Annotated in this window: 50 protein-coding genes (2 of these 50 cut by a window edge); 29 read left to right on the plus strand and 21 right to left on the minus strand. The window is 39.1% G+C overall.

Annotated features, from left to right (window positions below):
• A protein-coding gene (gene recJ, locus AC00Y6_RS04750) for a single-stranded-DNA-specific exonuclease RecJ (protein WP_474489470.1) crosses the window boundary here: on the minus strand, window positions 1–840 show its beginning. Its footprint begins 873 nt before the window's first position; only the first 840 of its 1713 coding nucleotides appear in the window; it begins with the start codon at window positions 838–840; the stop codon falls past the left edge of the window.
• Between the two features lie 39 nt (window positions 841–879).
• Here recJ and AC00Y6_RS04755 point away from each other — a divergent pair, with 39 nt between their 5' ends.
• Window positions 880–1107, plus strand: coding sequence for a hypothetical protein (locus AC00Y6_RS04755; RefSeq protein WP_474489471.1), 228 nt, complete (start codon window positions 880–882; stop codon window positions 1105–1107).
• Window positions 1108–1121: 14 nt separating this feature from the next.
• Here the strand turns inward: AC00Y6_RS04755 and AC00Y6_RS04760 are convergent, their stop codons facing one another.
• Complete coding sequence (locus tag AC00Y6_RS04760; protein ID WP_474489472.1) at window positions 1122–2612, minus strand: catalase; 1491 nt, start codon at window positions 2610–2612, stop codon at window positions 1122–1124.
• Between the two features lie 107 nt (window positions 2613–2719).
• On the opposite strand from AC00Y6_RS04760, the gene AC00Y6_RS04765 reads away from it, so the two are divergent.
• The 6 genes from AC00Y6_RS04765 to AC00Y6_RS04790 all read left to right on the plus strand — a co-directional run bounded on the left by AC00Y6_RS04765 (window position 2720) and on the right by AC00Y6_RS04790 (window position 7546).
• Window positions 2720–3673: a hydrogen peroxide-inducible genes activator gene (locus AC00Y6_RS04765; RefSeq protein WP_474489473.1), complete on the plus strand. Its 954-nt coding sequence runs from the start codon at window positions 2720–2722 to the stop codon at window positions 3671–3673.
• Window positions 3674–3873: 200 nt separating this feature from the next.
• Window positions 3874–5154 carry a methionine adenosyltransferase gene (metK, locus tag AC00Y6_RS04770; RefSeq protein WP_474489474.1) on the plus strand — a complete coding sequence of 427 codons (1281 nt, stop codon included), beginning with the start codon at window positions 3874–3876 and terminating at the stop codon, window positions 5152–5154.
• A gap of 161 nt (window positions 5155–5315) precedes the next feature.
• Window positions 5316–5786 (plus strand): hypothetical protein, encoded by a 471-nt coding sequence (locus AC00Y6_RS04775; RefSeq protein WP_474489475.1) that lies wholly within the window; start codon window positions 5316–5318, stop codon window positions 5784–5786.
• A 210-nt stretch (window positions 5787–5996) separates the two neighbouring features.
• On the plus strand, window positions 5997–6587 hold the full coding sequence (locus AC00Y6_RS04780) for an RNA polymerase sigma factor (protein ID WP_474489476.1): 591 nt from the start codon (window positions 5997–5999) through the stop codon (window positions 6585–6587).
• 44 nt (window positions 6588–6631) lie between these two features.
• Window positions 6632–6769 carry a hypothetical protein gene (locus tag AC00Y6_RS04785; RefSeq protein ID WP_474489477.1) on the plus strand — a complete coding sequence of 46 codons (138 nt, stop codon included), beginning with the start codon at window positions 6632–6634 and terminating at the stop codon, window positions 6767–6769.
• A 78-nt stretch (window positions 6770–6847) separates the two neighbouring features.
• Complete coding sequence (locus AC00Y6_RS04790; RefSeq protein ID WP_474489478.1) at window positions 6848–7546, plus strand: YjjG family noncanonical pyrimidine nucleotidase; 699 nt, start codon at window positions 6848–6850, stop codon at window positions 7544–7546.
• Window positions 7547–7597: 51 nt separating this feature from the next.
• Here AC00Y6_RS04790 and trpS read toward each other — a convergent pair whose 3' ends face one another.
• From trpS to AC00Y6_RS04850, 12 genes are all read right to left on the minus strand, one after another.
• Window positions 7598–8566 (minus strand): tryptophan--tRNA ligase, encoded by a 969-nt coding sequence (gene trpS / locus AC00Y6_RS04795; protein WP_474489479.1) that lies wholly within the window; start codon window positions 8564–8566, stop codon window positions 7598–7600.
• 429 nt (window positions 8567–8995) lie between these two features.
• Window positions 8996–9640, minus strand: a complete 645-nt coding sequence (locus tag AC00Y6_RS04800; protein WP_474489480.1) for a lipoprotein signal peptidase — start codon at window positions 9638–9640, stop codon at window positions 8996–8998.
• Entirely contained in the window at window positions 9640–9831 is a 192-nt protein-coding gene (locus tag AC00Y6_RS04805) for a DUF2683 family protein (RefSeq protein WP_474489481.1), read from the minus strand. Before AC00Y6_RS04805 ends, AC00Y6_RS04800 begins: the two co-directional genes overlap by 1 nt.
• Window positions 9832–9880: 49 nt before the next feature.
• The gene (locus AC00Y6_RS04810; RefSeq protein WP_474489482.1) at window positions 9881–10123 is read right to left on the minus strand and encodes a DUF6576 domain-containing protein; all 243 of its coding nucleotides are present in this window, start codon (window positions 10121–10123) and stop codon (window positions 9881–9883) included.
• A 101-nt stretch (window positions 10124–10224) separates the two neighbouring features.
• Window positions 10225–10605 (minus strand): TraR/DksA family transcriptional regulator, encoded by a 381-nt coding sequence (locus AC00Y6_RS04815; RefSeq protein ID WP_474489539.1) that lies wholly within the window; start codon window positions 10603–10605, stop codon window positions 10225–10227.
• Window positions 10606–10761: 156 nt separating this feature from the next.
• Window positions 10762–14262: an isoleucine--tRNA ligase gene (gene ileS / locus AC00Y6_RS04820; RefSeq protein WP_474489483.1), complete on the minus strand. Its 3501-nt coding sequence runs from the start codon at window positions 14260–14262 to the stop codon at window positions 10762–10764.
• 203 nt (window positions 14263–14465) lie between these two features.
• The gene (glmM, locus tag AC00Y6_RS04825) at window positions 14466–15848 is read right to left on the minus strand and encodes a phosphoglucosamine mutase (RefSeq protein ID WP_474489484.1); all 1383 of its coding nucleotides are present in this window, start codon (window positions 15846–15848) and stop codon (window positions 14466–14468) included.
• A gap of 84 nt (window positions 15849–15932) precedes the next feature.
• A complete protein-coding gene (locus tag AC00Y6_RS04830) occupies window positions 15933–16076 on the minus strand; it encodes a FeoB-associated Cys-rich membrane protein (protein ID WP_474489485.1) in 144 nt (47 codons plus the stop codon).
• A 9-nt stretch (window positions 16077–16085) separates the two neighbouring features.
• Window positions 16086–18113, minus strand: coding sequence for a ferrous iron transport protein B (gene feoB / locus AC00Y6_RS04835; protein WP_474489486.1), 2028 nt, complete (start codon window positions 18111–18113; stop codon window positions 16086–16088).
• Window positions 18114–18161: 48 nt separating this feature from the next.
• The gene (locus tag AC00Y6_RS04840; RefSeq protein WP_474489487.1) at window positions 18162–18416 is read right to left on the minus strand and encodes a FeoA family protein; all 255 of its coding nucleotides are present in this window, start codon (window positions 18414–18416) and stop codon (window positions 18162–18164) included.
• A gap of 109 nt (window positions 18417–18525) precedes the next feature.
• Window positions 18526–19443, minus strand: coding sequence for a GLPGLI family protein (locus AC00Y6_RS04845; protein WP_474489488.1), 918 nt, complete (start codon window positions 19441–19443; stop codon window positions 18526–18528).
• A 61-nt stretch (window positions 19444–19504) separates the two neighbouring features.
• Window positions 19505–20257, minus strand: a complete 753-nt coding sequence (locus AC00Y6_RS04850; RefSeq protein ID WP_474489489.1) for a Rossmann-like and DUF2520 domain-containing protein — start codon at window positions 20255–20257, stop codon at window positions 19505–19507.
• Window positions 20258–20411: 154 nt separating this feature from the next.
• On the opposite strand from AC00Y6_RS04850, the gene AC00Y6_RS04855 reads away from it, so the two are divergent.
• From AC00Y6_RS04855 to serS, 10 genes are all read left to right on the plus strand, one after another.
• Window positions 20412–20969 carry an RNA polymerase sigma factor gene (locus AC00Y6_RS04855; RefSeq protein WP_474489490.1) on the plus strand — a complete coding sequence of 186 codons (558 nt, stop codon included), beginning with the start codon at window positions 20412–20414 and terminating at the stop codon, window positions 20967–20969.
• Window positions 20970–20988: 19 nt separating this feature from the next.
• Entirely contained in the window at window positions 20989–21579 is a 591-nt protein-coding gene (locus AC00Y6_RS04860; RefSeq protein ID WP_474489491.1) for a hypothetical protein, read from the plus strand.
• Window positions 21580–21599: 20 nt separating this feature from the next.
• A complete protein-coding gene (locus AC00Y6_RS04865) occupies window positions 21600–22202 on the plus strand; it encodes a hypothetical protein (protein WP_474489492.1) in 603 nt (200 codons plus the stop codon).
• A gap of 130 nt (window positions 22203–22332) precedes the next feature.
• Window positions 22333–24474 (plus strand): peptidylprolyl isomerase, encoded by a 2142-nt coding sequence (locus tag AC00Y6_RS04870; RefSeq protein ID WP_474489493.1) that lies wholly within the window; start codon window positions 22333–22335, stop codon window positions 24472–24474.
• A 120-nt stretch (window positions 24475–24594) separates the two neighbouring features.
• A complete protein-coding gene (locus tag AC00Y6_RS04875; RefSeq protein WP_474489494.1) occupies window positions 24595–25548 on the plus strand; it encodes an MlaD family protein in 954 nt (317 codons plus the stop codon).
• Between the two features lie 2 nt (window positions 25549–25550).
• Entirely contained in the window at window positions 25551–26873 is a 1323-nt protein-coding gene (locus tag AC00Y6_RS04880) for a 4Fe-4S dicluster domain-containing protein (protein ID WP_474489495.1), read from the plus strand.
• Window positions 26874–26957: 84 nt separating this feature from the next.
• Window positions 26958–27743, plus strand: coding sequence for a (Fe-S)-binding protein (locus AC00Y6_RS04885; protein WP_474489496.1), 786 nt, complete (start codon window positions 26958–26960; stop codon window positions 27741–27743).
• A gap of 105 nt (window positions 27744–27848) precedes the next feature.
• Window positions 27849–28337: a hypothetical protein gene (locus AC00Y6_RS04890; RefSeq protein ID WP_474489497.1), complete on the plus strand. Its 489-nt coding sequence runs from the start codon at window positions 27849–27851 to the stop codon at window positions 28335–28337.
• A 62-nt stretch (window positions 28338–28399) separates the two neighbouring features.
• On the plus strand, window positions 28400–28903 hold the full coding sequence (locus tag AC00Y6_RS04895) for a hypothetical protein (protein ID WP_474489498.1): 504 nt from the start codon (window positions 28400–28402) through the stop codon (window positions 28901–28903).
• An 83-nt stretch (window positions 28904–28986) separates the two neighbouring features.
• Window positions 28987–30258: a serine--tRNA ligase gene (serS, locus tag AC00Y6_RS04900; protein ID WP_474489499.1), complete on the plus strand. Its 1272-nt coding sequence runs from the start codon at window positions 28987–28989 to the stop codon at window positions 30256–30258.
• A 66-nt stretch (window positions 30259–30324) separates the two neighbouring features.
• Here the strand turns inward: serS and AC00Y6_RS04905 are convergent, their stop codons facing one another.
• From AC00Y6_RS04905 to ruvC, 4 genes are all read right to left on the minus strand, one after another.
• Window positions 30325–31263, minus strand: a complete 939-nt coding sequence (locus AC00Y6_RS04905; protein WP_474489500.1) for a hypothetical protein — start codon at window positions 31261–31263, stop codon at window positions 30325–30327.
• On the minus strand, window positions 31264–32694 hold the full coding sequence (locus AC00Y6_RS04910; RefSeq protein ID WP_474489501.1) for an MBOAT family O-acyltransferase: 1431 nt from the start codon (window positions 32692–32694) through the stop codon (window positions 31264–31266).
• Between the two features lie 15 nt (window positions 32695–32709).
• On the minus strand, window positions 32710–34836 hold the full coding sequence (locus tag AC00Y6_RS04915) for a helix-turn-helix domain-containing protein (RefSeq protein ID WP_474489502.1): 2127 nt from the start codon (window positions 34834–34836) through the stop codon (window positions 32710–32712).
• Between the two features lie 78 nt (window positions 34837–34914).
• On the minus strand, window positions 34915–35469 hold the full coding sequence (gene ruvC, locus AC00Y6_RS04920) for a crossover junction endodeoxyribonuclease RuvC (protein WP_474489503.1): 555 nt from the start codon (window positions 35467–35469) through the stop codon (window positions 34915–34917).
• A gap of 102 nt (window positions 35470–35571) precedes the next feature.
• Between ruvC and AC00Y6_RS04925 the strand changes: the two genes are divergently transcribed.
• Window positions 35572–38304 carry a M16 family metallopeptidase gene (locus AC00Y6_RS04925; protein WP_474489504.1) on the plus strand — a complete coding sequence of 911 codons (2733 nt, stop codon included), beginning with the start codon at window positions 35572–35574 and terminating at the stop codon, window positions 38302–38304.
• Between the two features lie 202 nt (window positions 38305–38506).
• On the opposite strand, the gene AC00Y6_RS04930 is transcribed toward AC00Y6_RS04925, so the two are convergent.
• The 3 genes from AC00Y6_RS04930 to AC00Y6_RS04940 all read right to left on the minus strand — a co-directional run bounded on the left by AC00Y6_RS04930 (window position 38507) and on the right by AC00Y6_RS04940 (window position 41098).
• The gene (locus tag AC00Y6_RS04930) at window positions 38507–38884 is read right to left on the minus strand and encodes a VOC family protein (RefSeq protein WP_474489505.1); all 378 of its coding nucleotides are present in this window, start codon (window positions 38882–38884) and stop codon (window positions 38507–38509) included.
• Between the two features lie 171 nt (window positions 38885–39055).
• A complete protein-coding gene (gene hemH / locus AC00Y6_RS04935) occupies window positions 39056–40087 on the minus strand; it encodes a ferrochelatase (protein WP_474489506.1) in 1032 nt (343 codons plus the stop codon).
• A 132-nt stretch (window positions 40088–40219) separates the two neighbouring features.
• Window positions 40220–41098, minus strand: a complete 879-nt coding sequence (locus tag AC00Y6_RS04940) for a NifU family protein (RefSeq protein WP_474489507.1) — start codon at window positions 41096–41098, stop codon at window positions 40220–40222.
• 304 nt (window positions 41099–41402) lie between these two features.
• Between AC00Y6_RS04940 and AC00Y6_RS04945 the strand changes: the two genes are divergently transcribed.
• The 11 genes from AC00Y6_RS04945 to AC00Y6_RS04995 form a co-directional block, all read left to right on the plus strand.
• A complete protein-coding gene (locus tag AC00Y6_RS04945) occupies window positions 41403–41921 on the plus strand; it encodes a gamma carbonic anhydrase family protein (RefSeq protein WP_474489508.1) in 519 nt (172 codons plus the stop codon).
• Window positions 41922–41957: 36 nt separating this feature from the next.
• Window positions 41958–42911, plus strand: a complete 954-nt coding sequence (locus AC00Y6_RS04950) for a YihY/virulence factor BrkB family protein (RefSeq protein WP_474489509.1) — start codon at window positions 41958–41960, stop codon at window positions 42909–42911.
• 145 nt (window positions 42912–43056) lie between these two features.
• Complete coding sequence (locus AC00Y6_RS04955; protein ID WP_474489510.1) at window positions 43057–43941, plus strand: ABC transporter ATP-binding protein; 885 nt, start codon at window positions 43057–43059, stop codon at window positions 43939–43941.
• On the plus strand, window positions 43934–47629 hold the full coding sequence (locus tag AC00Y6_RS04960; RefSeq protein WP_474489511.1) for an ABC transporter permease/M1 family aminopeptidase: 3696 nt from the start codon (window positions 43934–43936) through the stop codon (window positions 47627–47629). The genes AC00Y6_RS04955 and AC00Y6_RS04960 overlap by 8 nt, the downstream gene beginning before the upstream one ends.
• Window positions 47630–47805: 176 nt before the next feature.
• Window positions 47806–48891 (plus strand): DUF4407 domain-containing protein, encoded by a 1086-nt coding sequence (locus AC00Y6_RS04965; protein ID WP_474489512.1) that lies wholly within the window; start codon window positions 47806–47808, stop codon window positions 48889–48891.
• Between the two features lie 112 nt (window positions 48892–49003).
• On the plus strand, window positions 49004–51547 hold the full coding sequence (topA, locus tag AC00Y6_RS04970) for a type I DNA topoisomerase (RefSeq protein WP_474489513.1): 2544 nt from the start codon (window positions 49004–49006) through the stop codon (window positions 51545–51547).
• Window positions 51548–51654: 107 nt separating this feature from the next.
• Window positions 51655–53004 carry a hypothetical protein gene (locus tag AC00Y6_RS04975; protein ID WP_474489514.1) on the plus strand — a complete coding sequence of 450 codons (1350 nt, stop codon included), beginning with the start codon at window positions 51655–51657 and terminating at the stop codon, window positions 53002–53004.
• A 108-nt stretch (window positions 53005–53112) separates the two neighbouring features.
• Window positions 53113–54237 (plus strand): EpsG family protein, encoded by a 1125-nt coding sequence (locus AC00Y6_RS04980; protein ID WP_474489515.1) that lies wholly within the window; start codon window positions 53113–53115, stop codon window positions 54235–54237.
• A 5-nt stretch (window positions 54238–54242) separates the two neighbouring features.
• Window positions 54243–55802 (plus strand): hypothetical protein, encoded by a 1560-nt coding sequence (locus AC00Y6_RS04985; protein WP_474489516.1) that lies wholly within the window; start codon window positions 54243–54245, stop codon window positions 55800–55802.
• 3 nt (window positions 55803–55805) lie between these two features.
• Window positions 55806–56876, plus strand: coding sequence for a formimidoylglutamase (locus tag AC00Y6_RS04990; RefSeq protein ID WP_474489517.1), 1071 nt, complete (start codon window positions 55806–55808; stop codon window positions 56874–56876).
• A 4-nt stretch (window positions 56877–56880) separates the two neighbouring features.
• A protein-coding gene (locus tag AC00Y6_RS04995) for a glycosyltransferase family 2 protein (RefSeq protein ID WP_474489518.1) crosses the window boundary here: on the plus strand, window positions 56881–57671 show its 5' portion. 220 nt of this gene lie beyond the right edge of the window; 791 of the gene's 1011 nt are visible here — the first part of the coding sequence; it begins with the start codon at window positions 56881–56883; its stop codon lies off the right edge, out of view.

The following is a 57671-nucleotide window of genomic DNA, read 5'->3' on the forward strand; positions in this document are numbered from 1 at the left end:
GACGATATTAGAAATCTCAAAGTGCGCCAGCTTTTCCTCTGGAATTAATAACCTTAGTCCAAATTTCCTCGTTTTCCTCAGGAATTTTAAACCTTGTTTAGCCAACACCCGGTTTTCGCCAGTCATTGCCACAATATCCGAAGCAATACTGATAGCCAACAAATCTGTCAGCTCAAAAAGTTCATTTTCAGGAATTTTATAAATAGTGTTCAGACCCTGGCAAAGTTTAAAGCCAACACCGCAGCCGCTTAATTCTTTATAAGGGTAGCGGCAGTCTTTCCGCTTAGGATCCAGCACAGCAACAGCATTAGGGATTTTATCGCCAGGAAGGTGGTGGTCACAGATAATAAAATCCACACCCACCGAGTTGGCATAATCAATCTTGTCCACAGATTTTATACCGCAATCCAGCGCAATAATCAGGGAAAAGCCATGTTCTTTGGCAAAGTCAATCCCTTCATCAGAGATGCCATAGCCTTCCACATTGCGGTCCGGGATGTAAAAATCAAGGTATTTTTTGTCAACAATCTTGCTTAGGTAGAGGTACATCAGCGCAACAGACGTGGTGCCGTCCACATCATAATCGCCATACACCAGGATTTTCTCCCCATTTTCTATTGCCGTGGCAATGCGCTCAACCGCTTTTTGCATGTCGGCCATCAAGAAAGGATTGTGGATGTCTGTTCCGTTCGGTTTAAAGAATTCGCGCGCCTTTTGATAATTGTCTATCTCGCGCATTACCAGGATTTTGGATTCAAGAGTTCCAAAACCAATAGAAGAAATCAGTCCGTCAACAATCTCTTCATCAGGCTCGGGTTTATAAATCCATCTTTGACTCATAGCTACAAATTTACATAAAAAAAACGGCTTTCAGAAATTTTGATTAGGGCGCCTTTTTGTGGTTTTCCCTGGCTTTTTGCCAACTCCAAAACCACAAAAACCGCGCTGTCCGCTGTATCTTTTGCAAGCCTGGGCTATGTCCCTGCTGCTTGCAAAAGGATGCCGCTTCCATCGCTGGCGCAGGTTGGGAGTTCTAACAAAAACCCACCCGAAAGCTTGGTTTCAGGTGGGTTTAAGATGTTTAATAATTCGGGTTTAGAAAATTAAACCGGACAGATTGATTATTTACCGTGATTCATGGCATTGGCATCAATGTTCACACCAAGTCCCTGAGCGACACGCATCCCGAGTTCTATATTGGCCCGGAAAAAGTGGCAAAGTTGTCTGTTGATTATTTCGTCCCGTTTTGGTCCGTCCACAGCGCCAAGATGTCCTACAATGTTGTTGACTAGAGCGGTGCGGTCTTCTGGCTTCATGGCCTTTGTATAGAGTAAACCTGGTTGTGTGTAATGGTCGTCATCGTTTGCGTTACGGTCAAAGTTGGCAACGTGCGTATTTTCTACATCGTACTCAAAAGACTGATAAGCCTTGTCCGGTTCCACATTGCTGAAGCTGTTTGGGAAGTAGTTGGGTTGGTCTTCATAATTAGAGTCATCTGCCATAAAACCATCCCGCTGGAAGTTATTAACGGCAAAAGGGCACTTGTTAACTGCCAGCTGGTGAGAGTTGACACCAAGCCTGTAACGGTGCGCGTCCGCATAGGAAAAAAGTCTGCCCTGTAGCATCTTGTCCGGCGAAAAACTGATACCGTCAATAAGGTGGCTTGGCGCAAACGCAGCCTGCTCCACATGTACAAAATAATTTCTTGGGACTTCGTTCAGTTCCATCACACCTACTTCCTGCAAAGGATACTCGCTTTGTGACCACACTTTGGTCACATCAAACGGGTTCCAACGCCATTCTTTGGCCTGCTGCTCGGTCATTGTTTGGATGTAGAGTTTCCATTTTGGGAAATCACCTTTTTCGATAGCGTTTACAAGGTCTTCCTGAGCAAAATCTGGGTTTTCACCTTTCATTTTTGTGGCTTCTTCATCAGAAAAGTTCTTGATGCCTTGCTGCGTCTTAAAATGGAATTTAACCCAAGTTCTCTCATTTTTATCGTTAATCATCGCAAACGTATGTGATCCAAAACCGTGCATGTGCCTGTAACCATGCGGTGTGCCTCGGTCTGACATCAGGATCAAAACCTGATGAAGAGACTCTGGGTTAAGGGACCAAAAATCCCACATGGCAGTTTTGCTTTTCAGGTGAGATTTTGGCAAACGTTTTTGGGTATGGATAAAATCCGGGAATTTCTTGGCATCTTTGATGAAGAAAACCGGCGTATTGTTCCCTACAAGATCCCAATTGCCGTCTTCGGTATAAAATTTCAAAGCAAAACCACGCGGGTCACGTTCTGTATCTGCACTTCCCATTTCACCACCAACGGTTGAAAAACGGGCAAACATCCTACATTCGTTCCCAACTTTAGAGAATAATTTAGCCCTTGTAATGTGGCTAATGTCATGGGTTACCGTAAAAGTTCCGTAAGCACCGGATCCTTTGGCATGTACAATCCTTTCCGGAATTCTTTCCCTTACAAAATGGGCCAGATTCTCCTGAAGCATAAAGTCCTGTAGAAGCACCGGGCCTCTTGGTCCTACTGTCTGCGAATCCTGATGTTCATAATAAGGTGACCCGACAGCATTGGTCAATTTTTTCTTGTTGTCCATATCTTGTTTTGTTTTAATTCAATTTTATTCAGCGAAATTCGGAAAAAAAATTATTTATGAAACAGATTAATAAGTATCTTTGTCATAGATAAAATTAATTACTACCTGTGAATATCCAACAATTAGAATATCTTATCGCTGTTGATAAATATAAGCATTTTGGCAAAGCAGCACAAGCCTGTTTTATTACGCAACCCACGCTAAGTGCCATGATTCAAAAATTTGAAGATGAGCTGGATGTCAAGATTTTTGACAGAACCACACATCCCATCCGTACTACCGACGCCGGAGCCGAATTGATTAAAGAAGCTCAGAAGGTGATAGACTCGGTGATGGAACTCAAAAATAAAGCCAATTTCCTCAACAATATTCTGGCGGGGAAACTTAATCTAGGTATTATCCCAACAGTTTCTACTTACATCTTGCCCAACGAGATTTTCGGATTCCTGCAGAAAAATCCTCAGATAGAACTGAATATTAAGGAAATGACCACCGACAACATTATTCGCTCACTGAAATCCGGTGAATTGGATGCCGGTATTATTTCGACGCCTTATATTACGGCAGATGAGTTTTATCAGGATTTTCTTTTTAACGAAGAATTGATGCTCTATTCTGCCAACCAAGTTGATGGGGTTAAAAAAGACTGTTATGTGGTGCCAGAAAATATTGATGTGGACAAAGTGTGGCTTTTGGAAGAAGGTAACTGTCTAAGAACCCAGTTTGAAAATATTTGCCATCTCAAAGAAAATTCTTTGAAACCTAATAACCTAGAGTTTTTGGCGTCCAGCATCAACACATTGATCCAAATGGTAGATAAAGTGGGCGGAATTACCATTTTGCCGGAGATGGGTGCAGAGCAGCTGTCTGAAGAGCAGAAGAAAAAAGTGTCCCGTTTTATAAAGCCTTTTCCGTATCGCGAAGTAAGTCTTATCTATTATAAACCGACTTACAAGCAAAAAATTATTGATGAATTGACCAATGATATCCGCTCTTCTATGGCTCAAAGGCTCAATTTTTACAAAGACGAGGCAAATTATGTCAGCATAAAACCTGAATAAATTCATACCAGGTTAATGGGAATTGATTTTGAAATATAAAATATTGTATGTAATTTTGCGGTCGAATTTTATATAGAACGAGGAGAACTTTGACTGATTGCAACCTCAATAAAAAATGCTAAAACAGATTTTTCTCTTTTAGTTCCTTTTTGTTGCAGACGGTTACAGTAATCTCAAAATTAAATACAAAAGGAATATTTATGTCTTATTTATTTACATCCGAATCAGTTTCTGAGGGACATCCGGACAAAGTAGCAGATCAGATCTCTGATGCGCTTATCGATCACTTTTTAGCATACGATAAAAATTCTAAGGTAGCTTGTGAAACTCTGGTGACAACCGGGCAGGTTGTTTTGGCTGGGGAAGTAAAGTCTGAGGCTTATCTGGATGTACAGCATATTGCCAGGGAGGTGATCAACAAAATTGGCTACACCAAGAGCGAATATATGTTTAATGGTGACTCTTGCGGGGTAATATCTGCTATTCATGAACAATCTCCGGATATCAACCAAGGTGTTGACAGGACTTTGGATGAGACAGATTTCGAGAACAGAGCTAATTCTCAGGGTGCCGGCGATCAAGGGATGATGTTTGGCTACGCTACCAACGAAACCGAAAATTATATGCCTTTGGCATTGGACCTTGCCCATCAGATTTTGAGGGAACTGGCAGATTTTAGGAGAGAAGGTAAGGTAATTCCTTATCTGCGCCCGGATGCCAAATCTCAAGTTACGATAGAATATTCTGACGATCACAAACCGGTGAGGATTGACAGTATCGTGGTCTCTACACAACATGATGATTTTGGCAGCGAAGAAGCTATGCTTGCTAAAATCAAAAAAGATATTGTAGAAATCGTTATTCCAAAAGTGGTTGCCAACCAAAAGCCAGAAATTCAGGAATTGTTTGAAGGCGACATTAAATACCACATCAACCCAACAGGTAAATTCGTAATTGGAGGTCCTCACGGTGATACAGGCCTTACAGGGAGAAAGATTATTGTAGATACTTATGGTGGAAAAGGGGCTCACGGTGGTGGTGCTTTTTCAGGAAAAGACCCGTCAAAAGTGGACAGAAGTGCGGCGTATGCAACACGTCACATTGCCAAGAACCTCGTGGCAGCAGGTGTAGCTGATGAAGTTTTGGTTCAGGTGTCTTATGCAATTGGTGTGGCAGAGCCTTGCGGGCTTTATATCAATACTTTTGGGACTTCAAAAGTTGGTTTGTCTGATGGTGAAATTGCCAAAAAGGTTGCAAAGCTGTTTGACCTACGACCTTATGCAGTGGAGAAAAACCTGAAACTCAGGAATCCAATTTATACAGAAACTGCTGCTTACGGACACATGGGAAAAGAATATTACGTGGCAGACAAAACCTTTAATAAAGGCCAGAAAAATGAAATTACACTTAAGGATTTGGAATTTTTCACTTGGGAAAAACTGGATCGTGTAGATGATATTAAGAAAGAATTTGGATTGTAAAATTGAGTTCTTTAAAATTTAAAGCTGCTTTACCTCGCGTAAAGCAGCTTTTTTTGTGGTCAAATCTTATAAGTGCATGACTTTTGATAAGCTCAGGTCAAATTATAGTACGCCTTTTGCTACTTTTGTGCTTTGCAAAATAAATTTAATTTTTTTTAACAATGAAATCAAAAATATACATCCTTATATCAATAATCATCTTCGGGTTTACAAACGCTCAGGTGACGGTTCACAAGATGCTGAATGTTGGGTATCTATATCAGAATCAGAGCTTTGGAGAAGTGGGAGCTAAACTCCTTTTTCTTAAAAATGATGATGTCATTTTTCGTACCGGCGTTTCTGCAATTATGGGTGACGTCGATAAAAAATTTGCTATAATGCCAAAAATACAAGCTGATTTTTTATTTAATTTTGAGAAGAACGTTGATTTTTATCATTCATATTACTTTGTTGCGGGCGCAGAAGCGAGCAATAAATACATTGCGCCAAAAGTGGGATTGAGTCTTTTCGGGATTATAGATCTAATGGGAGGATATGGCTTTTCCATTGATAAAAGCGGTATCAATGGGAAAGAGTTGAAAGGATTTAATATTAATTTCACAATAAATATCCCTCTAGTTGTCCTTAATTAATTGTATATAATCGATTTTATTGTGTAGTAAAAATTAGATTTTATAAATTTAACATTTCTTTAACTTTTTATTTGGTATTTTTTATTATTTTTACAATCTAAAATACATGCTTATAAACCAAAATTACTTCTAAAATTAAATGACGATCTTGAGTACATTCAATTGATAAATTAATTGAAATATCTGCTTTGGATACAATATTTAGAAGTTATGAAAACACAAATAGACAGTATTCTCATTAATCTCTACCAAAATGGTGATGAAGCCGCTCTGGCTTCTTTGATCGAGCGACACAAAAAGGACCTTTACACCTTTATCTTTTACAAATTAATGGATGATGATCTTGCAAATGATATCTTTCAAGAGACGTTTATCAAAATCATCATTACCCTCAAAGAAGGACGATACAAGGAGGAAAATAAATTTATCCTCTGGGCAAAGCGAATTGCTCATAATTTGATCATTGATCATTACCGATTACAATCTAAAAATATTAAAATTTCCGAGACTACTTTTGAAAACGAAGAATTTTCAATCTTTGATATAATAAAGGAACCAGAAAATAATATTGAGGATAAATTGATAGACCGGCAAATCAATGAGGATCTCTTAAAAATGCTGGTGATGCTTCCAGACAATCAGCAAGAGGTGATTAAACTTAGGTTTTTTGATGGATTGAGTTTTAAAGATATTGCAGATCAAACAGATACAAGTATTAATACAACCCTTGGTAGGGTTCGTTATGCACTTATTAATCTTAGAAAAATTATGGAGGATAATAAAATTATTTTAACAAAATAATAATAAAGATTTTTTTTTGGCGTTATTGTTGTAAAGTCTTGCCTATGAAAAATAACGACACTTTACTTCCGAAAACTTTGACCCCGAAGAAGGAAATAATTGATTTTCTACTGAATTTTTCAAGGAATGTTCAGCCCATCAAAACCAAAAGCCACAAGGTTGTTTTGGTTTCAAAAAACTAGGATTTTTAGATTTTTAAATAATTGATTTTATGACGGAGCTTTCCTACGTGGACAAAAAAATGACTAGATTTGTGCCTTATGAATAACATTAGGCACATTTTTTTTGATCTAGATAATACACTTTGGGATCATCGCAAAAACGCATATCTTACAATAAAAGAACTGTTCTCCCAGCAAAAAATATCTGATAAATTTGGGATAGATTTTGAAAAATTTCATAATACATACCATGAGATCAATGAGCGGCTTTGGGAGCAGATTCGCGATGGGGAGATAGATAAAGATTACCTTAGAAAGCACCGGTTTTACGATACATTTCTCGCATTTGATATAGACAATGCTCCACTTGCAGATTATTTTGAACACCATTTTCTTGATGAGATTCTCAATTATAATGAATTGGTAGAAGGCGCATTGGAACTTTTGGTTTATCTCCGTAATAAAGGCTATAAAATGCATATTATTTCTAACGGTTTCCAGGAAGTGACGGAGCGGAAATGCATCCTCTCTGGGATTTCTGATTATTTTGAAACCATTACCAGTGCTGATTCCGTTGGACTTAGAAAGCCACGGCCTGAAATTTTCAACTATTCTCTCGATCTTGCAAAAGCGGATAAATCCGAAAGCATGATGATTGGTGATGACTGGATTGCTGATGTAAAAGGTGCACAGAATTTTGGAATTGAAGTGATTTTCTTTGATGTATATCACGACAATCCAAAGGAAGATGATTTAAAAGTCGTACGGCAACTGTCAGAAATCAAGAATTATCTATAAAAAACGCTCCAGTATCGGAGCGTTTTTTATTTTTTAAGTATCATCTAGACGTTATACACCCAAGCTTTCTCTTACGCGTTTTATTGTTTGCGTTGCAATCAACCTGGTTTTAGCAGCACCTTCCTGAAGTTTGGCTTCCAGCTCGTCCAAGTTATTCATGTAATATGAGAATTTTTCTCTTTCGGTTGAAAATCTGGTAAGGATCAGATTCAGTAATTCATTTTTGGCATGTCCGTAGCCATAATTTCCTGCAAGGTATTTTGCCCGCAATTCCTCGGTCTGCTCAGGTGTTGCAATCAGGGAATAAATGGCAAATACTTTATCTGTTTCGGGATCTTTGGGATCTTCCAGCGGTGTAGAATCTGTTTCTACAGACATGACCTGCTTTTTTAGTTCTTTCTCTGGCAAGAAGATATTAATAATATTCCCCATAGATTTTGACATTTTGCGGCCATCAGTCCCGGGTACATATTTGGTGCTTTCTTCTAGTTCTGCTTTGGGTAAAACAAACACTTCGCCCATTTGATTGTTGAAGCGCGACGCTACATCTCTGGCGATTTCCAAATGCTGCAACTGGTCTTTTCCCACAGGTACAACCTCGGCGTCATACAGGAGAATATCCGCAGCCATCAATATTGGGTAATTAAAAAGCCCTGCATTAACATCGGCCAAACGGTCGGCTTTGTCCTTGAAAGAATGAGCCAATGTTAACCGTTGATACGGGAAAAAGCAGTCCAAAAACCAAGTCAGCTCACAGGTTTCTGGGATGTCGCTCTGCCTGTAGAAATATGTTTTTTCGGTATCCAAACCGCAAGCCAGCCATGCTGCAGCAATCTCATAAGTATTTTGTTTCAGGACTTTGGCATCCTTAATTTGTGTAAGGGAATGAAGGTTGGCAATAAACAGAAAAGACTCATTATCTGATTTTTTTGACAGCTCGATGGCGGGAATAATTGCTCCCAAAAGATTTCCCAAATGGGGCGTTCCGGTGGCCTGGATTCCTGTTAGTATTCTGGACATTAACGTATGTTTTTGATTCGGTATTTAGATTTTCTAAATTCAATATGCAAAAATAGCAAACATAAAAAGGCAATCCAATTTTATTAGCTTCCTGAATCCATTTTTAATGTAAATTAGTTATTTAATAAAAAACTAAATCAATGCAAAAATTCATCAACCGAATGCAGATTGGCTTTTTTGCTTTAACATTGATTAATTTTGAAAGAATTTGGTAAGATCAGAAAAAAAAGAAAGCTGATGAGAATTCCCCATCTATGGGACAATTATGACTGTTAATGGTTCCGGCTTTAAATTTTATGGTAACTTAAAAGACTTGAAAGGCAATTGGAAAAGAAACGGACAAATCGGAAACTGGTCGGTCGTTAAAGAAAATTAAAAAAGCTGAAATCCGGAGAAGTCAGCTTTGTATTTTGTATTGGTCGGGAATTCTTAAAAATCCAATCCGTTAGGGAAAGCTTTCTTCCTGAAAAAGTATAGGAACAGCGCACCAACAGTAATGGAGCTGTCTGCAACATTAAAAATGTATTTGAAAAATTCGATTCTGTTTCCGCCAAAAATCGGAACCCAGTCCGGCCAAGTTGTGTCCACCAAAGGGAAATGGAGCATATCTACCACGCAACCTTTCATCAGATCTGAGTAGCCATGCCCAAAAGCTGTCAGTTTGGAAACCCCACTGTAATCGATCCATCGGCCGGAGGCAGCGTCATAGAAAGTGCCGCTGTCAAAAATAACACCGTAAAAAATACCATCAAAAACATTTCCAATTGCGCCAGCAAATATCATAGCCATCGGAATAATTAAGTAATTGGATGCGCCTTCCTTCAACCATTTTTTAAACAGCATGACCATACCAACGGCCAAAATGATTCTGAGGATAATCAGCGTATATTTCCCCCATAACCCTCCAAAATGAAGACCGTAAGCCATACCGGGATTTTCTACAAATGTAAGTTTGAACCAGCTGAGGCCAAAAACATTCACACTCTCGCCAAGATAAAAATGGGTTTTGATATAAATTTTTGAAAATTGATCTATCAGCAGGATCAATATTGTAATGGCAATGATCTTCTTCATTACAAGCCTTTTGATTTAGGTGGTTTTGGGAATTTTTTATCCTTCCTGTTGTTGATTTTCTGTACAGTTTTCTGATTATGAAAATTATTTCTGGTATGAAATTTTTCAAACTCGATGTTCATGTCCTTCAGCACGCTTTTTAGCGCAGCTAATTCCATAGAATTTTTGGTATGTACAATGATGGATTCCATTATTACGATGATTTTTCAAAAATAGTTTTGCAAATGTAATTCAAAATACTTATTTCTGGGATAATTCGTCCAGTCTTTTACGCTCTTTCTCCGTAAGGTCTGCCAGCCCGTTTTTCCCTATTTTCCCCAGCAGCATATCAATCTCATCCTGCTTTGCTTTGCGCTTTGCGTTATAAGCATCGTCAATAGACTGATATTTCTGCTTTGGTTTAAAGATATCCTTCACATCTTTCTCCTTCTTTAAGAAAAAACTGGCAAAGATGACAATCAGAATGATAAGCGTAAGAACCATATAGATAAAAAAATTACAAAGCAAAAACATCGCGAAGATGCTCAATGCTTTGTAATCCAGTATTTAGATCATATTTTTGTAGTAAATACGTCTTGTAAAATTTAGCGTTGCATATTCTTAGCCTCGATACTTAGTGTAGCATGCGGTACGGCTTTCAACCTTTCTTTTGGGATTAGTTTTCCAGTAACCCTGCAGACGCCATAGGTTTTGTTCTCGATGCGGATAAGTGCATGTCTAAGATCACGCAAAAACTTTTCCTGTCTGGATGCCAGGATTGCATTTTGTTCCTTGCTCAGCGTTTCTGCACCTTCTTCAAAAGCTTTGAATGTAGGTGATGTATCATCCGTGCCATTATTTTGGTTATTGATGAAGCTTTCTTTTATCAAGCCAAGATCATTTTCTGCCTTTGAGATTTTATCCTGAATGAGTTTTTTGAATTCTTGTAATTCTGAGTCGCTATATCGTAGTTTTTCTTCTGCCATTTTCAGCGTGTTATTTGGGTTCAACTTTTATTAATTTTTCAGCGTGAAGTTTGCTCACAACTTTTGTTTTTATAATCAACAAGAATAAAGATAAAATTTGAAATAATTCAGCTAAAATGTTCTATTCACATATTGTTAACAGAAAAGAAATCTTACTTATTTTTTCTCAATTTTTACTTTGAATTTTTCTTCATCTATCTCTATTTCGTCAAAATTTGAGAGTGAATTTACAAATTCTATTTCACCCGACAATACTTCCGCAGAAATATAATCGTCATTGTTAATAATTTCCTCTTTAAACGGGCAGGATTCTTCCAGCTGGATTGATATTCTGTCCGTTAGTTCAAAATCTTTATCTTTTCTAAGGTTCTGCACACGGTTGATAAACTCCCTTGCAACCCCTTCGGATTTTAATTCCTCGGTGAGTGTCAAATCTAATGCCACAGTTACTTTGCCTTCGCTGGCAACCGTCCATCCCGGGATGTCTTTTGTAGATATTTCTACATCATCCGTCGTGATTTCGTATCCTGAAACTTCTGCTTTTCCGGTTTTTTCCAGTGCTGCGATCTGCTCCGTTCCAAAATTAGAAATCGCCGCAGCCACCGTTTTCATATCTTTCCCAAGACGCGAGCCCAAGGCTTTGAAGTTAGGTTTGATCTGTTTTACAATCAAGTGAGAAGCTTCTTCGGCATTGATTAATTGAAGTTCTTTTACATTCACTTCCTGCTTGATGAGTTCTGCAACAGCTAAGATCTGAGCCTCTGTTTTCTTGTCCAGAACCGGGATCATTACTTTTTGCAACGGCTGGCGAACTTTTATATTTTCTTTTTTCCTTAAAGAAAATACCATCGACGTGATTTGCTGAGCCAGATGTGTTTTCTCAACCAAATCCTCGTCAATCAGGCTTTCGTTTGCTACTGGGAAATCGGTCAGGTGAACAGAATTCACCAAATCTTTGCCGGTCACTTGATTAAGATCCTGGAATAATTGATCCATGAAGAACGGCGCAATCGGCGCAGACAGTTTGGCAACTGTTTCCAGGCAAGTGTACAAGGTTTGATAGGCGGATATCTTGTCTTCGGAATAATCGCCTTTCCAGAAACGCCTTCTGCAAAGCCTTACATACCAGTTTGACAGGTTGTCATTAACAAAAGTATTAATCGCTCTTGCTGCTTTTGTCGGTTCATAATCTTCGTAGAAGGATTTAACTTCTTTGATTAATAGGTTGAGTTCAGACAAAATCCAGCGGTCTATTTCCGGACGGTTTTTTACATTGTTTTCCAGATATTTAAACCCATCTACATTGGCATACAACGCAAAGAATGAATAGGTGTTATAAAGTGTCCCGAAGAATTTTCTTCGGACTTCATCAATCCCTTCGATGTCAAACTTCAGGTTTTCCCAAGGATTGGCGTTGGAAATCATGTACCAGCGTGTGGCATCCGGGCCATACACAGCCAAAGTCTCAAACGGATCGACGGCATTGCCAAGGCGTTTGGACATCTTTTGCCCGTTTTTGTCCAGAACCAAACCGTTGGAAACCACATTTTTGTAGGCTACAGAATCGAAAACGGCCGTTCCTATGGCGTGCAGCGTATAGAACCATCCACGCGTCTGGTCAACACCTTCGGCGATAAAATCTGCCGGGAAGGCTTTTCTGTCGTCAATCAGCTCTTTATTTTCAAAAGGGTAATGAAGTTGTGCATATGGCATCGAGCCAGAGTCAAACCAAACATCAATAAGGTCGCTCTCCCGCTTCATTTCTTTCCCCGAATCCGACACCAAGATGATTTTGTCCACAAAGTTTTTGTGAAGGTCAATCAGGTTATAATTCTCTTCTGCCATATTTCCGGGTTCAAATCCTTTAAATGGATTCTCTTTCATAAAACCTGCAGCGATGGATTTTTCTATTTCGTTATAGATTTCTTCTACAGAACCAATGATTTTTTCTTCTTTAAGATCCTCAGTTCTCCAGATAGGCAACGGGATTCCCCAATATCTGGATCGGGAAAGATTCCAGTCGTTCACATTTTCCAGCCAATTGGCAAAACGGCCTTCCCCAGTAGCTTTTGGTTTCCAGTTTATGCTTTTATTGAGTTCTACCAAGCGGTCTTTTACGGCAGTCATTTTCACAAACCAAGAGTCGAGTGGATAGTAGAGCACTGGTTTGTCTGTCCTCCAACAATGTGGGTAGCTGTGGACATATTTTTCAACTTTGAAGGCTTTATTCTCCTCTTTTAGCTGGATGGCCAAATGCACATCCCATGATTTTTCCGGAGCAGTACCATCATCGTAATATTCGTTTTTGATGTATTTGCCAGAGAATACTTCCGGAACATTTTTGCCGCGGATAAATTTCCCCTGAAGGTCAACCAACGGAACAAGATTGTCATTTTCGTCTTTTACCAACATCGGCGGAATGCCGGCTTCTTTGGCCACGCGCGCGTCGTCTGCACCAAAGGTTGGTGCGGTGTGTACGATCCCTGTTCCGTCTTCTGTGGTCACGAAATCTCCCGGAATCACGCGGAAAGCATCTTCGGGATTTTCAGCAGGAAGGAACCAAGGGACAAGTTGTTTGTATTTTATGCCAACCAGATCCGCACCCTTAAATTCTTTTAAAACCTGGTAAGGAATGGTTTTGCTTTCAGCCGAATAGTTTTTAAAATCCTCATCTGTACCTTCTGTAAATTTTTTACCCAATTGTTTTGCGATCAATGGTTTGCCCAGGATCACGTAGATTGGTTCAAAAGTATATTGGTTAAAGGTTTTGATCAACGCATAATCGATATCTTTCCCAACGGTAAGTGCCGTGTTGGATGGCAGCGTCCATGGTGTAGTTGTCCATGCCAGGAAGTAAACTTTTGGCTGGTATTCTTCCTTATCAAACTCTGCCCAGTGCAAAGCGCCACCACAAGTTGCACCTGCTATTTCGTCGGTATTGATTGCGCTATTCGGGTAAGCAATAGAGGATAAGAATTTCCAGGTCTCGCTGGCATTTTCTGGTGCTTTTCCAATCTCAAACTGAGCCACAACCGTCGTGTCAGAAACATCGCGGTAAGTTCCAGGCTGGTTAAGCTCGTGCGAGGATAATCCTGTTCCGGCTTTGGGAGAATAAGGCTGTATGGTGTAACCTTTGTAAAGCAAATCTTTGGTATATAATTGCTTCAACAGCCACCAAACCGTCTCCATATATTTAGGCTGATAGGTGATATACGGATGTTCCAGATCTACCCAGTATCCGATTTTTTCGGTAAGGTTGTTCCAGACATCGGTGTAGCGCATCACGGCGTTTTTACAGGCCTCGTTGTATTCTTCTATTGTGATTTTTTTGCCAATATCTTCTTTAGTAATGCCAAGTTCTTTTTCCACGCCCAATTCTACAGGCAAGCCATGCGTGTCCCAGCCGGCTTTTCGGAAAACCTGTTTCCCGTTCTGTGTCTGGAAACGGCAGAAAATATCCTTAATCGACCGTGCCATCACGTGGTGGATGCCCGGCATACCGTTGGCGGAAGGTGGTCCTTCGTAAAAAACATATTCCGGCTGGCCTTCGCGGATCTGTACCGATTTTTTGAAGGTGTCATTGGTTTTCCAGAATTCTGCGATCTTTTCTGCGGTTTGAGTAAGGTTGAGTGTTTTATATTCTGCGAACTTATTCATTTTCAATGTATAAAAAAGTGTTTTTTATCAATTAAGAATGCGAATTTAGTGAAAATAAGCGAAAAAACGGTTAGTTTGCCGTCGGATATTAGTTGGATGTCAAGGTATTAATCTTTAGAACCTTCCTTAAAAAAGATAATCCGCAATCTTTGCTAAAAAAGCAGCGGATCACGGATTATTAGATGGATTGTTTGATGTAGATTCTAGATCAGACTTCTGATTTTGGTAATCATATCATCACCCAGCTGGTCGGCTTCTGCCTGGGAAAATGCTTCGGTATAGATACGGATAATCGGTTCTGTATTTGATTTTCTGAGGTGTACCCAATTGTTCGCAAAATCAATTTTCACACCGTCAACAGTAGAAATCTCTTCATCTCTATATTCCTCTTTTACTTTTAGAAGTAAGTTGTCAACATTAATGCCTGGCGTTAATTCAATTTTCTTTTTGCCCATAAAGTAAGAAGGATATCCTGCTCTAAGTTCAGAAACTGTTTTGTTTTCTTTGGCCAAATGCGTTAAAAATAAAGCAACACCTACCAAAGAATCCCTGCCATAATGCAGGTCCGGGTAGATAATTCCACCATTGCCTTCACCACCGATAACGGCATGTTTTTCTTTCATTAAGTTAACCACATTCACTTCGCCAACGGCACTTGCAAAATAATCTGAATGATGGGTTTTTGCCACATCTCGCAAAGCCCGGCTGGATGATAGGTTGGATACTGCAACTCCATTTTTAAGGCCTAAAAGGTAATCTGCAACAGCTACCAAAGTGTATTCTTCGCCAAACATTTCGCCTTTTTCATCGATGAAAGCCAGCCTGTCTACATCGGGATCTACTACGATTCCCAAATCGGCACCTTCTTTTTTTACCAACGCGCAAATATCACCAAGATGCTCCTTCAAAGGTTCTGGGTTGTGAGGGAATTGTCCGTTGGGTTCGCAATATAATTTGATGACTTCTACGCCTAATTTTTCCAAAAGCATGGGGATGGCAAGGCCTCCTGTTGAGTTGACGGCGTCCAAAACCACTTTAAATTTCTTAGCTTTTATCGCCTCAGCATCTACTGCAGGCAGAGCCAAAATCTTTTGGATATGGATATCAAACGCATCATATCGGGTTTCATATTTACCAAGATCATCCACATCGGCATAGTTAAAATCTTCACTTTCTGCCAAAGCCAGCACTTCGGCGCCATTTTCTCCGGTGATAAATTCGCCTTTGTCATTCAGTAATTTTAGGGCATTCCATTGTTTTGGGTTGTGGGATGCCGTTAGGATTATACCACCGTCAGCTTTCAATTCGGGAACCATAATTTCCACGGTTGGCGTGGTAGAAAGCCCTAAGTCAACAACGTTGATTCCCAAGCCCTGCAATGTTGCAGTAACCAGTGAGGAAACCATCGGGCCAGAAATTCTGGCGTCCCGGCCGATAACTAAGGTTAGATCTTTTTTATTCTTATTATTCTGAAGCCATGTTCCGAATGCCGAAGCAAACTTCACTACATCCAGTGGCGTAAGATTGTCGTTGACTTTGCCGCCAATGGTTCCCCGGATCCCGGAGATTGATTTTATTAATGACATTTTCTTATATTAAGGTTGAGCAAAAATACAATAATCCCTCTTTCTTAAAAAAATAAAAGTGCTCTGATGAACACTTTTATTTTTTTAAGAACACCCACAATCTGGGCCGCAGTTTTTGCCTTTGTTTTTTTTGGAGAATGTTTTTGACAGTTTTCTTACAAGCGCATACACCGCAGCTAGCACGATGGCGCCAACAATAACATATTGTATAAGTAATGAATTATCCATTTTGAAAATTTATTTCAGGATTTGATACACAATTAACGCCGAAAAGTATGCCAAAAACGTCATAGATATGGTTTGTAACAAGGTCCATTTCAAACTTTTGGTTTCTCTATAAACTACGGCAATAGTGGAGATGCACTGCATGGCAAATGCATAGAAAATCAAAATCGAAACGCCTGTGGCAAAGCTGAAAACTTTATCGCCATTCGGTTTTACGTCTAAGCGCATTTTTTCAATTAATTTTCCTTCGGGGGCTTCATCATCCAGGCTGTAAAGTGTGGATAAAGTTCCTACAAAAACTTCGCGCGCGGCAAAACTTGTGAGGATCCCAATTCCCATTTTCCAATCGTAGCCGAGGGGGGCAATCGCTGGTTCCATTTTCCTTCCTATTCTTCCTAGGTAAGAATGATCCAGTGACGAGTTAGTTGCTAGGATCTCGTTTTTATGTTGTGGGGGACCAAAATAGCTTAGCGCCCACAGGATAATACTTACTGTGAAAATCACCTTGCCAGCACCGGAAATGAATTCCCATACTTTTCGCAGTACCAGTTTGAAATCGTAACCAAATAATGGCATTTTGTAAGTTGGCAGATCCATCACTAGAAAGCTTTTGATCTTGGTTTTGATGATATTCTTTAGGATTAAAGAAGAAACCAAAGCCATCAAAAAGCCGAGAAGGTACATGATCATCAATGCAATTGCCCGATACTTGATGCCAAAAAAATTCTCATCGGGAATAATCAATCCGATAATGATACTGTAGATTGGCAGTCTTGCAGAGCACGTCATAAAAGGTGTTACAAGAATAGTGATAAGCCGTTCTTTTACGTTTTCTATATTTCTGGTGGACATGATGGCTGGAATGGCACATGCTGTTCCCGATACCAGTGGTACAATACTTTTTCCGTTCAGCCCAAATGGTCGCAGAAGCCTATCCATCAGGAAAACAACCCTTGCCATGTAGCCGGAATCCTCCAGTAAATAAAGGAAATATAGTAAAATACCTATTTGTGGTGCAAAAACCATAATGCCGCCGATTCCTGGAATGATCCCATTGGATATGAGTGAGTTGATTGGCCCATCGGGAAGGTATTCCCCAGAAAATGCGGATAGCCATGTGAAGAAATCTTCTATCCAGGCCATTGGGTACTCTGCCAAGAAAAAGACACTTTGGAAGATTAATAACAAAATTAACAGAAAAACAGCATAGCCCCAGAATTGATGAACCAGAATTTTGTCTAGTTTTTCCGTTAATAATTCCTTGAGTTGCGGTTTTTTCTCCGTTATTTCGGATGTGATTTTGTCGATGTTTTGATATCGCCTTACAGTCTCGGTAATTTGAAGGCGCTTGGGAACGCTGCATTTGGAATCCTCTTGGCTGATAATTTGGTGAATATTACTAATCTTTCCCAGATAGGTATCTGCCGCTAGCAGCGTCCAAATTTTATACAGGTTTTTCTCGGATGTGTTGGAGGATATTTTATATACTATTGATTTCTGCTCCAATGGAATCTCGAAGGAATTGGTTTCAGAAATTTTGAACTCATTGTTATAAACCGCTTCTCTGATTTTGTCTATCCCAATGCTTTGTTTAGCATTGGTTTCAAAAACCGGAGTGTGGAGCAATAGAGCCAATTTTGCGGTATCGATCTTAATACCACGCTTTTCGGCTTCGTCAACTTGGTTAACAACCATTATGGTTGGGATGCCAAGATCCTGAATCTGCTGGAAAAGCAGCAAGCTCCGCCTCATATTGATGGCATCTGCTATGTACACAACGCCAGAATAATTTTCCTGAATAAGAAACCGCGAAAAAATAGCTTCGTCCTCAGAAGTTGGATAGATGCTGTAAGAGCCGGGAAGGTCTATTACTTCTACCGCCTCATTGTTATAAGTATAATTACCAGAATGGCTGGCTACGGTTACACCGGCGTAATTACCTGTTTTCTGTTTTTTGTTACAAAGGATATTGAAGAGGGTGGACTTTCCCACATTGGGATTCCCTACCAATAATATTTGCTTGTTTCTCTTGTCCTGCATGGTTTCCCGCATTTTGATTCGCCAATTCTAGGGCGACATTCATCATACCTATTTGTGCACTTGTACTTGGATGAATCTTGCTTCAGCTTCTCTAAGGGCAATTCTGGTTTTTTCCAGACCATACTCTACATATAAAGGACCACCAAAAGGGGCTTGGTAAAGCACGCGGAAACTGGTTTCCGGCAGTAATCCCATTTCTATAATTTTAGTTGGCATTGTAAGGTTATCATTATCGTAACCAACTATTTTTCCCATTTCATTTTTGGGAAAACAACAGAGCTTATCGATGTTATTTTTTTGCAAGACTAAATGTTTTTGGAGTACAAATATAGCTTATTTTAAATAAATCTAAATAAGATATTTATCACAAAAAAACTCCCGGGGAATTATTCTCCGGGAGTTATGTGGTTTTTTATTCTTTTATTTTGCCTAGGTTTTCAACTTTGCCAACATTTAGTTTTTTATCCACTTCTATTGGGTTGTCATTAGCATTGAAAAAGTCCTTTGCTATTTTTTCCTGATCTTTCATCATTTCGCCAATGGTCTTGTCACTGCCCGGCATTTTCATAGACATCATATTCTGTGGTACCTGCGCACGCCATTCTGCCATTGGATCTTGTTTGAAAGCCGTATATGCCTTGTCAAATTTGTCTTTAGCGATTATCTTTTTCTCATTACTTCCCATGCCATATTTTGCATTGATCTCTTCTGCATAAGAAAATTCCTTCCAATCCTTGATGACTTTGTTTCCGGATAATACCCAAGAATAGTTTTTGTCCTGATCTTCAATTTTAACAATCAGTCCAGGTAAGCCATAAAACTTGTACGGCCCGTCTTGGAAAGGGATATCTGTTGTAAACCAGGCGTTCCATGTTCTTCCTCCAAATGTGGTAGTAGCTTTCTGGGTATTGTATGTTCCAATCTTCTCTTTATCAGAAAGGATTTTCCAGTCAAATTTTATTTTTTCTTCATAAGCAAAAAGATTTCGGCTGATTCTATCCACATACTGTTCTGTCATATCTGGATAGATTTTGTAAATCTTGAAAGAAAATTTGGGCATTTTTATAGATTTTGACAAATCCTTCCAAGCCTTTGTTTTTTCCATTTCTTCCACAGCCGTCTTAATAATAGAATCCTGCGCTGCCATCGTAAAATCCTGATAGATTGATTTGTCTTTTGCAATGTCAAGAGCTGTCATCACTTTATCTATTTTTGCAGAATCTTTTTTTGGTTTGAAGCTAAGTTCGTAAAAAAACCGGTTAGCAGTTTCCTGTGCCGATGCCATTAATCCTAGTAGTAAAATAGGTAGGATGATTAATTTTTTGAGCATTTTCATAATATCTTAATTTTTATTGATGTAGAATTAGTTGAAGATTTGTAAAATTGTTACACTATGGCTGATACATTTTTTTAATTGATTCATTCATCAGTTGATAGATTTTCATATGTTCTTCATCAGTTATCAATTTCTCGTGCAGTTTCAGGATTCGGTCGTCGCCTCTCACAGCCGGACCAGTTTGAGCCGATTTGGGGTCGAGATGATGGATTTTCTCAACCGTTTCGTCTATTAATGGAAGAAAGTAATTGAAATTTAAATCCTGAGAATCCGATATTTCTTTGGCTCTGGCAAAAAGATGGTTCACAAAGTTGCAGGCAAATACTGCCGTGAGATGGATGTATTTTCTTTTCTCATAATCCGAAATTTCTACATAATCCGAAATAATAGATGCTAACTCCATCAATGATTTTTCATCAATCTGATGTTCCGCCTCCACAAAGAATGGAATTTTGGAATAATCCAGCTTTTTCGATTTGGAAAAAGTTTGCAAAGGATAAAAACTAGCTTTTCTGTAATTACCTTTCAGTATTTCAATAGGAAGCGAGCCAGAAGTGTGAACAACGAGCGCTTTTTCATTTTTAATTAATTCAGAAACATTTTCTATAGCGGAGTCGGAGACAGCAATAATATAAAGTTCAGCATCTGCCAAAATATCTGTAGAATAAGGAATGCCGAGTTCTTGGGAAATATGGGATAGATTTTGCTCATTACGCCCAAATAGCTGAACAAGTTCCAGATGGTTTTGTTGAAAGGCTTTTGCCAGATGATATGCCACATTGCCCGAGCCGATGATAACTGTTTTCATAGTGCAAAGATAATTGTTTTCGAGATTTTTGGGTTCCTTAAGATTACTTGCCAATCATTTATGGAGGCTTAAAAATGGAAAAACTAAAAATAGAAAATTCAAAAAATAATTTAACTTTGATCTTTATTTTTAATCCAAACACCGAAACATCTGAATGAAGCTCAAGGATGAGGACATTGTAAAGTTCCTGACGGCACCTCAAACCGTGGAGAAAGGACTGCGCGCGATGATGGATGCTTACCAGAGCAGGTTGTACTGGCATATCAGGCGGTTAATTATAGATCAAGATCAGGCTCAGGATGTTTTGCAGGATACATTTATCAAGGCGTATCAGAATATTCATCAGTTCAAGAGTGACAGCAAGCTCTATACCTGGCTCTACAGGATTGCGACCAACGAAGCTTTGCAGCAACTCAACAAAATGAACCGAATGAAAAAGACCGATGAAGATGCAGAATATTATCTTCAAAATCTTGTAGCCGATAATGCAGGACAAGACGCCGAGGAGATCCAGGTTCTTTTGCAAAAGGCGATACATACGCTGCCAGAAAAACAGAAGTTGGTTTTCAATATGCGGTATTACGATGATTTGCCTTATGAAGAAATTTCCAAAATCCTGGATATGTCTGTAGGAACGTTAAAAACAAATTATCACTACGCCAAAGATAAAGTAGAACAATATATAAAGGATAATTACTCAGACGAGTTTTAGAATAAAAAATATAAAAGTTATGCAAATCGATATAGAAAAACTAAACAGAAAAACACCATATCCGGAACCTGAGGATTCTTTTTTTCAGGCACTTCAGGATCGGGTGGTATCTAAAACGATGAATTCAGGCAGTCAAACCGAGCTTGTCCCTAAGAATAAGGCAACCAAAATTTTCGCGCTTAATTTCCAATGGATGGCTGCAGCGGCGCTTGTTTTGATAGCAGGGATTACAGCTTTTTTTGGATTTACAAACGATCCCGAGGTTCAATTGACAACACAGCAGGCGATTGTTGATAGTACGTATGAAGTGGAAATGCCAACCAGTAAATCTCCAACAGCTTTGGCAGAAAACCACATAGATTCTAATAAAAAAGAGCTGCCATCTGCAGTCAATATCGTAAAAAATCATCCAACATCGGTCGGAAATGAAAATGTGTCAGCAATGCCTCAAAAATCCATTCAAAATCAGGATCGTCAGGATTATGCTGTGGTACCGGGCAAAAGATCAGATTCCGACGTTGAGAGAGTATTAGCTGCCTTTACACCCGATCAAATCAAGGATTTGGATAAGAATAGTGAGCAGGATGTTTATCTAGATCTTTATAATTAATAACAGTAAACAGGATAGAAATGAAAAAGTTGTTATTACATATATTGCTGTTGAGCACATTCGGATTTCAGTGGGCAAATGCTCAAGTCAGGAGAACGGATAATTCAGCGTCCCGTGCCAATACATCACCTTCTGCATCTGCTTTTCGTAATAATTCTACATCCTCACTGGCTCCCGCAGGTACTTATCAACAACAGAATCTCCCAAGTAATACAGATTGGCGTAGTATGGATATGGATGAGCGACGACAGGTAGTGAGCAATATGTCTCCCAGAGAACGATCCGCTTTTTTGCAGAAAATGAAGGCCAATATTGTAGTAAACGATATTAATGTGCCTGCAGACAAACAGGACACTTTTAAGAGGTTATATGCAGATTATCAGAATAGTCAGAAGCAGATTAAGGAGAAGTTTCATCCGGATAAAAATATAGACCAGTTGAGTGACCAAGATGCCTTGTTAAAACTTAATCAAAGTTTTGATGTCGGTCAGCAATTGTTAGATAATAGAAAAGCTTTTTCTGATCAATTTTTAAAAATTTTGACGCCACAACAGGTGCTTAAAATTTTCCAGACGGAAGGTAAAATGCGCGACAAAATGTTGGATAAAAAAAACGATAAGTAAATAGAAAACCTCTTGATTTAAGAGGTTTTTTTGGTTTTAGATCACACATTAACAAATGTTTCTAAATAATTTTTCCTATTCTGTTAAAAATATGTATTTTCGCAGACTGATTATAAACACTTAATATAAAATGGCAATTTTAGGCGAAATTAGAAAAAGATCGTGGCTGCTGGTAGGCGTTATTGCGTTGGCACTATTAGCTTTCCTTGTGAATCCGGATACTATAGACAAAGTTTTTGGTAAAAATCCGAATATCATGGGAAAAGTGAATGGCGAGGAAATTACCCGAGATGAGCTTAACGACCAGATCTTTATTTTGCAACAACAGGCCCAGCAACAGGGACAGCCTGCAAAAGGTTTGGAAGAGCAGGCGTGGCAGATTCTTGTACAGTCCAAATTGATCAAGCAACAGTTTGAGAAAATGGGTCTTAAGTTGACTGATGATGTGTTCTGGAGCCAGTTACAATACGATCCTATTTTTGCTCAAAATCAACAATATTTTGATGAAAAAGGCAACTTTAAGCTTCAGGAAATCAAAAGCGAAATAGAAAAAGCACAAACTGCCAATCCTGAGAATTATGCTTTCTGGTTAAAAAACAGAAAGGCAATCGAATACAGAATGATGGCTAGGATGTTGTTTAGCAACGTAACGTCAGGTATCACTACTAGCAAAAAAGAGGCTGAACTGATGATCAAGTTCCGTGATGAGATGGCTAATATCGATTTTGTAAAAGTGGATTATCTGGAGTTCTCCAAAAAGAACAATGTAAAGGTAACGACTCAGGATCTTGCAGACTATATCAAACTCCACCCAACAAGGTTTAAGGCAACAGCCAGCCGAAATATTGCTTATGCCTATTTTCCGGCAACACCAAGTCCTCAGGATGATGCAGCTACTTTGAATGAAATCAACAAACTTTATCTAAAAGGAACGGATGCTTCTAACGGAGCAGAGAATTTTCAGAATACAAAAAACGATTCCATGTTTGTGGAATTGAACTCTGATGTACCATTTATTCCTCAGTATGTAAGTCTTAACCAAATTCCTCAGGAACTTAAAGATAAAATTGCTACTGCTGCAATCGGCCAGACATTTGGTCCATATAAAGAACAAAACTTATATGTGGTATCTAAGTTGTTGGATAAAAAAGCATCCGATTCTACATTGTCCAAGCATATTTTGATTGCTTACAAGGGGGCAGAGCGTTCTACTGCTACCAGAACAAAAGAGGCGGCAAAGAAAACAGCAGATAGTTTACTAGCAGTTATTAAGGCTAATCCTGCAAAATTTGCAGAAGGCCTAAAATTGTCTGATGAACCTAATGCCGTAGAAAGAAACGGAAGTGTAGGCTGGACCACGCCTTCTTCTCCATTTGCTCCGGGTTACCTTAAGTTTTTAGCCGATAATGCTAAAGGAACTACAGGTCTTGCAGAAACATCTTTTGGTTATCATATCATCAATATAGAAGATAAGAAAACAGGTGCAATGGGCTATAAGATTGCGCATCTTGCAAAAAATATCAAAGCATCTGATAAAACTGAAAATAAAGTCCTCACTCAGGCTACAAGATTTATTCAGCAGACCGAGGGCAAAAGTTTTAACCAGTTCAAAAACCTGGCTGAAAAAAGCAAGTATATTTTCAACAATGCAAAAGCGGTTGGCAGATTCCAGGGTACACTCCCAGGACTTAATACAGACAAAGATTCAGACATTATTACTTGGGCTTTTGACAAAAAGCGATCTGTTGGTGATACTGACATCTTCACAGTAGAAGGTTCTGGTGACAGGATTGTTGCTTATGTAGTAGGCAAACAGGACGAAGGTCTTGCTGATCCAGAAACTGTAAGGGATCAGATTGAGCCAATTGTTAAAAATAAGCTCTTGGCTAAGAAAATTACTGAAAAGATCAATGCTGGAAAATACACATCGCTAGATCAGGCTGCAAAAGCTTTTGGTACAAGTAAAGCCAGCGCAACAGTTAATCTGTTCAACCCTGGTATAAACGGTGCGATGGAGCCAAAAGTTGCAGGTGCTGCATTTGGAGTGGCTGCAAACAAACTGTCTCAGCCAATAGAAGGTATGACGGGCGTTTACTTGGTAGTTAAAAAATCTGTAACAACCAACAAGTTGCCAGGTGGTATCAAGCAGATTATGCAGGCTATCACACAGCAGAATTCTCAGCAGTTTACCGGGGCTCTTCTTAAGAGTCTTCAGGATAATGCGACGATTAAGGATTATCGAATTGAAGTTTGGGATAAAGCTCAAAAATAATTTAGAAATCTTCTCTTAAAACAACAAAAGCGGCATAATTGTCGCTTTTGTTGTTTTTTTATTTATAATAATTATAAGAGCAATATTCTTATATTTGCTAACTAGTAAAACAACAAAAACGTGAAGTTAAGTAAAGAATTAAAAGCAGGTTTGATCGCAATTTTTGCCATTATCAGTTTCGTGATATTATATCAGTTTATGAAGGGTAAAAATCTTTTTACGACAGACAATGTTTTTTATGCAAAATATGACAATGTAGAAGGTCTGGCAGTTTCTAACCCGGTCTCTATTAATGGTCTGAAGGTAGGGCAGGTAGATGAAATCAAGCCCATGACAACCAAAGACGGGAAGCTGCATTTTGTTGTAAAGGTTACAATCGATGATACCTTCGAGTTTTCTAAACAGTCTACAGTAGAAATCTTCGAACCTGGGTTAATGTCTGGCAAGGAGATGAAAATTAATCTTTTCTATGGTGGCGAAACAGCCAAAGATGGTGATACGCTAAAGGGTAGTTACCAGCTGTCTATGCTTAATTCCTTATCATCACAGGTGAAACCGGTAAAAGACCAACTCTCAGGCGTTCTTCTGAAACTTGATTCAACACTGGCAAGTACCAACAAGATTGTGGATGAGCAAAACAGGAGAGAAATTAAACTTCTTTTAGCAAACCTTAATAAAACAATCGAAACTTTTAAATCTACAGCTGACAGGACAAATGCTATCTTGGCAGGTAACGAAGCCGGATTACATAATGTGGTAGATAATGCCAATAAGACTTTGATTACAGCTAACAAGACCCTTGATAAATATGGCGCGGTGGCAGAAAATGTGGATATCAATAAACTTAATGGCACTATTGATCAGTTTAACCAAACTGCTAATAAACTCAATAACGTTATTTCCGGCATACAAAACGGCGAAGGTTCTCTTGGTAAATTGACCAAAGATGATGAACTTTACAATAATCTAACAAAAACGACAAACAGTCTCAACCAGCTGATTGAAGATCTAAAAGCTAACCCGAAGAGATATGTTAATTTCTCCGTTTTTGGTAAAAATGCAGATAAAAAGTAGGTATGCAATATATTGACAATGTCATTTTTTTAATTCTTCTCGTTGCAGGTTTTGGGCTGTTTGCCAAAAGCCTTGTCGAGTTGTACCGCAATATTCGTCTAGGACAAAAGATTGACCGTACCGATAAAAAAGCAGAGCGCTGGGCTACAATGGCAAGAGTCGCACTTGGGCAAAGCAAAATGGTGAAAAAGCCTATTGCCGGCGTTCTTCACATCTTTGTTTACGTTGGCTTCGTCATTATCAATATAGAGTTATTAGAAATCATTGTTGATGGTATTTTTGGTACACACCGATTTTTGCAAAGTATTTTCGGGGAAACTTTTTATGCCTTTTTTACAGGTACATTGGAGGTGTTGGCATCCTTGGTAGTCTTTGCGGTTGTTGTGTTTTTTATCAGGAGAAATTTCTATGGCGTCAAGAGATTGACGATGAAAGAATTGTTTGGATGGCCAAAACGCGATGCCAATTGGATCCTGATTATAGAATTTGCCCTGATGGTGGCATTTTTCACGATGAATGGTGCCGATTATTATGCAGATTCTGCGCGTTTTGCTTCTAATTTTCCAATCTCAAAACACCTGTTTCCTTTCTTTGGGAATCTAAGTTTAGAAACTCTTCACATCATTGAAAAATCGGCGTGGTGGTTTCACTTTGTAGGGATTTTGTTCTTTATGAATTATCTCTATTATTCCAAGCACCTGCACATCATTTTGGCTTTTCCAAATACTTGGTTTGCGAATCTTGAGAAAAAAGGAAAGTTTAATAACCTGGAATCGGTCACCAAGGAAATCAAGCTGATGATGGATCCCAATGCAGATCCTTACGCAGCACCGGCAGAAGGTACCGCTGAAGAAGCAGCTTCAAAATTTGGGGCAGAAGATATTTTTGATCTGAGCCAGGTTCAGTTGCTCAATGCCTATTCTTGTACCGAATGCGGAAGATGCACTGCCGAATGCCCTGCTAATATCACAGGCAAGAAACTCTCGCCAAGATTGATTATGATGAAGACGAGAGACCGTCTAGAAGAAGTAGGCAGGAATATCAATAAAAACAAAGGTAAATTTGTGGATGACGGGAAAAAACTTCTCAACGATTATATCACAAAAGAAGAACTTTGGGCCTGTACCACCTGCAACGCTTGTGTAGAAGCTTGCCCAGTCCTTATTGATCCTTTGTCTATTATTTTCGAGATGAGACGGTTTTTGGTGATGGAGCAATCTGCTGCGCCACAGGAACTCAACCTGATGATGACGAATGTCGAGAATAATGCCGCTCCTTGGCAATACAATCAGGCAGATCGTTTGAATTGGGCAAATGATAACTAATATAACAATGTAATAATCTACCAATGTAACAATTGTTGATCAAATTGATAAACTGTTACATTGATTATTTGGTAAATTATAAAAATGGATTTTAAGATTAAAACAATGGCAGAATATGCGATGGAAGGCAAATCTCCCGAAGTTCTCTTCTGGGTAGGCTGTGCCGGAAGTTTCGATGACCGTGCGAAGAAGATTACGCGCGCTTTCTGCAAAATCCTTAATAAAATTAATGTAGAATTTGCGGTCTTGGGTCAGGAAGAGTCCTGTACAGGCGATCCTGCAAAACGTGCCGGGAACGAGTTTGTATTCCAAATGATGGCATTGACCAATATTGAGGTGCTTAATGCCTACAATGTCAAAAAGATAGTAACGGCCTGCCCGCACTGTTTCAATACTTTGAAAAACGAATATCCTAGCCTTGGCGGAAATTATGAGGTGATGCACCATACGCAATTTCTGAAACAACTGATGGAAGAAGGCCGTTTGAAAATAGAAGGTGGAAGTTTCAAAGGGAAAAAAATTACCTTTCACGATCCTTGTTATCTTGGCCGTGGCAATGATGAGTACGAAGCACCAAGAATGCTTCTCGAAAAACTTGATGCGGAACTCGTTGAGATGAAACGTTGCAAAACCAACGGACTATGTTGCGGAGCAGGCGGTGCGCAAATGTTTAAAGAACCCGAAAAAGGGAATAAAGATATTAACATAGAAAGGACCGAGGAAGCGCTGTCTTTTCAGCCCAAAGTGATTGCTACAGGCTGCCCTTTCTGTAATACAATGATGACGGATGGTGTGAAACATTTTAACAAAAATACCGAAGTGGAAGTCAAAGATATTGTAGAACTGTTGGCAGAAGCAGAAGATTTGTAAATCAATAATATTTAGTAAATAAAAACCTCAGAATTTCTGGGGTTTTTTGTTGAATTGATTTAGATAAAAAATGCGTAATTTTATATCTCGAAAATTATTATCAAAATGAAAATTGAAGAATCTAATATTGTTGAGACCAACGATTACAGAGTGATTATATATCCCGCATCCCGCCCTTTTACCGCGAAGGAAAGTAAGACTATTGCGGAAAAATTATATGATTTTTTAGGCGGTTGGGCTGCTCACGGCAAACCACTGTCTTCGTCGTTTAAGATAGAGAAAAATCAGTTCATCGTTATTTGTGTAGATGAGGAAAAAGAAGCCGCATCTGGTTGCAGTATTGATGCTTTAGGCAAAATCATGCGTGAGCTGGATACGGAGTTCAGACTTGGTTTTTTTGATCGAATGAAAGCCAGTTTTGTGGAAAACGGCGAGGTCAAAACACTCAAACTTTCCGAGTTTAAAAATAAAATTAGGAATGGTGAGTTATCTAAAGACATCGAGGTTTTTGACTTTTCAAAAAATACATATCTTGATTTCCTAAGTCATTTTCTTCAACCATTCAGCCGAAGTTGGGCATCGTCTCTCGCTTAATTATTCGTGGCAAAATTGATTAAATCAGTGGTCATAAAGCTTAAGTTTTTATCTTTGTAAAGATGAAAGTCAGATTATCCATTATTGTAGCCGGCTTAATGCTCCTGTTTTCTTGTCAACGAGATAGTGAAGATGTGCAAGCAATAGATCAGGTGCTGAAAATGTATGTGCGAAGTAGCAACGGGCAGGACTTGCTTAATAACCGTATCAAAGGATCTTATACATCTGTAAGTATGCTTGATTTATTAGGTAAAACGGCTCTTGTCTCTTTTTCGGGATATAGCCTTTTAAAAGATTCTGATACAATAACTTATATTGATTATGCCGCTGGCGCAGTGCGTTTGAAAAGGGATTCTTTGAGTCCGGAGTACAAGACGTATTATTCTAAATTCATTATCAGATATTCAAAAACTGTAAATACGCAAACAGTGACGGATGATGATACAATAGAGATTAATTACAAATGGACACCGTCGCTTTTTGAACTGTCAACACTTAAATATAACGACCAGTTGAAATTTACAAAAGTGCCCGGGCAGCCTAATGTAGTCAATATCGTTAAATAAAATCCTTAAATTTGCAATGCGTTGGGAATTACTATAATTCATTATAAACCCAACAACCAATAACTACAACCAACAACCCAACTATGTTACAGGTTAATTTTTTGCGCGAAAACAAAGAGCGCGTTTTGGAAGGCTTGAAGAAAAGAAACTTCAAGGAATTAGATTTGGTCGATGCGGCAATCAATGCTGACGACGAAAGAAAAAAACTGCAGTTTGAGCTCGACTCACAACTTTCTGAGATGAACAAGATTTCGAAAGAAATTGGCATCCTGATGAAAGACGGTAAAAAAGAGGAGGCTGAAGCAGCAAAATCCAAAACTTCGCAATACAAAGAATCGAGCAAAGAATTGCAAAACCAACTCAACGAAGCCGAAAAATCGCTTATCAATATCCTTTACCTGATCCCGAATATTCCTAACGAGAAAGTTGTGGCCGGCGTTTCTGCCGATGACAACGAGATTGTTTACGAATCTACAACAGTAGAAGGTCTAGGCGAAGGTGCGATCCCGCATTGGGAACTGGCCAAAAAATACAACCTGATTGATTTTGAATTAGGTGTTAAAATTGCCGGAGCAGGTTTCCCTGTTTATTTGGGGAAAGGGGCACGATTGCAAAGAGCATTGGTGCAGTATTTCTTAGACAAAAATACCGATGCCGGCTATATGGAAATTAATCCGCCGCATGTGGTGAACGAAGCTTCGGGATATGGAACAGGGCAGTTGCCGGATAAGGAAGGCCAAATGTACTACATTGGTGCCGATGACCTCTACCTGATCCCTACGGCAGAAGTGCCTGTCACCAATATCTACAGAGATGTTTTGCTGGATGAGAAGGACCTTCCTATCAAAAATACTGCTTATTCCCAATGCTACAGGCGCGAAGCTGGAAGTTACGGTGCGCATGTACGCGGGTTAAACAGGCTTCACCAATTTGAAAAAGTGGAGATTGTAAGAATCGAAAAGCCGGAAAATTCTTATGCCGTTTTAGAAGAAATGGTAGAGCACGTTAAATCAATTCTGGAAGACTTGGAACTGCCTTACAGAATCCTGAGACTTTGCGGTGGCGATACAGGTTTTACCTCTGCAATGACCTATGACTTCGAAGTTTGGAGTGCCGCGCAGGAGAAATGGCTGGAGGTGAGTTCTGTTTCCAATTTTGAAAACTTCCAGGCCAACCGTCTGAAATGCCGTTACAAAGGCAGCGAAGGAAAATCCCAATTGGTACACACGCTGAACGGTTCTGCAATGGCATTACCAAGAATCATGGCCGCACTATTGGAAAATAACCAAACACCGGAAGGTATCAGATTACCAAAAAAGGTAGCAGAATATGCAAGGTTTGAATTGATTGATTAATTCATAATTTAATAAAAATAAGGAAGCCGCAATGTGAAATTTGCGGTTTTTTTTATGCTTGGAAATCTATTTTTTATTGTTAAAAATCACGCGATTCGTAAAGTCATTTACAATCCGCGAACATTTGGCTGCCCCGCCTGTATCCAGATGATCAGCATCATAAAAATCTTCTAAAGTAAATCTTTTGTCGGTAAATAAATTGAGGTTATAGACATTGGCGTTTTTGGAAGTAATAATTTTACAGGTGTTTTGTATTTTTTTTAGTTTCACAGGGTTTACATTGTCAGAAAAATACTTGGTGACAGGCATGTTCAGGAGCAGAACCTTGATATTTCTCTTTTTACAGGCATCAATCATAGACTGGATTCTGCTTATATTATCGGTAAAGTTCATCAATCCGTCTTCTATATTCTTCACCCTTATTAAAGCATCTTTTTCCAACAATGGTTTTTTAGCTGATTTTTTGTAATTGGTTCCAAAACCGTTCTGGTCACAATGGGCGATGGTTCCATCTTTCAGGTATTGGGCAATTAGTTTTGAATTGGCATTAAAAGTCCTTGTGGAGGAGATGAAATATTTTGTAAGATCATAGCTTTTGATAGAAGGAACATCTAAGTGCATGTAAGTTTGGTAATAATATTTCCTCCATTTGTTCTCTTCTGTTTCTACAATTTCACTCAGGCTGGTATACTCGATATTAAGGACAACACATTTTAAATTACCGAATTGATTAATATATTGATTAAATAATAATTGGTCAAAATAAATTGTTTGACTAATATGAGCCAGATTATAAGCCGGTCGGTTAAAATACCTAGGGTTTAATCCGTAAAAAGTATGTGAGTTTCCCAAGAAGAGAAGTTCCGTTTTATTTAATTTCTTAGGGATTTCTTCGTATTTTACAGAATAATCATTGGGAATCAATCTGTAAAATAACTCAAAAACGATAAAGATCAATAAGACAGGCAGTGAAAATGAAACTAATTTTTTTAACAGGCTTCTCATCTAAAATTGAAAATAAATAAATTGAAAATTTGAACTGTAATAATACAAGATGATGATCGTAATGATATAGTAAAAAGAAATTCTGTATGGTTTTTTCCAATTCATACCCAACTGTTCTATGGCAAAGTTGTTATTTCTGCCTACCCATTCGATTACACAAAATAGAAATATGTAACTTATAACAGTTTTTGGGAAAATTTCTGGGAATGATAGCAAGGATTTGGAAAAAATTTTCCTAATGTAATTAAATGCAAACCCAATAGATTCTGAACGGAAAAATATCCTCGCAAAAGTGACGGTCATGAATGTAGAACTAATCTGGAAGAACAATATAATGGCTGACTTCCAATCGCGTGCACTAGCTATTTCTAGATGACTTCTGTTCGTGTGTGATAATAATAGTGGTATAAAAAATAATGCGTTCAAAAATCCATAGAAAAGAAACGTCCAATTAGCACCGTGCCAGAAACCACTCAGTAGGAAGATGATAAACACATTTCTGATATTTTCCCATTTACTGCCTCTGGAGCCGCCAAGCGGAATGTAAACGTAATCCCTAAACCATGATGAAAGCGAAATGTGCCAACGCCGCCAGAACTCGGCAATATCTCTAGAAAAATATGGGTAAGAGAAGTTCTTTAGAAGTTCTATCCCAAGCATTCTTGCCGTTCCCAGGGCAATATCAGAATAACCGGAAAAATCGCCATAAATCTGGAAAGAAAATAAGATGGCTCCTATCACAAGAGAACTTCCCGAGTACTCCGAAGGGTTTTCAAAAATTTGATTAACGTAGGGTGCGCAACTGTCTGCGATAACAATTTTCTTAACCAGCCCCCACAAAATCTGACGTAGCCCATCTACCGAATTAGAATAATTGAATATTCGCTTGGTTTGGAGTTGGGGCAAAAGATGACCCGCTCTTTCTATAGGCCCTGCAACCAATAGCGGAAAAAAACTTACAAAAAGTGAATAATCCGTTAGGCTTTTGATAGGCTTTATCCTTCCCTTATAAACATCGATGACGTATGACAAACCGTGGAATGTGTAAAATGATATACCAACGGGTAAAATAATCTTGAGAGACCAATTGAGATGTCCAAATCCTAACTGTGATGAGGCTTTAGAAACATTATCAATAAAAAAATTAAAATATTTGAAAAATCCCAAAAAGCAAAGGTTTACAGCAATGGAAAGCCACAACCACTTTTTCTTATGATTTTGAGATTGATCGATTTTTTCTGCTACAAAAAAATCCAAAAGAATGGAAAACATGAGTAGAAAAAGAAAACGCCAATCAAAACAACCAAAAAAGAAAAAACTTGCAACAAGCAGAAACAGGTTTTGCTGCTTAAGGTTTTTATTGAAAACAAACCAATACAGTAAATATACAATGGTGAAAAAGTAAGCGAACTCAATATTGTTGAATAGCATAATCTTTTAGTTCAATTATTTTTTCAAATTCAAAAAGTAAGTCCAGATCAGGCGGATTTCCCCATATTCAAAGTCAGGCGGCAAAACAGATTTCCAGTCATTAATGGTATCCTGAGGATTTTCTTTGAAGGTGATCTCAAAAATTTTGATCTTCTCTTTTGGGTAAATTCTCAGCAGGTCATTGCGGTCCAGTACGCTTTGTTCTGCAAACTTGGCAAGATGCCCAAAGATAGTGGAAACAACAAGTCCTCTTTCTTTGGCAATCTCGGGCAAGGTTTTCCCTTCCTGAAAAAGCTGATAGGTAAGGATATGCGTTGGCACTTTATTGATTTTCAATGAGATTTCAACATCTTTTTCCTTATTGTACAAAGGCGTTTCCAGAAGGTGAACTTCTTTCAGGTCTTTCAAATAATCTTCCAGATCATCCAGCCAAACCCGGAAATCTTCGTTAAAAGCTTTGAGCCCTTTCAGACCTTTGGACTCAGCATAGAAATCTTTTAGTGGCGAGAAAACTTTGTCATTCACATTGGTGAAAAAGAAATTAACAGCACCTTTTGCCTTGCTCTCAATCTCCGGCCATTCTTCTTCTCCCAAAAGGAATTTGTGGGTTTTCTGAAGTAAAACACGTTCAAATTTCATGAAAATCGTGATCAGGTTTTCAATTTCTGACTTTAAGCTAATGTAGAGCTGATGCGATTTGTTTTTATCGATGACCTTGCTTGTTTTGGTCGATAGATTCCAGTTTTCCAATGCCGGGGCAAACCAGTTGCAGTCAATTCTTCTGATCACTTTCTGGATGCTGTAATCGTACTTTTCAGAATTAATGATCTCTTCTATCTTGGCATTGGCGTGCGTCTCATCCTGAAATTTGGAAACTCTTTTGTCACTGAAAATAACATCTGGCATGATCTTGGATTTTAGGATAATTCCTTCTAGCGTTCGACAACGGGACAGGGCAACATAAACCTGCCCGGAGGCAAAACTCTTCCCGGCATCGATAATCAACCGGTCAAATGTTAAGCCTTGGCTTTTATGAATCGTAACCGCCCAAGCCAGGCGAATTGGAAACTGTTTGAAGCTCCCCAAAACCTCCTCTTGGATGTTTTTTTCTGAATCCAGACTGTATTTTTTCTGTTCCCAGGTTTCTGCCTTCAGTTTTATTTCATCTTCGCTGCCATCCAGGATTACCGAAATTTCGTCCTCGTCCAGATAGGATATTTGGCCTAGTTTTCCATTATAATATTTCTTGTCAGTGGAGGTGTCGTTGCGGATGAACATAATCTGTGCACCTACTTTCAGCTCCAGGACTTCGTCATTCGGGTATTGTGTTTCTTTGAAATCACCCACCACTTCAGCATTATAAAAGTGAGGCTTCCCACCCAGTTCTTTTATCTTTTTCTGATTGATGTCGTCCGCCATTTTATTATGCGAACACAGATAAACGTAAGCTTCGTTTTTTGGATGAAAATCCGGCTGATATCGGGCATTCAGTGTTTCAAAATCAACATCTTCCACATTGCCGTCGCGGATGGCGTTGAGGATTTCAAGAAAATGCTCATCAGTTTGTCTGTACACTTTGGTAAGTTCCAGCGTGATAAAATTGCTGTCTTCCAAAGCTTTGGCGTGAAAGAAAAAAGGCGAAGCATAGCACATCGAGAGAATGTATTCGTCCCTTACAACAGGTGGCAGCTGGTAAAGGTCGCCAATGAATAACATTTGCACGCCACCAAAACGCTGCTGGTTCCTGCGGACGTGGCGCAGTGCAAAATCCATCATATCCAGCACATCGGCACGCAGCATAGATGCTTCATCAATAATGATAATTTCGATTTCGCGGAGGAGTTTCAGTTTATCTTTCCTGTATTTGAAATGCGGAATCAAATCCGCAATGTTGTTGGCCAGGTTCTGATCAATCCGCTCCGTGGTAGGCAAAAAAGTCCGCAACGGAAGCCCAAACATAGAGTGGATGGTAACGCCGCCAGCATTGATTGCAGCAATGCCTGTTGGTGCTACCACAATGTGTTTTTTCTTGGTTTTTTTTACAAAATCGTTGAGGAATGTAGTTTTCCCGGTGCCGGCTTTTCCCGTTAGGAAAATATTACGGTTGGTGTGTTCTACAATATCAAAAAGAGAATCATTCATCGATTCAAAAATAAGGAAAAGACGTAAGAAAAAAGATAAAATGACAAAGAAATAAAAAGGTCTGTTAGCAATGTTACATTACTTCAGCCTGTCCGGATTCTGCTTCAGGAAACTGTCCCAGCCTGAGTAGGATTTTTCTGTTGATAAGCTCCCGGAATTGAAATGATGGCAAACCGCAACGGCTAATCCATCAGAAGCGTCCAGAGATTTTGTGGGAAATTCTTTAAGTTTCAGAAGGTTTTGCAGCATGCCTGCAACCTGTTCTTTGCTAGCATTCCCATTTCCGGTGATGGCCATTTTTACCTTTTTGGGAGAATATTCGGTAATTGGGACATCCCTGTAGAGGCTTGCAGCCATTGCAACGCCCTGTGCGCGGCCAAGCTTCAGCATACTTTGCACATTTTTCCCAAAAAATGGCGCTTCCAGAGCTGTCATGTCAGGGTGGTATTCATCAATCAAAGCCAGGGTTTTATCAAAAATAATTTTCAGCTTAGTCTCATGGTTATCGTATTTTTTTAGGATTAACTCGTGGATGGCTACCAGTTCCATTTTGTTTCCTTTGACAGAAATAATTCCAAACCCCATCACGCTGGTTCCCGGGTCTATACCCAAAATGATCTTCTCGACTAACATAATGACAAAAATACGTTAAGATTTTCATAAAGTTATTAGCCTTAAATTTATTTTAATCAAAAATTTATAATTTTAACTGCGAAAAAATTAATAAAATTACACATGAAAAATTTTTTACTCACTGCAGCGGTGGTGTTTTATGCGGGATATGCAACGCCTGTATTTTCACAAAAGGCTGAAACTCCAAAATTTGTAAGCAATGTGGAAGGGATCAAAGAGTATTCCCTAAGCAACGGGATGAAAGTTCTCCTGATTCCTGATGGTTCACAAAGTAATATGGTGGTGAACATCGTTTATAATGTGGGATCAAAAAATGAAGGCTATGGCGAAAAAGGAATGGCGCATTTGCTGGAACACATGCTTTTCAAAAGTACCAAAAACCTGGGCGATATCAAAAAACAGCTTTCCGATAAAGGTGGAAGTGCCAATGGCACAACCTGGTATGACAGAACCAATTATTACGAAGTTTTCCCATCCAGTGATGAAAACCTGAAGTGGTCTATCCAGATGGAAGCAGATAGGATGCTGAATGCTACAATCCTACAGGCCGATCTTGACAAAGAATTTTCGGTTGTAAGAAACGAGTTTGAAATTGGGGAAAATGACCCGGGTGGTGTATTGCAAGAAAGAATTACCTCTACAGCTTACTTGTGGCACAACTATGGAAATAGCACCATCGGTAGCAAAGAAGATATCGAGCGTGTGAAAGCCCCTACGCTGAGGAAGTTTTATGAAAAATATTACCAGCCAGACAACGCGACATTGATTATCGCGGGTAAGTTTGACGAAAAACAAGCCCTTAATTATATTTCGCAGTATTTCTCGGTATTGCCAAAACCGTCTAGAGTTTTGGATGAAAGTTATACTGTAGAACCGGCTCAGGATGGCGAACGTTTCGTAGAGCTTAAGCGTTCTGGCGATAGCAAAGTGGTTGGTGCACTTTACCATACAGCACCTTTTGCTGACAAAGATTATGCGGCACTGGATGCGCTATCAGAAGTTTTGACAGCAGATCCATCGGGCTATCTTTATAAATCTATGATTGATTCTCACAAAGCAGCATCGGTTTATGCTTATCAACAGCAGTTGAGGGATGCCGGGTTTATGTACTTTGGGCTTCAGGTTCCGGCTGATAAGGATGTTAAGGCTACGGAAAATGAGTTCCGTGCAGAATTGGATAAAATCCCTACGATTAAATATACGCAGCAGGATGTTGATCGTGCTAAAGCAAAATTGCTGAAACAGATTGATAATCAGAAAAATAATACCATCAGATACGCTATTGGTTTAACCGAAATTGTGGGAGCCGGTGGTTATAAACTAGGCTTTCTTTACCGGGATAATGTTGAAAAACTGACATTAGCTGATGTACAAAAAGTGGCTGAAAAGTACTTTAGAACCAACAACAGAACAATTGGTATCTTTATCCCCACAAAAGATGAAGTGCGTGTGAAAAATGTGGAATACAGCAACGATCAGTTGGCTACCCTTACAAAAGATTACAAAGGAAAAGCACTGGAAAAAGAAGCGGCTCCTTTCGAAGCCAGTATCAAAAACCTGAAAGCCAACCTTACAGAAGGCACACTTAGCAACGGGATGAAGTATGGTGTTGTGAAAAAAGACATCAAAGGTGGAAAAGTGCTGGCCAGTTTCCGTTTTCCTGTAAGTAATGCCAAGGATCTTAGCGGTAAATCTGATGTAGGATCATTGATGGCACAGGTTCTTAAAACAGGGACTAAGTCTCATACCAAAGAGCAAATTCAAGATATGTTGGATCAGTGGAAATCTAATGTTAACTTTGGTTTTGGTGGACAGACATTGTTTGTCAACGTAAGTACTTACAAAGAAAGCTTGCCAAAAGTAATGGGTCTTATCAAAGAAATCCTTACAGAATCTACTTTTCCAGAGGCAGAACTTACAAAAACAATCAACGAGTACAATACTTATCTAGAAGGTTCTCTTAACGATCCTCAATCTATCGCTTTCAACGAGATTGAGAAAATCACCAAGAATTATCCTAAAGAAAGCATCTACTACACTGCTTCTACGCAAGAGCAGATTGATAACAACAAAAAAGTGAAGCGCGAGCAATTGGTAGATTTCTACAATAAAATCCTGGGATCTAACAATGGTGTGGGAACTGTAGTCGGTGATTTGGATACTAAAACGGCAGGCACTCTGTTAGAGGATACCTTTGGAAAATGGAATTCTAAATCCAAGTACGAATACATCAAACCGGAACTCTTCGCCACCAAAAAACTGGACAAAGAATATCTGACTCCAGACAAAGAAAACGGTGCGGCTGTTGGTAAGATAGCCTTCTCTATGGATAGGAAATCTCCTGATTATCCTGCGTTGGTAATCGCCAACGAGATGTTGGGTAGTGGCGGATTCCTTACCGCAAGAATCCCAACCAGGTTACGCGAAAAAGAAGGGATCAGTTATGGCGCAGGTTCTTTCGTCAGCATTCCTGTGGATAACAATGTGGCATCTTGGGGCTGGTATGCATTCTTCAACCCAACCAAAAAAGATGCAGTTAACAAAGCTTTGAAAGAAGAAGTTAGCAAAGCGGTAAAAGATGGCTTTACAGAAGAAGAATTCAAATCCAACCTTACTTCTTGGCTTAACAGCAGAAAGACGGGTCTTGGAAATGACAATACATTGATGAGCCTAGTTAATACGCAACTGCAGTACGGCGTTCCATTGGAAGATTATGACGCGCTGGAAGCTAAAGTATCAGCACTTAAAGTAGGTCAGGTCAACGATGTGTTAAGAAAATACATCTCCGAAGATAAGTTGACTTCTGTCTTTGCGGGAGATTTTAACAAAAAATAAATCATTTACAAAATAGTAAAAAACCGTCTCAAATTTTTGAGGCGGTTTTTGTTTTTTAGGAGCCGGGAACCTGCTGTCCGCTGTATCTTTTACAAAACCCCTAGCTAATCCAAGTCTTTTTGCAAAAGGATGCCGCTTCCATCAGGGCTAGGATTATTATTGTATAAACATGTTTTCAACATATCATTGTGGTCAACAAATTTTACTGAATTTTGAGCTTTGAAAGAATAATCTTATAACGATCACAATCCTCAAAACAGATTCCGTTCTCTATCCAATAAGGATTTTTGGGTTCTAAGATGGGAACTTTATAAGATTCAAGATTAGCAATAATCTTCTGAAATTCCTCCAACGATTCCGGATAAAAAATCAAGATGTCATCCTCATCAAATTTAGATTCAGGAATGTCATTATTCTCAGTAAATTCCAAATGCCAATTCTCGTTCTCCTTTCCAAGAAAAACACCATCATAACCATTATGCTCCTTGAAATCTCCGAGAACTTTAAAATCCAAAACTTTGGTGTAAAAATCAATCATTTTTTCCAAATTCTGGGTATGGCGAGCGTATCGGAAAATCATTCTTGTATTTTTAGGTTAATCACAAAGGCACAAAGTTATTTTTTGAAATTAATGCTTTGAAAGGCACAAAGATTTCATCGAAGATAAAATTTCATAGTGCCTTAAACATAAAAATCACAATAAACTTGTTTCTTTGTGTTTTAAAATATTTTAGCGGGCTGATGCTCTCGGTTAAAACTTAGCCAGTTTCTCTTCGGATAAGATCTTCACAACATTTACCCAGTTGGCATCTTCGTTCAAGCAAGGGATGTAATCAAAACGTTCGCCGCCACCGTGTAAGAAAATTTCTTTGCCTTCTACAGAGATTTCCTCCAGCGTTTCCAGGCAGTCGGAGACAAAAGCAGGGCAAACAATCGCCAGTTTTTTGATACCTTTTTTGCCAAGCCCTTCTAATGTGGCGTCGGTGTAAGGTTCTATCCATTTATCTTTTCCCAATCGCGATTGGAAAGTCACCATTACTTTATCTTTTGGGAGACCCAGTTGCTCGCGGACAAGCTCTGTAACCTTGAAACATTGATGTCTGTAACAATATTTGTGGGATGGCAAATCATCTTTCATACAGCAATTGTCTATGCTGCAGGTTTTTGTGGGATCGGTTTTATAGATATGTCGCTCCGGAACGCCATGATAAGAAAACTGAAGCAGGTCAAAATCTACAGGTAGCTTTTCCCGGATGCTGTCCGCCAAAGCTTTGATGTAAATATCGCGGTTGTAGAACGGCTCGATATAATTGATTTTAATCTCTGGAAAGAATTTTTTTCGAACTTCTTCTGCTTTGTCAATCACAGTTTCTGTCGTGCTCATGGCATATTGCGGATAGAGCGGGAATAGGGTAATCTCGGTAATGCCTTGATCTACCAACTCTTGGATTCCGTTTTTGATGGATGGCTCGCCATAGCGCATCCCGAGACCCACCGGCACATCCACTACCTCCTGAAGTTTCTGCTGCAAGTGTTTGGAAATCACGATTAGGGGAGAACCTTCGTCTGTCCAAACTGTTTTGTAGGCTTCTGCCGATTTTTTCGGCCTTGTTTTCAGGATAATGCCCTGAACCAATAATGCGCGAAAAATCCAGCGGTAATCGATAACTTTTTCATCCATCAGGAACTCGTCCAGATAATTTTTGACATCTTCTACAGCCGTGGATTTTGGCGAACCGAGATTAACCAGTAGAATTCCTTTTTTGTTGTTTGATTGACTCAAAATAATTTGTTTTTAACGCAATACTGTCATTCCGAAGAAACCTAAAGATGGAGATTCTTTCGGAACGACAAACTTAATGATTAAATCTTATTAATACTGTCAGGTAAATGTCATCCGAGATTCTTGGAGCTATTATCCATTCACCGCTTCCACATTTTCTACCAGTTCCGGAACAAATTGTTTCAAGATACTTTCGATGCCGTTTTTGAGTGTGGCTGTGGAAGAAGGGCAACCGCTGCATGCACCCTGCAAAAGCATTTTGGCCGTTTTGTTATCTTGGTCGTATTCAATCAAAGAAATTTTGCCTCCGTCGTTTTCTACGGCAGGAGCAACATATTCATTCAGGATGTCACTAATTTTTTGCTCATCACTGGTGTACTCTCTGTTGATGATTTTAAGCACAGGATTCTCGTGCTGGTGCGGTTCTTCGTTAGATATAGTCTTGCCGGCCTGCAAAAATTCTGCAATAAAAGAGCGCACCGGATTCATCACCTCATGCCACTGGAACTGCTCGTCTCTGGTAACAGCCACAAAATTATCACTCACGTAAACTTCTTTCACGTAGTCAAAAGCATCAAACAACTCTTTTGCCAAAGGGACATTGTCTGCCTCTTCGCGGGATTTAACTTCTATAAAGCCATCCATCAGCATTTTGCTGGAGATAAATTTCATTACCGCAGGATTGGGTGTCATCTCCGAATAGATCTGGTACATCTCTTTTTTCTTCTGAAGATAAATTCTAGGATTAGCCAACAACTCATCCTCGATGATATTTTTGAGGCTTTCTGCCACATGTTCCCATTCTACCGAATCCTGTTTGGCCACCGCTACAAAATTAGCCGTGATAAAAATCCTTTCTACAAAGGGATAATTGAATAATTCCTGAGCCAAAGGAATCTCTGACACATCAGAATCCCTGTCCAATTCCAGCGAACCGGGAATCAGATTGTAGTCGGCGATGAATTTCATCACCTTTGGGTTTTGGGTAGGCTCTATAATGATTTCTCTCATTTTAAGTAAATTGAACTACAAAATTATCGTAAATTGGTGGAAGAAAAAAGCCGGCAAATCCCAATGTTGTGTTAAGTTTTGATTATGAGAAGCTTTGCGGGTTTTCGATTTTTTCTATGGGTTTGATTTCTCTTAATTCCACGGGAGAAAAGTGAAATGTACACTAAGCTGCGCCCCGGCCTGAGTGGAGCTCATCCCAAAATTAGCTTTGGAAAATGCATTGGCTTTTTGGGATAGCGGGAACGGAGGACGGATTAAGGCGCCCAAAATATTATTATAAAGAATTAACAATTAATCATTAAAAATGGCAATTATAAAAGAACTTTTAGGCAAAACACCTCAGTTGGGAGACAACACTTTTGTGGCAGAAACGGCCGTGATCATCGGCGATGTAACGATGGGGAAGGATTGCAGCATCTGGTACAATGCGGTGCTGAGAGGTGACGTGCATTTCATCAAAATGGGTGATAAAGTGAATGTTCAGGACAATGCGATGATCCACTGCACTTATCAAAAAAGCCCAACTATTATAGGAAATAGCGTTTCTATCGGGCATAATGCCATTGTACACGGCTGTACCATCAAAGATAATGTACTGATTGGAATGGGCGCTATTGTGATGGATGATTGCTTGGTAGAGAGCAATTCTATCGTAGCAGCCGGGGCTGTGGTGACCGCTAACACCCATATCCGCGAAGGCGAAATATGGGCCGGTGTGCCTGCCAGGAAAGTTAAAGACGTTTCGCAAAACCTGATAGAAGGGGAGATCAACCGTATTGCGGATAACTATGTAAAATACTCGGGCTGGTACAAAACGGAATAAGTTGGTACAAAGATTGAATTTCCCAAGAAAAAACGAATGAAACAACTCAATTCTTTTTGGGAGATTCTGAAAGAGACTTTTAGCGAATGGATGTCCTCGTCTGCTGCAAAAGACAGTGCCAGTATGGCTTACAACGCCATATTTTCTTTACCAGGGCTTTTAATTATTATTATCTGGACAGCAGGTCATTTTTTTGGGGAAGACGCTGTGAATGGTGAAATAAGAAGGCAGATCCAAGGTATTATGGGTTACGATGTAGCCAAAAGCATTCAGGATATGATTGCGAGTGCCGTGGTAGACAAACAAAACTTTTGGATGAAAGCTTTGGGTGTAGGGACTTTGGTTTTTGGGGCAACAAGTTTATTTTTCCAGATGCAAACTTCGCTCAACAACCTTTGGGATGTGGAAGCGGCGCCTAAGAAAGCCTGGCAAAAGTTTATTTTGGACAGAGCCAATTCTTTGGGCATGATTCTGATCATCGCTTTTTTGCTGCTTGCCAGCATGCTGTTGTCTTCGTTCATAGGCCTTGCCAATACGTGGATTACCTCTTACTTTGGGCTTGAAACCTATGCGCTAGTTCAGTTTTGTAATTTTGCTCTTGGCTTTGCGGTTATTATTGTCCTCTTTGCTTTTATGTTCAAAGTTTTACCTGATGTAGAAATCCAATGGAAATCCGTCTGGATAGGTGCTATAGTAACGGCTTTGTTGTTCAATATTGGAAAGATGCTGATGAGTTTCTATTTTGATTTTTCCAAGCCAACATCGGTTTTTGGAGCTGCCGGAACAGTCATTTTATTGATGATGTGGATTAATTATTCTTGTCAATTGGTATTTTTTGGCGCCGAATTTACCAAAGTTTACGCCTACAAAAAGGGACATAAGATTGTGCCTTCTAAACATGCCAAATGGAACAAAGCCCGTCTTTTTCAAGACGCCGAAGAACATCGGATTGTCAAAAATCCTGAAACATCAAAGCCGGGCGGCGTATAAGTTCGATTTAATTATCATACAAACACTATCTGCAAGGATGGTGTTTTTGTTTTTTGAGATTATATTTTTTCTAACGACAATTTTGTTTTTCTGTAACAAATGTGATTAGTTATCGTCTAACTTATTAAGTCTTTAAAAAATAACTATGGAACTTACAATTAAAAACATTTCGAAAACCTACTCTAATGGCCTGAAGGCTTTAGACAATATAAACTTAACCATCGGCAAAGGCATGTTTGGCCTGTTGGGTCCTAACGGTGCGGGGAAATCCTCATTAATGCGGACTATTGCAGGCTTGCAGGCTCCGGATTCAGGAGAGATTCACCTTGGTTCTCTCAATGCTCTGACGCAGAAAGAAGAACTCAGGAAAATACTCGGTTACCTTCCGCAGGATTTTGGTTTTTACCCCAAAGTAAATGCGGTGGAACTGCTAACGCATTTTGCTATCCTGAAAGGAATCAGTAATAAAAAAGACCGTAAAGAAATTGTTGATGGACTTCTGCATCAAACCAATCTTTACGAAGCCCGAAAACGCAACGTCAGCGAGTATTCCGGCGGAATGCGCCAGCGTTTTGGGATTGCCCAGGCACTTCTTGGAAATCCAAAACTGATTATTGTAGATGAGCCAACAGCCGGCCTGGATCCCATGGAAAGAAATCGCTTCCATAATCTGCTGAGTGAGATTGGTGAGAACACCATTGTAATCCTGTCAACACACATTGTGGATGATGTCAAAAACCTTTGTAACAGGCTTGTCATCCTTAACAGTGGACAGATCATTCTCGACGGAACGCCTAGCGGAGTTATTGAAGAATTCCAAGGGAAAATCTGGAAAAAACAGATGGAAAAATCTGAAGTGGAAGCTGCCAAAGCCCATCTTCATGTGATCTCAACCCATGTTACCGATGGTAAAGTGGAAGTGCGTGTCTTCTCGCAAAATCAGCCCGATGCAGATTTTATTCCTGTAGAGTCTAACCTGGAAGATGTTTATTTCTCTAGCATTACCGAAAAATTGCCTGCTCATGTTTAAAGAATTATTCTCTTTCGAGCTCAAAAGCGGATTCAAAAAATGGAGCACGCAGATTTACTTTTTTGTTTTTCTGGCTTTGGGTATTTTAATCGGTTTAGCTACCACTGGCGCTTTTGACACCTCTACAACAGATTCTGTTTTAACCAAAAACTCTTCTTTGGCCATTGCAAGGATTATTGTTGGGATGAGTGGCAATATTATGGTACTGCTGAATGGTGTGATGTTGATTTCTATCATGTCAACAGCCATTCAGAAGGATTATGCGTACAACTTCCATGGTCTGCTTTACACCACGCCAATTACTAAGTCGGGTTATTTTTTCGGGCGTTTTTTCGGTAATTTCCTGATTTCTATTTATGTTTTTGCCGGATTGTTGCTTGGCTATTTTATGGGGACTTTGTACGGTCTTGGGACGCCGCTTTTGAGCGAAATCAGCATCATCAATTATCTTTGGCCGTTTCTTATTTTTACCGTAGCCAACACATTTATCCTCGGCTCCATTTTCTTTGCTTTGACCACTTTCACCAGGAGTACACTTGCAGCATATCTGTTCTGTATTATCCTGCTTTTGTTGTCTATTTTGAGTGACAGCATCTTGTCTGATATCGATAACAAAGATGTGGCTTCTTTAATAGATCCGTTCGGGAATTATGCTTTGCGACAATTGACACAATATTGGACACCTTTTGAACAGAACGAAAAGCTGATTCCGCTTTCCGGCATCCTTTTGTATAACAGGTTGCTTTGGATTGGGATTGCATTGGTGGCTGTAGGTGTTACGTTCTATAAATTTGAATTCAATCAGTTTTTACAGCCTTTTTCATTATTCCGAAAAAAGAAAAGTACATCAGAACAGCTGGTTTATCAGTCGGATAAAACGTTGGAAGAAGTGCTGGCTGTGAATAAGGATTTTTCCTTTGGGGCAAAACTTCGGGAGCTGCTCTATCTCTCGTTTTTTGAACTGAAAAGAATTATTTACACGCCGTTTTTCGGGATTATTGCTTTTATATTTTCGGTAATGCTGGTTGTGATTTCCAATTACATGAAGTCGATGTACGATGCAGAATCTATCCCTGTAACTTTTCTGATGGCCGAGCTGGCCGAGGAAGGTTTGCAGTTTTTCCTCTTGTTGCTCGTCGTTTTCTTTTCCGGGAATATTGTCTATCGGGAGCGCGAGAACAAGATTGATGAGTTAATTGGCGTCAGTACAGTTTCCAATTTCAACCTTGTTTTTTCCAAATTTTTAGGACTGGTTTGGATGGTAGTTGCGATGCAGCTGCTTTCTAATATTTTGTGCATGGGAATCCAGGTTTACAAAGGTTTTTACCATATAGAACCATTGGTTTATCTCAAGTTTGACCTTTATAATTTGCCTTATTATATGGTTTTGATTGGCTTTAGTTTGTTTGTACAACTGATGGTCAATAACAAATATTTTGGGTTTTTTCTCGTCTTGTTTCCCGTTATTTTTCTGCCCATTATTTTCAATTATCTGGAGTGGGACGGGATTTTGTACCATTTTAACTCGTCGGGTCCGGTATTGCCTTATTCTGATTTAAATGGTTTTGGACAGACTTTGTGGAGTTACCTTACGGTTAAATCATATTGGGTTCTGATGATGCTGTTTTTGCTTTTCATTGCACTGATGGTCTTTCCGAGGGGAAAAGAGAAAAGTTTTTCCAAAAAGTACATGCTTTCCAAAACATCATTCAGGTGGCAGCATAAGGTTTTACTCTTCGTTTTTCTGATGGCAACCATTGGCACAGGCGGTGTTATCTATTACAATACCAGGATTTTAAACCACTCTTTTACACAAGTGGAGATGGAAAAAATGCGGGTGGATTATGAGAAGAAATATAAGTATCTGGAGGAGATTGAGCAGCCTAGGATTGTATCCTCAGACTTAAAGATTGATCTTCATCCTAAACAATTAAGCTGGAATGTTACCGGAACCTATTGGATAAAAAATAAACATCAGAAGCCCATCGATAGTATTATCCTTAAATATCCGAATAATCTTGACGGGGATTATACTTACAAAACGATGCAGCTGGCACGCGCGGTGAAAGAAATCTTTAATGATGAGAAGGTGGGCTTAAAATTATTGAAGCTCAACCAACCATTGCAGCCCGGGGATTCTGTTAAGATGGAGTTTCAGTATACTTATCAGCCGCGCGGTTTTCAAAATTCTAATGTGGAAACCGATGTGGTGGCAAATGGCTCGTTTTTCAATTCCAATAACCTTCCGGGGCTTGGTTACAGTGATGATGCTGAGCTTTCCGAAAATTCGGCAAGGAAAAAGTATGGGTTGAAACCCAAACCAAGAATGGCAAAAGTGAATGACCTGAAAGCTAGGATGAACAATTATATTTCCAACGATGCAGACTGGATCCGCTTCCAGACGCAGATTTCTACAGATGAAGACCAGATTGCCATTGCGCCGGGTTATCTTCAGAAAGAATGGAAATCCAATGGCAGGCGCTATTTTACATACAAGATGGATGCACCGATTCTTAATTTCTATGCCTTTTTATCGGCGGATTATCAGGTCAAAAAATCAAAGTGGAATAATGTCAATATAGAAATCTATTACCAAAAAGGACACGAGTATAATCTGGATCGGATGATTGCATCCATACAGAAGTCGCTGGATTATTTTAGTAAAAATTTTGGGCCTTATCAGCACAGGCAGGTCCGCATTATCGAGTTTCCACGGTATGCATCGTTTGCGCAGTCGTTCCCCAATACAATTCCTTATTCAGAAGAGATTGGGTTTTTGACCAAAGTAGAACCTAATAATCCTTCCAAGATTGATGTCCCGTTTTATGTTACATCGCACGAGGTGGCGCACCAGTGGTGGGCGCATCAGGTGATTGGCGGGAATGTTCAGGGCAGTGTGATGATGGCCGAAACCTTTTCGCAATATTCTGCGCTTATGGTAATGGAGCATCAGTATGGACGTCCTGCGATGAAAAAATTCTTGGCTTACGAAATGGATAAATACCTGCGTGGCAGAACCAACGAAACCAAAGCTGAAATGCCGCTGATGCTGGTGGAAAACCAGAATTATATCCATTATAACAAAGGCAGTGTGGTGATGTATGCGCTCAAAGATTATTTGGGAGAAGCCAAACTGAATTCGGTAATGAAAAAATACTTGGATCAGAAAAAATATCAGGAACCGCCATACACCAATTCTGTAGAATTTGTAAATCTGCTGAAGAAGGAAACGCCGGACAGCCTACAATATGTGATAAAGGATATGTTTGAAACCATCACGCTTTACGAAAATTATGTCAAAGACCTGTCTTATAAGAAAGTTGGAAACCAATATGAGGTTAAACTTACTGTGGGCAGTGCCAAATACAAATCTGACGCCCAAGGAAAATCCAAGCGTGTTACTGTTGCAGACTATATTGATATTGGTGTTTTTGGGCAAAAATCTGCGAAATACCCGGAAGGTAAAGAGTTGGTTTTTCAAAAAATTAAGATGGACAAGCCGGAGAAAACTTTTACATTTTTTGTGAATGAGGAGCCGCAGCAGGCAGGTATTGATCCTTATGCGAAGTTGATTGACAGGAATTCTAAAAACAATATCCACGACTTCAAGTCAAAACCGGGTAAAGTAGATTTAGCAGCCGATGGTAAGTCTGGTAAAACAGGTATTACGATCTCGGTAGGAGATTAATTGAGAAGGAAGAAAGCGTATTTTATATGGATAAAATTTAATACTGAAAATTAATAAAATTGGTATAAATTTAGCTATTTGGTTTTGCCTAATACTATTTGTAACAAAATAACGTTTTTTATAACAAATTGAATAGTTGATTGCGACCAATAATTAACAATCAACACATCTGAAAAATGAAAAATACAAGTGCTTATAAAATGAATTGGTTTCAGCATTTTCTCATGTTATGCTCCGGCGCCAATATTCATCTCCTTAAAAAATCCCCGTCAGAATGGAACAAATTTTCCGGCATTGGCGGCATTGTACTGTTCACGGCTATTTTTGCCACATTGTCTGCGGGATACGCCATGTTTACCGTTTTTGATAATTTGGCGGCAGCTATTGGGTTTGGGATCCTTTGGGGGTTGATGATTTTTAATCTGGATCGTTACATCGTGTCGTCTATCAAAAAGACCGGAACCTGGTGGAATCAGATTCTGATGACCATTCCAAGATTGATTTTAGCGGTGTTTCTCGGGATTATTATTTCCAAACCTTTGGAGCTTAAAATTTTTGAAAAGGAAGTTAACAAGCAGCTCAACACAATTATTCAGAGGAATAAGAAGCAGCTTCAAACTGAGATCAATGGTAGGATTATGCAACAATCCGGGCCATTTGATAAAGAGAAAATCGCGATACAAAACCAACTCAAAAACTACCAATTGGCTTACGATTCTGCTTCGGTAGAGCTGGAGAAAGAGATCCTGGGAAAACAATCCGGGCTCACGAGTGGCAAAGTCGGTTTTGGAACCAATGCCAAAAGGAAATCTGAGCTGAAGGAGCAGAAAAGACTGGATCTGGAAAACTACCAGAAACAGGTGCAGCCACGGTTAGAATATCTGGACAAAGAGATTTCCAAAGTCTATACAAACTTGGAAACCGAACGCAAATCTACCGAAACAGTAGAGGATAAATTTAATGGTTTTGCGGCAAGGTTACAAGCGCTGGACGAACTTGGAAAAAGCTCTGCCATCATGGCTTTGGCAGCAAGTTTTATCATGGGTCTGTTCATTTGCCTGGAAATTTCTCCGGTACTGATCAAGCTGATTTCTCATGTTGGGCCTTACGATTACCTTCTGGAAAAAACGGAAAATGAGTTTAAGCTTTATTCTAAAGAAAAAATCAAAAAAGCCAATGCAATGACAGATTACAGGATTGAGGATTTTGAAGATGATTTGAAAAACAAAAAAGATAGTAAACATCCAAAAGATCTATTATAAAGCATTACTAATTGAGTGATTTTGACAGTGAAAATGCCAGTTTTCACATGGTCTTCACTACGCAATTAGTTCCGTATGGCCAAAAATCCATACTTTTGCAAAAATTTTCAGGATGCCAAAAAATTTAGTCATTGTCGAGTCCCCGGCAAAAGCAAAAACAATTCAGAAGTATTTAGGAAGCGATTATGAGGTGAAGTCCAGCTTTGGACACATCCGTGATCTGCCTAAAAAAGGCATGGGAATAGACCTTTCCAGCTTTACGCCTGATTATGAAGTTTCTGCAGACAAAAAGAAATTGGTCACCGAGCTAAAAGCTGCCGTCAAAAAAGCCGAAATGGTTTGGCTGGCTTCCGATGAGGACCGCGAAGGAGAGGCAATTGCATGGCATTTGGCAGACGAGCTGAAACTGAAACCTGAAAACAGAAAACGAATTGTTTTCCATGAGATTACCAAAAACGCTATCCTGAAAGCGATTGATAATCCGAGAGATATAGACCAGAACCTTGTCAACGCACAACAGGCAAGACGAGTCTTGGACAGGATTGTAGGCTTTGAAATGTCACCGGTTCTTTGGAAAAAAGTAAAAACAGGATTGTCCGCAGGAAGAGTCCAATCGGTTGCGGTAAGATTAGTAGTTGAAAGAGAAAAAGAAATCCGCGAATTTGTCCCGAAGCCAAGTTTTAAAGTAGAAGGGACTTTCCTTAACGAAGGCCAGCAGGAGATTGCCGCCAAGCTAAAAAAGGATTTTGATAAAGAATCTGATGCTGAAAAATTTCTGGAACAATCACAATCCACCGAATTTAAAGTTCTGAATGTTGAGACCAAGCCTGGAACAAGAACGGCCTCGGCGCCTTTTACGACATCTACGCTTCAGCAGGAGGCTTCTTCCCGATTAGGATATAATGTAACAACAACAATGCGCCTCGCACAAAGGCTTTATGAGGAAGGATTCATTACCTATATGAGAACCGACTCTGTCAATCTTTCTCAGGAAGCAATTAATGGTGCCAAAGCACAAATCCTTTCGGAGTATGGCGATCATTATTCCAAACCAAGAAATTATACCACAAAATCTTCATCTGCCCAGGAAGCGCACGAGGCGATCCGCCCAACTGATTTTTCTGTAAAATCTATCAGCGATGTACAGCTGAACAAACTATATCAATTAATTTACAGAAGGACTTTGGCTTCTCAGATGGAAAACGCCAAAATCGAAAAAACGGTTATCGAAATCGGAAATGCGGCGTTGCCACAACATTTCGAAGCGCAGGGCGAAGTGATTGTTTTTGATGGTTTCTTAAGGGCTTACGGCATCGTAAAAACTGATGAAGACGATGATGAAAACCACGAAAAGCTATTGCCAAAGGTAAAAATTGGTGAAACTTTACTCTATAAAAAAATTACCGCAACAGAAAAATTCACAAGACCGTCCGCAAGGTTTACCGAGGCAGGATTAGTAAAAAAATTGGAAGAATTGGGAATCGGTCGCCCATCGACCTATGCACCAACCATTCAGACTATCCAAAACCGTGAGTATGTTGATAAAAGGGAAATAGAGCCACAGACAAGGGAGATCGTTAAAATGACATTGGGCAAAACCGGTGTAAAAAAAGAAGTTCTTGAGGAGAAGTTTGGCGGAGATAAAAATAAATTTGTCCCAACAGATATTGGCGAAGTGGTGAATGATTTCTTAACTAATAATTTTGCAGAAATCCTGGATTATGGTTTCACGGCAAGGGTGGAAGAAGGGTTTGATGAGATTGCCAACGGCGACCAGAAGTGGAAGGAGATGATGACGGATTTTTATTCCAAATTCCATCCAAGAATCGAAGATGTAGAGGAACATGCAGACCGCGCTAATGGTGACCGCTTATTGGGAACCGACCCAAAATCCGGCAAAAACGTACACGCCAGAATCGGAAGGTTTGGTCCGATGATTCAGATTGGTGAGCAGGATGACGAGGAAAAACCAACATTTGCCTCGCTGATGTCCAATCAAAATATTGCAACTATCACGCTAGACGAGGCTTTGGAATTGTTTAAGCTCCCTTTTGATTTGAAAGAAGTTGATGGACAGCCGGTTTCTGTAGGCGTTGGTAGATTTGGACCTTATGTAAAGTGGGGCGAGACGTACATCAGCATCCCAAAAGGTGAAGATGCGCTGTCTGTGAATCAGGAAAGAGCCGAGGAAATCATTAATGAAAAGAAAATTGCTGATGCGCCAATCGCTAATTATAAAGGTGAACCGGTGACAAAAGGCAGCGGTCGATTTGGCCCTTTTATCAAATACAAAAGTATATTCATCAACGTTCCGAAGAAATATAACTTTGATAATCTATCGCAAAGTGACATCAACGAATTGGTGGAAGCAAAACTAGAGAAGGAAGCCAACCGCTACATCCAACAGTGGGAAGCCGAGAAAATATCCATAGAAAATGCAAGATGGGGCCCGATTTTGAAACATGGCAAAAACATCTATAAAATCCCCAAAAAGAAAGATGACTCCAAATACGAAGCAGATGAACTGAAAGATGTGTCTCTGGATGAGGTGAAAAAATGGATCACGGCTCAAGACCCAAAAGCCTTTGCGGAAAAGAAAAAAGCAGCTGCTAAAAAGAAGGCGCCAGCCAAGAAAGCACCGGCTAAGAAAAAATAAATACTTTTAAACCCTTTCTGAGTTTCTGAACCCGAAAGGGTTTTTTATTTGATAGATTGCCGATTAATTTTAATATTTTTGGAACTTCTTACAAAACACACATCCTGATGGGAGAAAAATTACAATGGCACGCTATAAAAAACTTTCCGTGGCTCATCTTTTTTGTAGCAATATTCATTTGGGTAGCCATTGCGGGCGCTAATTTTTATTACCAAAATCACAGTGGATATACCGGGACAGGTATTCTTTTCCCGATTTCGGTGATCTATCCTAACCAGTTTTTGTGGAGTGGTTTTTTGTTTGCATTTCTGTTTTTGGTTTCTGGTGTTATTGCTTTTAAATATGCTGATAAATTAAACCTATTCCTTCTTTTTTTGGTGGTGGCAATGTTGGTGATATTGGGGAACCTTAGCCAGGGGAATTTTGACATTGCCTTTCTGCAGCCATTTTACCTCAAAGGGCGACAATATTATACTGATGCCATTGCCATTACAGATGGGCAGGTTTGGTTGCGCGATTTTTCCAAAAATCTGGAGCATTTCCAACTGCATACCAAGACTCATCCGCCGTTTGTGACGCTGTTACATTTTTGGATTTTAAATATTACTAATATAGAAACATTAGCCGTCATTTTTTTTGCGATTGGCTGTCTGTCTTTTCCTCTGTTTTACAAAATTCTTTATTATCTCGATTTTAAAGAATCCAGAAGGCGGTGGATAACGATTTTATTCGCGATTATCCCTTCTGTTAATATTTATCTTTTGGTTTCTATTGATGCGTTGATCCTTACGTTTACATTAATTTTTCTGTTGGGATTAGCAAGGATTTTCCACTACAAAAAGATAGACTCATCATCGTTTCTATTGATGCTTTTGGGATTGCTCCTCACTAATCTTTTTTCGTTTTCCGGATTATTTTTGTTTGCATTTTTAGGTTGCCTGAGTATTTATTTTCTGTTGAAAGGAAAATGGAATTTTGTTTGGCTGAGCCTGATGCTGGCGGTGGTTTTTGTCCTTGTTTTAATAACAATTTATGTGACTACAGGATATAACCATTTGCAGATGTTTTTGCTAGCCTCGCAATCGGAGAATCCGGATGGTTTCCGCCTATTTCACCAGCCATTGGTATATTTGATGACAAGACTGGAGGACATTTGCGAGATTTTCCTGTTTTTATCCTTTGGGTTTTTAGCTGTACTATTTTCAAAGAAACTGGAAAATAAAACATTTGATACCTTCAATGTCAATATTCTGTTTTTTTGTGCAATTACCGCTTTGTCGGCTATGCTTATAACAGGTGCCTATGGAACGGGCGAAACTGCCAGAGCCTGTCTGTTTATGGTTCCGTATTTTTTGATTTTGCTAAAGGATATTGATGCGAACCAATTCAAAGTTCTGTTTTATCTCTGTCTTTTTCAGACGTTTGGGATGCAAATGATAGGGAATTTTTATTGGTGATATTAATCTGAATCATAAACAATCAGCATTCGATATTTAAAGATATCCAAATTTTAAAACCACACTTTTTTAATACATTTGAGCATAATTACTTAGCCAGCCTTATCAATGACAATCCTTCACCCAGCTTTTACCATTCTATTTGCGATCCTGATCTTGTTCAGCTTCAACGAAGTGTACAGGAACGAATCCAAAAAGTCTGTATTGACCATTTGGATTATTGCGATTATGATGATTGTGTTGTCGGGTTTACGTGGTAATGTGGGAGCTGATTATCCGGTCTACCGATCTTTTTATGCTGTATATTTCCCCAGTCTGGATTTTTCTCAGCTCATTGATAAAATGCTCTTCCGCACTACAAATCTGGATATTGAGTGGATGTACGTTATGCTTAATAAGTTTGTCTTCATGTTTGGTGGTCCTTTCCAGTCTTTCACATTCGTTAGTGCTTGCATCACGATTGGTATTAAGATGTGGACTTATCAGAAAGATTCTGCTTATCCTGCTTTTTCTGCGTTGTTGTTGTTTATTCCTGGTTTTTTTATTGCAGACAGTGGACATATGCGTCAGGCATTAGGGATGACGATGTGTCTTTTGTCTTATCAGTTCATCAAAGACAGGAAGCTGATCTGGTTCCTTGTAACAATGTATGTGGCTTATGGGTTTCACAAATCTGCTATAATCTTTCTCCCGGCCTATTGGCTGGTATTGGTTCCTTTGACCTCCTCCCGCATTTTTTACCTAATTGTTGCGAGTGTTATTTTGTCACCCTTCCATGTTTATAATTTGTTTGCCAGCTTTTTAGGTAGTCTAAACTTACAGGATGTTTCCAATGGTTATAATGGCTATGTGGGCTATGAGGACAAGGCTTCCAGTTTTATGGATGGTATTATGGTTGTTAATTCTTTTTTGCTGGTTACTTACAACCGACAGGCTTGCAATAAGATTTGGTATTACGAATACCTTCGAAATATTCTAGTTATGGGCGTTTGCTTATACTTTATTTTTCGTGATAATCCGGTATTTTCAACTAGACTGGTTGGGGTTTATATCAGTTTTTCACCGTTGGTGATTGCTAATATTATTGCCTCTCTAGATGATAATAAAAAGCGTTTTTGGCATCTTTTCTTTGTAGCGTTCATGATATTTTATTATTTTGTTTTTGCGAGATATCAGGGTGTTGCCGGGCGTTTTACACCAGATACTTATACTAATTTCCTTTGGAGTTTTTAATAAAAATGATGAAAAAGAACATTGCTTTTTTTGCAGTTTTACTAATGGTTGGGCTACTGATTTTTGTTAATATTCAATTAGTAACCAACTTTGCCGGAAAATATATTTATCCTCTGGATGATGCTTACATTCATCTTTCTATGGCTAAAAATTTTGCGGATTTTGGAGTTTGGGGAATTACACAGTATGAGTTTTCTTCTACTACATCTTCCCCATTTTTTACATTTTTATTAGCGGTTTTGATTAAGGTTTTTGGTAATTGGGAATATCTTCCCTTGGTTGCCAATAGTTTCGCCGGGATTCTTTTGATAGCAATTTTCCATCAATATCTTAAGCCGTTTTCCAGAACTACTTACATTGTTTTTTTAACTGCCATTGTTTTCTTGATGCCGCTGCATCTAATGATTATGACGGGAATGGAGCATGTTTTTCATGCATTGGCAATGGTTTTGGTCCTTCTTTGGTTTCAAAAATATTTAAAGAATAATTCTCCCCGGAATTTCTCAATTCTGGCATTGTTGTCCATTATGGCAACAGGTTTTAGGTATGAGAGCTTATTCTTTATCTTCTTCATTTGCGTTTATCTATTCTTTATAAAAAAAGAATTTCTAAAAAGTATAGCTTTAGGCCTGTTGGCTATTTCTCCTGTAGTTATTTATGGGCTAATTTCTGTTAAGCACGGTTCGTTTTTTCTCCCCAATTCTTTGATTCTGAAAGGTAATACCAATGATGGGTTTATTGGTTTTGTAACAAGGGTTGCCGGTAATGCCTATCGTGGAATTTCGGTTTTGATCTTGATCTTAATTCTAATGATTCAGATGTTTAGCAAGTCAAAGAATCAAAAATCGCTTACCGATAAAATTGCTAACAATGCATTGCAAATCGTAGTTTTTTGTGGTTTTGGGGTTCATCTTTTATTTGCAAATTTTGGATGGCTAATTAGATATGAGGCTTACTTGGTCGTTATTATTTTATTCGCTATTGCGCCATGTGGTGATGAGGTTTTTCAGAAGAAACCAAGAGTGGGAATCCTTAGATTTACAATGGTGTTTTTGTTGTTAATCACATTTTATATGCGGTTTATAACCATGTTGAAACACCAGCCCGTTGCATCCAAAAATATTTTTGACCAGCAGATCCAGCTGGCAGATTTCCTTCACCAATATTATCGCAATTCCAAAGTCATTGCCAACGACATTGGCGCTATTACCTACTTCAATAATATCTATCTTTTGGACACCTATGGTCTTGGTAGTATAGAAGTCGCAAAGCTCAGGAAAAACGATCATGGGAAATTTACCGATAACAAGGTACTTCAGAAATATATTTATGATACCGCTAAAAATCAGAATTTTGAGTTGGCATTAGTTTTTGATGAATGGGTAAAGATGCCGGATTATTTTACAAAAGTGGGGACATTAACCATTAGGGATAATTATATGTCCGGCGGTACAACGGTTTCTTTTTATTCTGTAAAAAAAGAAGATGCCGGGCTATTGCGAAAGCACTTGGCTGAGTTTGCTGAAAAAGTTCCAAAAGATGTTATTGTAAAAACTATAGATTAAAAAATGAATTTCGAAGACTTTATTATTGCGCCCAGAAAAATCCGAACCGAAAAATGGCAGATCGGGAGTAGAATTATTAATGAAATAAAGGAAGATAGCATTGTACTGCTGTTTGTTTCAGATTACCGCGGCGCAGATGGCGATGCAGAAAGTCAGGATTTTAACGGTGTGCGGAAAGAGTTTTACAAATTATCACAATTGGATTTTGAGATTCCTGTGGTAGATTTAGGCGATCTCATTTCCGGCAGAACACCTCAGGATACGCATTATATCTTGCAGGAGGTTTTGTCGGCTTGTCATCAGAAGAATGCTATTCCCGTCATCATTGGTGGTAGTAACGACTTGGCTTTTTCCTTGTTTTCGGCACTTAATTTTCATCAGCAGGATGTCAATTATACCCAGATAAGCAATGTGGTGGCGCTAAAGCAGGATGAAGAAATACACGAGTCAAACTTCCTGAGCAAAATTCTTGGTTCCAAAAATTTCTCTATCAAAAATTATCATCATCTTGGCTATCAAAAACACCTAAACGAGATGGATTCTGTAAAACTTATCAAAGAAGTTCAGTTTGATATTGTCCGGCTCGCGGAGATGATGAATTCTACAGAGAAAACGGAACCTTTTTTCCGAAAGGCCGATCTGGTAACCATCAACTGTGATGCGATAGAAAGTTTTGGCGATGCGTTTTCCATCAATCCTCAAGTAAACGGGCTCAACAGGCGCGAGGTTTGTGCCTATATGAAAGAAATCGGACTCAGTGAAAGACTGAAGTCTGTCGGGATTTTTAATTACAATATTTATTCGGAAAATCAGCTTAACCATCAGCTTTTAGCCCAGATGGTCTGGTATCTTGTCGAAGGGATTAATATCCAGAGATCCCACCCGAAAGAAAAATCCTACGAAACTTTTTATGTTCTGATTGGAGATGAAAAATATGCCTTCAAGCGTGATGTTTTCAGTAATCTTTGGTATTTTGGAGAGGATGAAAATATCGATAATTGTATCCCTTGCTCACGTTCGGATTTTGATGAAGCCAAAAGAGGGTTTCTGAGCCCGAGATTTACAAGAAACTAAGCTTATGAGTCTGGATTCTGAAATAAAAGTTTCAATCATTGTTCCGGTTTATAACGTTGAGTTATACTTGGAAAAATGTCTGCTGTCACTGGTCAATCAAACTTTGCAGGAGATCGAAATCCTTGTTGTGAATGATGGCAGCAAAGATGGCTCTCAAACGATTATAGAGAAATTCCAACAGGAATATCCCGATAAAATTTTTGGCTTCATAAAAGAAAATGGCGGATTGAGCGATGCGCGAAATTTTGGAATCGACAGGGCAAAAGGTGATTTTATTGGATTTGTGGATAGTGATGATTATGTCTCGCCAAACATGTTTGAAGATATGCATACTCTTGTTATGAGACATCAGGCCCAGATGGCGATTTGCAACCTTCAGAAGGTAGATGAAAACGGAAATGTTATCCAAAAACTAACTCAATTACCTAATTTTCCGGACAAAATTGAACTGGATAAGAATCTCTCTGTTTTTTCGGATCTTTCTTATTTCGCGTGTAATAAGATTTTCAGCAAAGAGCTCTTCCTGCATAAGAGATTTAAAAAAGGTGTTCATTTCGAGGATATAGAACTAATACCGCAACTGTTGCTGGACTGTCAGGTTTTAGCATTTTCCCCAAGTTACCATTACCATTATCTTGAGCGGCAGGATTCTATCAGCAAGAGCCACACGATAAGCGGTTTAGATATTTTAAGTGCTGTAAAAACTGTTACTAACACTTACGTAGAAAGTCGTTTTTCAAAAAACAAAGTAGCCATCAAAAACTTCCAAATCCTAGAAGGGGTTTATACTTTTTT

This window comes from Epilithonimonas sp. (assembly GCF_056329745.1).

Coding starts and splice junctions, on each gene's coding strand:
- AC00Y6_RS04760 (WP_474489472.1), bottom strand. CDS start 2,612: ATGGACAACAAGAAAAAATTGACCAATGCTGTCGGGTCACCTTATTAT.
- metK (WP_474489474.1), top strand. CDS start 3,874: ATGTCTTATTTATTTACATCCGAATCAGTTTCTGAGGGACATCCGGAC.
- AC00Y6_RS04775 (WP_474489475.1), top strand. CDS start 5,316: ATGAAATCAAAAATATACATCCTTATATCAATAATCATCTTCGGGTTT.
- AC00Y6_RS04780 (WP_474489476.1), top strand. CDS start 5,997: ATGAAAACACAAATAGACAGTATTCTCATTAATCTCTACCAAAATGGT.
- AC00Y6_RS04785 (WP_474489477.1), top strand. CDS start 6,632: ATGAAAAATAACGACACTTTACTTCCGAAAACTTTGACCCCGAAGAAG.
- AC00Y6_RS04790 (WP_474489478.1), top strand. CDS start 6,848: ATGAATAACATTAGGCACATTTTTTTTGATCTAGATAATACACTTTGG.
- trpS (WP_474489479.1), bottom strand. CDS start 8,566: ATGTCCAGAATACTAACAGGAATCCAGGCCACCGGAACGCCCCATTTG.
- AC00Y6_RS04800 (WP_474489480.1), bottom strand. CDS start 9,640: ATGAAGAAGATCATTGCCATTACAATATTGATCCTGCTGATAGATCAA.
- AC00Y6_RS04805 (WP_474489481.1), bottom strand. CDS start 9,831: ATGGAATCCATCATTGTACATACCAAAAATTCTATGGAATTAGCTGCG.
- AC00Y6_RS04810 (WP_474489482.1), bottom strand. CDS start 10,123: ATGGTTCTTACGCTTATCATTCTGATTGTCATCTTTGCCAGTTTTTTC.
- AC00Y6_RS04815 (WP_474489539.1), bottom strand. CDS start 10,605: ATGGCAGAAGAAAAACTACGATATAGCGACTCAGAATTACAAGAATTC.
- ileS (WP_474489483.1), bottom strand. CDS start 14,262: ATGAATAAGTTCGCAGAATATAAAACACTCAACCTTACTCAAACCGCA.
- glmM (WP_474489484.1), bottom strand. CDS start 15,848: ATGTCATTAATAAAATCAATCTCCGGGATCCGGGGAACCATTGGCGGC.
- AC00Y6_RS04830 (WP_474489485.1), bottom strand. CDS start 16,076: ATGGATAATTCATTACTTATACAATATGTTATTGTTGGCGCCATCGTG.
- feoB (WP_474489486.1), bottom strand. CDS start 18,113: ATGCAGGACAAGAGAAACAAGCAAATATTATTGGTAGGGAATCCCAAT.
- AC00Y6_RS04845 (WP_474489488.1), bottom strand. CDS start 19,443: ATGCTCAAAAAATTAATCATCCTACCTATTTTACTACTAGGATTAATG.
- AC00Y6_RS04850 (WP_474489489.1), bottom strand. CDS start 20,257: ATGAAAACAGTTATCATCGGCTCGGGCAATGTGGCATATCATCTGGCA.
- AC00Y6_RS04855 (WP_474489490.1), top strand. CDS start 20,412: ATGAAGCTCAAGGATGAGGACATTGTAAAGTTCCTGACGGCACCTCAA.
- AC00Y6_RS04860 (WP_474489491.1), top strand. CDS start 20,989: ATGCAAATCGATATAGAAAAACTAAACAGAAAAACACCATATCCGGAA.
- AC00Y6_RS04865 (WP_474489492.1), top strand. CDS start 21,600: ATGAAAAAGTTGTTATTACATATATTGCTGTTGAGCACATTCGGATTT.
- AC00Y6_RS04870 (WP_474489493.1), top strand. CDS start 22,333: ATGGCAATTTTAGGCGAAATTAGAAAAAGATCGTGGCTGCTGGTAGGC.
- AC00Y6_RS04880 (WP_474489495.1), top strand. CDS start 25,551: ATGCAATATATTGACAATGTCATTTTTTTAATTCTTCTCGTTGCAGGT.
- AC00Y6_RS04885 (WP_474489496.1), top strand. CDS start 26,958: ATGGATTTTAAGATTAAAACAATGGCAGAATATGCGATGGAAGGCAAA.
- AC00Y6_RS04890 (WP_474489497.1), top strand. CDS start 27,849: ATGAAAATTGAAGAATCTAATATTGTTGAGACCAACGATTACAGAGTG.
- AC00Y6_RS04895 (WP_474489498.1), top strand. CDS start 28,400: ATGAAAGTCAGATTATCCATTATTGTAGCCGGCTTAATGCTCCTGTTT.
- serS (WP_474489499.1), top strand. CDS start 28,987: ATGTTACAGGTTAATTTTTTGCGCGAAAACAAAGAGCGCGTTTTGGAA.
- AC00Y6_RS04905 (WP_474489500.1), bottom strand. CDS start 31,263: ATGAGAAGCCTGTTAAAAAAATTAGTTTCATTTTCACTGCCTGTCTTA.
- AC00Y6_RS04910 (WP_474489501.1), bottom strand. CDS start 32,694: ATGCTATTCAACAATATTGAGTTCGCTTACTTTTTCACCATTGTATAT.
- AC00Y6_RS04915 (WP_474489502.1), bottom strand. CDS start 34,836: ATGAATGATTCTCTTTTTGATATTGTAGAACACACCAACCGTAATATT.
- ruvC (WP_474489503.1), bottom strand. CDS start 35,469: ATGTTAGTCGAGAAGATCATTTTGGGTATAGACCCGGGAACCAGCGTG.
- AC00Y6_RS04925 (WP_474489504.1), top strand. CDS start 35,572: ATGAAAAATTTTTTACTCACTGCAGCGGTGGTGTTTTATGCGGGATAT.
- AC00Y6_RS04930 (WP_474489505.1), bottom strand. CDS start 38,884: ATGATTTTCCGATACGCTCGCCATACCCAGAATTTGGAAAAAATGATT.
- AC00Y6_RS04940 (WP_474489507.1), bottom strand. CDS start 41,098: ATGAGAGAAATCATTATAGAGCCTACCCAAAACCCAAAGGTGATGAAA.
- AC00Y6_RS04945 (WP_474489508.1), top strand. CDS start 41,403: ATGGCAATTATAAAAGAACTTTTAGGCAAAACACCTCAGTTGGGAGAC.
- AC00Y6_RS04950 (WP_474489509.1), top strand. CDS start 41,958: ATGAAACAACTCAATTCTTTTTGGGAGATTCTGAAAGAGACTTTTAGC.
- AC00Y6_RS04955 (WP_474489510.1), top strand. CDS start 43,057: ATGGAACTTACAATTAAAAACATTTCGAAAACCTACTCTAATGGCCTG.
- AC00Y6_RS04960 (WP_474489511.1), top strand. CDS start 43,934: ATGTTTAAAGAATTATTCTCTTTCGAGCTCAAAAGCGGATTCAAAAAA.
- AC00Y6_RS04965 (WP_474489512.1), top strand. CDS start 47,806: ATGAAAAATACAAGTGCTTATAAAATGAATTGGTTTCAGCATTTTCTC.
- topA (WP_474489513.1), top strand. CDS start 49,004: ATGCCAAAAAATTTAGTCATTGTCGAGTCCCCGGCAAAAGCAAAAACA.
- AC00Y6_RS04975 (WP_474489514.1), top strand. CDS start 51,655: ATGGGAGAAAAATTACAATGGCACGCTATAAAAAACTTTCCGTGGCTC.
- AC00Y6_RS04980 (WP_474489515.1), top strand. CDS start 53,113: ATGACAATCCTTCACCCAGCTTTTACCATTCTATTTGCGATCCTGATC.
- AC00Y6_RS04985 (WP_474489516.1), top strand. CDS start 54,243: ATGATGAAAAAGAACATTGCTTTTTTTGCAGTTTTACTAATGGTTGGG.
- AC00Y6_RS04990 (WP_474489517.1), top strand. CDS start 55,806: ATGAATTTCGAAGACTTTATTATTGCGCCCAGAAAAATCCGAACCGAA.